The sequence below is a fragment of the Neobacillus phoenicis genome (assembly GCF_047302305.1).
Taxonomy (GTDB): Bacteria; Bacillota; Bacilli; order Bacillales; family Cytobacillaceae; genus Neobacillus.
Map to the genome: position 1 here is coordinate 4,554,235 of NZ_CP154847.1, position 57,671 is coordinate 4,611,905.

Annotated in this window: 57 protein-coding genes, 1 pseudogene and 1 riboswitch (1 of these 59 running past the window's edge); of the genes and pseudogenes, 20 read left to right on the forward strand and 38 right to left on the reverse strand. The window is 37.7% G+C overall.

The annotated features are described in order from the left end of the window. Positions 1–101: 101 nt before the first annotated feature. Entirely contained in the window at positions 102–290 is a 189-nt protein-coding gene (locus tag AA0X95_RS23335) for a Flp family type IVb pilin (RefSeq protein ID WP_413302161.1), read from the reverse strand. 16 nt (positions 291–306) lie between these two features. Continuing rightward, entirely contained in the window at positions 307–648 is a 342-nt protein-coding gene (locus AA0X95_RS23340) for a DUF192 domain-containing protein (protein ID WP_413302163.1), read from the reverse strand. Positions 649–776: 128 nt separating this feature from the next. Beyond that, positions 777–863, reverse strand: a riboswitch (cyclic di-GMP riboswitch). A 260-nt stretch (positions 864–1,123) separates the two neighbouring features. On the opposite strand from AA0X95_RS23340, the gene AA0X95_RS23345 reads away from it, so the two are divergent. The 6 genes and pseudogenes from AA0X95_RS23345 to AA0X95_RS23370 all read left to right on the forward strand — a co-directional run bounded on the left by AA0X95_RS23345 (position 1,124) and on the right by AA0X95_RS23370 (position 3,123). Further along, complete coding sequence (locus AA0X95_RS23345; RefSeq protein WP_308080591.1) at positions 1,124–1,345, forward strand: spore germination protein; 222 nt, start codon at positions 1,124–1,126, stop codon at positions 1,343–1,345. Positions 1,346–1,362: 17 nt separating this feature from the next. Further along, positions 1,363–1,602, forward strand: coding sequence for a spore germination protein GerPB (locus AA0X95_RS23350; RefSeq protein WP_413302166.1), 240 nt, complete (start codon positions 1,363–1,365; stop codon positions 1,600–1,602). Between the two features lie 52 nt (positions 1,603–1,654). Then, positions 1,655–2,269, forward strand: coding sequence for a spore germination protein GerPC (gene gerPC, locus AA0X95_RS23355; RefSeq protein WP_413302168.1), 615 nt, complete (start codon positions 1,655–1,657; stop codon positions 2,267–2,269). Beyond that, positions 2,266–2,449: pseudogene (locus AA0X95_RS23360) on the forward strand (spore gernimation protein GerPD). Before gerPC ends, AA0X95_RS23360 begins: the two are co-directional and overlap by 4 nt. Before the next feature lie 2 nt (positions 2,450–2,451). Continuing rightward, complete coding sequence (locus tag AA0X95_RS23365) at positions 2,452–2,850, forward strand: spore germination protein GerPE (protein WP_413302171.1); 399 nt, start codon at positions 2,452–2,454, stop codon at positions 2,848–2,850. A gap of 54 nt (positions 2,851–2,904) precedes the next feature. Further along, positions 2,905–3,123, forward strand: coding sequence for a spore germination protein (locus AA0X95_RS23370; RefSeq protein ID WP_308080596.1), 219 nt, complete (start codon positions 2,905–2,907; stop codon positions 3,121–3,123). Between the two features lie 44 nt (positions 3,124–3,167). Here the strand turns inward: AA0X95_RS23370 and addA are convergent, their stop codons facing one another. The 5 genes from addA to AA0X95_RS23395 all read right to left on the reverse strand — a co-directional run bounded on the left by addA (position 3,168) and on the right by AA0X95_RS23395 (position 12,930). Next, positions 3,168–6,950 (reverse strand): helicase-exonuclease AddAB subunit AddA, encoded by a 3,783-nt coding sequence (addA, locus tag AA0X95_RS23375; protein WP_413302173.1) that lies wholly within the window; start codon positions 6,948–6,950, stop codon positions 3,168–3,170. Further along, entirely contained in the window at positions 6,943–10,440 is a 3,498-nt protein-coding gene (gene addB / locus AA0X95_RS23380; RefSeq protein ID WP_413302175.1) for a helicase-exonuclease AddAB subunit AddB, read from the reverse strand. The genes addA and addB overlap by 8 nt, the downstream gene beginning before the upstream one ends. A gap of 164 nt (positions 10,441–10,604) precedes the next feature. Then, positions 10,605–11,159, reverse strand: coding sequence for a signal peptidase I (gene lepB, locus AA0X95_RS23385; protein ID WP_335547967.1), 555 nt, complete (start codon positions 11,157–11,159; stop codon positions 10,605–10,607). Then, a complete protein-coding gene (locus AA0X95_RS23390; protein WP_413302179.1) occupies positions 11,149–11,814 on the reverse strand; it encodes a TVP38/TMEM64 family protein in 666 nt (221 codons plus the stop codon). The genes lepB and AA0X95_RS23390 overlap by 11 nt, the downstream gene beginning before the upstream one ends. 48 nt (positions 11,815–11,862) lie before the next feature. Continuing rightward, complete coding sequence (locus AA0X95_RS23395) at positions 11,863–12,930, reverse strand: LCP family protein (protein ID WP_413302182.1); 1,068 nt, start codon at positions 12,928–12,930, stop codon at positions 11,863–11,865. A gap of 140 nt (positions 12,931–13,070) precedes the next feature. Between AA0X95_RS23395 and AA0X95_RS23400 the strand changes: the two genes are divergently transcribed. Then, complete coding sequence (locus AA0X95_RS23400; protein ID WP_413302185.1) at positions 13,071–13,436, forward strand: hypothetical protein; 366 nt, start codon at positions 13,071–13,073, stop codon at positions 13,434–13,436. Positions 13,437–13,457: 21 nt separating this feature from the next. On the opposite strand, the gene AA0X95_RS23405 is transcribed toward AA0X95_RS23400, so the two are convergent. Continuing rightward, positions 13,458–14,072: a competence protein ComK gene (locus tag AA0X95_RS23405; RefSeq protein ID WP_413302188.1), complete on the reverse strand. Its 615-nt coding sequence runs from the start codon at positions 14,070–14,072 to the stop codon at positions 13,458–13,460. A 189-nt stretch (positions 14,073–14,261) separates the two neighbouring features. On the opposite strand from AA0X95_RS23405, the gene AA0X95_RS23410 reads away from it, so the two are divergent. Further along, positions 14,262–14,498: an IDEAL domain-containing protein gene (locus tag AA0X95_RS23410; RefSeq protein ID WP_413302191.1), complete on the forward strand. Its 237-nt coding sequence runs from the start codon at positions 14,262–14,264 to the stop codon at positions 14,496–14,498. A gap of 264 nt (positions 14,499–14,762) precedes the next feature. Here AA0X95_RS23410 and AA0X95_RS23415 read toward each other — a convergent pair whose 3' ends face one another. The 11 genes from AA0X95_RS23415 to hemE form a co-directional block, all read right to left on the reverse strand. Beyond that, positions 14,763–16,034, reverse strand: coding sequence for a M48 family metallopeptidase (locus tag AA0X95_RS23415; RefSeq protein ID WP_413310199.1), 1,272 nt, complete (start codon positions 16,032–16,034; stop codon positions 14,763–14,765). Between the two features lie 252 nt (positions 16,035–16,286). Then, complete coding sequence (locus AA0X95_RS23420) at positions 16,287–16,595, reverse strand: AzlD domain-containing protein (RefSeq protein ID WP_413302194.1); 309 nt, start codon at positions 16,593–16,595, stop codon at positions 16,287–16,289. Then, positions 16,585–17,307, reverse strand: coding sequence for an AzlC family ABC transporter permease (locus AA0X95_RS23425; RefSeq protein ID WP_413310203.1), 723 nt, complete (start codon positions 17,305–17,307; stop codon positions 16,585–16,587). Before AA0X95_RS23425 ends, AA0X95_RS23420 begins: the two co-directional genes overlap by 11 nt. 106 nt (positions 17,308–17,413) lie before the next feature. Then, a complete protein-coding gene (locus tag AA0X95_RS23430; protein ID WP_413302196.1) occupies positions 17,414–18,190 on the reverse strand; it encodes an enoyl-CoA hydratase-related protein in 777 nt (258 codons plus the stop codon). Positions 18,191–18,265: 75 nt separating this feature from the next. After that, positions 18,266–19,828: a fatty acid--CoA ligase family protein gene (locus tag AA0X95_RS23435; RefSeq protein WP_413302199.1), complete on the reverse strand. Its 1,563-nt coding sequence runs from the start codon at positions 19,826–19,828 to the stop codon at positions 18,266–18,268. Between the two features lie 165 nt (positions 19,829–19,993). After that, entirely contained in the window at positions 19,994–20,983 is a 990-nt protein-coding gene (locus tag AA0X95_RS23440) for a lipoate--protein ligase (protein ID WP_413302201.1), read from the reverse strand. Between the two features lie 16 nt (positions 20,984–20,999). After that, positions 21,000–21,734: an MBL fold metallo-hydrolase gene (locus tag AA0X95_RS23445; protein ID WP_413302204.1), complete on the reverse strand. Its 735-nt coding sequence runs from the start codon at positions 21,732–21,734 to the stop codon at positions 21,000–21,002. 103 nt (positions 21,735–21,837) lie between these two features. Next, positions 21,838–23,991 (reverse strand): YhgE/Pip family protein, encoded by a 2,154-nt coding sequence (locus AA0X95_RS23450; RefSeq protein ID WP_413302206.1) that lies wholly within the window; start codon positions 23,989–23,991, stop codon positions 21,838–21,840. A 230-nt stretch (positions 23,992–24,221) separates the two neighbouring features. Next, positions 24,222–25,664, reverse strand: coding sequence for a protoporphyrinogen oxidase (gene hemY / locus AA0X95_RS23455; protein ID WP_413302209.1), 1,443 nt, complete (start codon positions 25,662–25,664; stop codon positions 24,222–24,224). Between the two features lie 37 nt (positions 25,665–25,701). Further along, positions 25,702–26,634, reverse strand: a complete 933-nt coding sequence (gene hemH, locus AA0X95_RS23460; RefSeq protein ID WP_413302212.1) for a ferrochelatase — start codon at positions 26,632–26,634, stop codon at positions 25,702–25,704. Positions 26,635–26,813: 179 nt separating this feature from the next. Next, the gene (hemE, locus tag AA0X95_RS23465) at positions 26,814–27,860 is read right to left on the reverse strand and encodes a uroporphyrinogen decarboxylase (RefSeq protein ID WP_413302215.1); all 1,047 of its coding nucleotides are present in this window, start codon (positions 27,858–27,860) and stop codon (positions 26,814–26,816) included. A 265-nt stretch (positions 27,861–28,125) separates the two neighbouring features. Here hemE and AA0X95_RS23470 point away from each other — a divergent pair, with 265 nt between their 5' ends. Beyond that, positions 28,126–28,617: an antibiotic biosynthesis monooxygenase family protein gene (locus AA0X95_RS23470; RefSeq protein ID WP_413302218.1), complete on the forward strand. Its 492-nt coding sequence runs from the start codon at positions 28,126–28,128 to the stop codon at positions 28,615–28,617. 154 nt (positions 28,618–28,771) lie between these two features. Next, the gene (locus AA0X95_RS23475) at positions 28,772–30,169 is read left to right on the forward strand and encodes a hypothetical protein (RefSeq protein ID WP_413302221.1); all 1,398 of its coding nucleotides are present in this window, start codon (positions 28,772–28,774) and stop codon (positions 30,167–30,169) included. 33 nt (positions 30,170–30,202) lie between these two features. Here the strand turns inward: AA0X95_RS23475 and AA0X95_RS23480 are convergent, their stop codons facing one another. Beyond that, positions 30,203–30,841, reverse strand: a complete 639-nt coding sequence (locus AA0X95_RS23480) for a phosphatase PAP2 family protein (protein ID WP_413302224.1) — start codon at positions 30,839–30,841, stop codon at positions 30,203–30,205. Between the two features lie 141 nt (positions 30,842–30,982). Here AA0X95_RS23480 and AA0X95_RS23485 point away from each other — a divergent pair, with 141 nt between their 5' ends. After that, positions 30,983–32,155 (forward strand): M20 family metallopeptidase, encoded by a 1,173-nt coding sequence (locus AA0X95_RS23485; protein ID WP_413302226.1) that lies wholly within the window; start codon positions 30,983–30,985, stop codon positions 32,153–32,155. A 25-nt stretch (positions 32,156–32,180) separates the two neighbouring features. On the opposite strand, the gene AA0X95_RS23490 is transcribed toward AA0X95_RS23485, so the two are convergent. The 3 genes from AA0X95_RS23490 to AA0X95_RS23500 form a co-directional block, all read right to left on the reverse strand. Further along, on the reverse strand, positions 32,181–32,900 hold the full coding sequence (locus AA0X95_RS23490; RefSeq protein WP_413302228.1) for an EcsC family protein: 720 nt from the start codon (positions 32,898–32,900) through the stop codon (positions 32,181–32,183). 100 nt (positions 32,901–33,000) lie between these two features. Beyond that, on the reverse strand, positions 33,001–34,212 hold the full coding sequence (locus AA0X95_RS23495) for an ABC transporter permease (protein WP_413302231.1): 1,212 nt from the start codon (positions 34,210–34,212) through the stop codon (positions 33,001–33,003). Next, positions 34,205–34,945 carry an ABC transporter ATP-binding protein gene (locus AA0X95_RS23500; protein ID WP_413310206.1) on the reverse strand — a complete coding sequence of 247 codons (741 nt, stop codon included), beginning with the start codon at positions 34,943–34,945 and terminating at the stop codon, positions 34,205–34,207. The genes AA0X95_RS23495 and AA0X95_RS23500 overlap by 8 nt, the downstream gene beginning before the upstream one ends. 593 nt (positions 34,946–35,538) lie before the next feature. Between AA0X95_RS23500 and AA0X95_RS23505 the strand changes: the two genes are divergently transcribed. Both AA0X95_RS23505 and AA0X95_RS23510 read left to right on the forward strand, forming a co-directional pair. Beyond that, positions 35,539–35,958, forward strand: a complete 420-nt coding sequence (locus AA0X95_RS23505; RefSeq protein ID WP_413302234.1) for an HIT family protein — start codon at positions 35,539–35,541, stop codon at positions 35,956–35,958. 149 nt (positions 35,959–36,107) lie between these two features. After that, the gene (locus tag AA0X95_RS23510) at positions 36,108–36,635 is read left to right on the forward strand and encodes a tryptophan transporter (RefSeq protein WP_413302237.1); all 528 of its coding nucleotides are present in this window, start codon (positions 36,108–36,110) and stop codon (positions 36,633–36,635) included. A 64-nt stretch (positions 36,636–36,699) separates the two neighbouring features. On the opposite strand, the gene AA0X95_RS23515 is transcribed toward AA0X95_RS23510, so the two are convergent. Next, positions 36,700–36,891, reverse strand: a complete 192-nt coding sequence (locus AA0X95_RS23515; RefSeq protein WP_309865997.1) for a hypothetical protein — start codon at positions 36,889–36,891, stop codon at positions 36,700–36,702. 344 nt (positions 36,892–37,235) lie between these two features. Between AA0X95_RS23515 and AA0X95_RS23520 the strand changes: the two genes are divergently transcribed. Then, positions 37,236–37,811: an HTH-type transcriptional regulator Hpr gene (locus AA0X95_RS23520; RefSeq protein WP_413302240.1), complete on the forward strand. Its 576-nt coding sequence runs from the start codon at positions 37,236–37,238 to the stop codon at positions 37,809–37,811. Between the two features lie 7 nt (positions 37,812–37,818). On the opposite strand, the gene AA0X95_RS23525 is transcribed toward AA0X95_RS23520, so the two are convergent. Next, a complete protein-coding gene (locus AA0X95_RS23525; RefSeq protein ID WP_413302242.1) occupies positions 37,819–38,157 on the reverse strand; it encodes a DUF1878 family protein in 339 nt (112 codons plus the stop codon). Between the two features lie 208 nt (positions 38,158–38,365). Here AA0X95_RS23525 and AA0X95_RS23530 point away from each other — a divergent pair, with 208 nt between their 5' ends. Further along, complete coding sequence (locus tag AA0X95_RS23530) at positions 38,366–38,545, forward strand: hypothetical protein (RefSeq protein ID WP_007084261.1); 180 nt, start codon at positions 38,366–38,368, stop codon at positions 38,543–38,545. Positions 38,546–38,632: 87 nt separating this feature from the next. Here AA0X95_RS23530 and AA0X95_RS23535 read toward each other — a convergent pair whose 3' ends face one another. Together AA0X95_RS23535 and AA0X95_RS23540 are read right to left on the reverse strand one after the other, a co-directional pair. Beyond that, the gene (locus AA0X95_RS23535; protein ID WP_307289594.1) at positions 38,633–38,722 is read right to left on the reverse strand and encodes a YjcZ family sporulation protein; all 90 of its coding nucleotides are present in this window, start codon (positions 38,720–38,722) and stop codon (positions 38,633–38,635) included. A gap of 40 nt (positions 38,723–38,762) precedes the next feature. Beyond that, positions 38,763–38,849, reverse strand: coding sequence for a YjcZ family sporulation protein (locus AA0X95_RS23540; RefSeq protein ID WP_074432824.1), 87 nt, complete (start codon positions 38,847–38,849; stop codon positions 38,763–38,765). Between the two features lie 207 nt (positions 38,850–39,056). Here AA0X95_RS23540 and AA0X95_RS23545 point away from each other — a divergent pair, with 207 nt between their 5' ends. Next, on the forward strand, positions 39,057–39,929 hold the full coding sequence (locus tag AA0X95_RS23545) for a peptidylprolyl isomerase (RefSeq protein WP_413302245.1): 873 nt from the start codon (positions 39,057–39,059) through the stop codon (positions 39,927–39,929). 39 nt (positions 39,930–39,968) lie between these two features. Here AA0X95_RS23545 and AA0X95_RS23550 read toward each other — a convergent pair whose 3' ends face one another. From AA0X95_RS23550 to AA0X95_RS23575, 6 genes are all read right to left on the reverse strand, one after another. Next, positions 39,969–40,157: a sporulation YhaL family protein gene (locus AA0X95_RS23550; RefSeq protein WP_413302247.1), complete on the reverse strand. Its 189-nt coding sequence runs from the start codon at positions 40,155–40,157 to the stop codon at positions 39,969–39,971. Between the two features lie 105 nt (positions 40,158–40,262). After that, positions 40,263–41,207 carry a 3'-5' exoribonuclease YhaM gene (gene yhaM / locus AA0X95_RS23555; RefSeq protein WP_413302249.1) on the reverse strand — a complete coding sequence of 315 codons (945 nt, stop codon included), beginning with the start codon at positions 41,205–41,207 and terminating at the stop codon, positions 40,263–40,265. A gap of 51 nt (positions 41,208–41,258) precedes the next feature. After that, complete coding sequence (locus AA0X95_RS23560) at positions 41,259–44,261, reverse strand: AAA family ATPase (protein ID WP_413302252.1); 3,003 nt, start codon at positions 44,259–44,261, stop codon at positions 41,259–41,261. 18 nt (positions 44,262–44,279) lie between these two features. Next, positions 44,280–45,500 (reverse strand): metallophosphoesterase, encoded by a 1,221-nt coding sequence (locus tag AA0X95_RS23565; RefSeq protein ID WP_413302255.1) that lies wholly within the window; start codon positions 45,498–45,500, stop codon positions 44,280–44,282. A 261-nt stretch (positions 45,501–45,761) separates the two neighbouring features. Further along, positions 45,762–47,015, reverse strand: a complete 1,254-nt coding sequence (locus AA0X95_RS23570; RefSeq protein WP_413302258.1) for an ABC transporter permease — start codon at positions 47,013–47,015, stop codon at positions 45,762–45,764. Further along, the gene (locus AA0X95_RS23575) at positions 47,008–47,907 is read right to left on the reverse strand and encodes an ABC transporter ATP-binding protein (protein WP_413302261.1); all 900 of its coding nucleotides are present in this window, start codon (positions 47,905–47,907) and stop codon (positions 47,008–47,010) included. The genes AA0X95_RS23570 and AA0X95_RS23575 overlap by 8 nt, the downstream gene beginning before the upstream one ends. Before the next feature lie 122 nt (positions 47,908–48,029). Between AA0X95_RS23575 and AA0X95_RS23580 the strand changes: the two genes are divergently transcribed. Continuing rightward, a complete protein-coding gene (locus tag AA0X95_RS23580; RefSeq protein ID WP_335527369.1) occupies positions 48,030–48,215 on the forward strand; it encodes a YhzD family protein in 186 nt (61 codons plus the stop codon). Between the two features lie 41 nt (positions 48,216–48,256). Here AA0X95_RS23580 and AA0X95_RS23585 read toward each other — a convergent pair whose 3' ends face one another. The 5 genes from AA0X95_RS23585 to AA0X95_RS23605 all read right to left on the reverse strand — a co-directional run bounded on the left by AA0X95_RS23585 (position 48,257) and on the right by AA0X95_RS23605 (position 54,170). Continuing rightward, the gene (locus AA0X95_RS23585) at positions 48,257–49,042 is read right to left on the reverse strand and encodes an enoyl-CoA hydratase (RefSeq protein ID WP_413302263.1); all 786 of its coding nucleotides are present in this window, start codon (positions 49,040–49,042) and stop codon (positions 48,257–48,259) included. A 150-nt stretch (positions 49,043–49,192) separates the two neighbouring features. Then, positions 49,193–50,812 carry a long-chain fatty acid--CoA ligase gene (locus tag AA0X95_RS23590; RefSeq protein ID WP_413302266.1) on the reverse strand — a complete coding sequence of 540 codons (1,620 nt, stop codon included), beginning with the start codon at positions 50,810–50,812 and terminating at the stop codon, positions 49,193–49,195. Between the two features lie 136 nt (positions 50,813–50,948). Continuing rightward, positions 50,949–52,460, reverse strand: a complete 1,512-nt coding sequence (locus tag AA0X95_RS23595) for a coproporphyrinogen III oxidase (RefSeq protein WP_413302268.1) — start codon at positions 52,458–52,460, stop codon at positions 50,949–50,951. Between the two features lie 345 nt (positions 52,461–52,805). Then, complete coding sequence (locus AA0X95_RS23600; protein ID WP_413302271.1) at positions 52,806–53,675, reverse strand: Cof-type HAD-IIB family hydrolase; 870 nt, start codon at positions 53,673–53,675, stop codon at positions 52,806–52,808. Positions 53,676–53,822: 147 nt separating this feature from the next. Next, positions 53,823–54,170 carry a YlbF family regulator gene (locus tag AA0X95_RS23605; protein WP_413302274.1) on the reverse strand — a complete coding sequence of 116 codons (348 nt, stop codon included), beginning with the start codon at positions 54,168–54,170 and terminating at the stop codon, positions 53,823–53,825. A gap of 151 nt (positions 54,171–54,321) precedes the next feature. Here AA0X95_RS23605 and AA0X95_RS23610 point away from each other — a divergent pair, with 151 nt between their 5' ends. The 3 genes in view from AA0X95_RS23610 to AA0X95_RS23620 are tightly spaced (each overlapping or abutting the next) and all read left to right on the forward strand, a layout consistent with a single transcriptional unit that may run on beyond the window. After that, positions 54,322–55,707, forward strand: a complete 1,386-nt coding sequence (locus tag AA0X95_RS23610) for a YheC/YheD family protein (RefSeq protein ID WP_413302277.1) — start codon at positions 54,322–54,324, stop codon at positions 55,705–55,707. Further along, a complete protein-coding gene (locus tag AA0X95_RS23615; protein WP_413302280.1) occupies positions 55,704–56,807 on the forward strand; it encodes a YheC/YheD family protein in 1,104 nt (367 codons plus the stop codon). The genes AA0X95_RS23610 and AA0X95_RS23615 overlap by 4 nt, the downstream gene beginning before the upstream one ends. Further along, positions 56,785–57,671, forward strand: partial view of a YheC/YheD family protein gene (locus AA0X95_RS23620; RefSeq protein WP_413302283.1) — the 5' portion only. Its footprint extends 478 nt past the window's final position; only the first 887 of its 1,365 coding nucleotides appear in the window; it begins with the start codon at positions 56,785–56,787; its stop codon lies off the right edge, out of view. The genes AA0X95_RS23615 and AA0X95_RS23620 overlap by 23 nt, the downstream gene beginning before the upstream one ends.

Here is a 57,671-nt window from a genome sequence, read left to right on the forward strand (position 1 = left end):
AAAGTACAGCGCTTAATTTATGTTTAAAGAAAAACAGCCTCACGTTTGTTTCGCACGCAAGGCTGTATTAGAAATTCAGTTTCTAGATTATTAACTATTAATCAACCTTCTCCGCCTGCACCAGCCTCAATTAAAGCGTCCTTAGCATCCGTAAATAACTTAACAACTTGATCTTTCATTATTAATAGTACTGCTACAGCGCCAACCGCAATTAGTCCTAAAACTAACCCATACTCAGTCATACCTTGTCCTTGTTCTTCAGTAAATAAAGCTTTCATTTTTTTCATCATTTGTAAAAACCCCTTTTCAATTTATAGTTAAATAGTTTCCAATTTTTGTTTCTGTTTTTTGAATCATGCCTGCTGGCAATTCTAATACTGACTTTGCTCTTTTGTGATACTTTCCTACTGTTGCAGGCTTTACCGTTTCGTCCAGGCCTACAATTTCAAAATCTTCACTTAAGTAAAGGACATCGATGGAATAATTCATGAAGAATGTGTGAATGGATTGGCAGGGTCGAATTAACAAGCCGTGTCCTGCTGGTAAACTTTTCGAAAACATCAGCCCTTTTAATCTTTTAAAAAAGGTATCAGCTGTTGATAGATTGTTTGCCAGTTCCGCTCCGTTTGACAGATTCACGACTTTCACGTATTTCACCTCCGAATAAAAGAAATAACCCCGCCTTTACCGAAAGGGGGGTTAGTAAAATAGACTGACTAAATAGACATAGGAAACCTATGAGTAAATAGTAGTACTAATATGAAACACCCTGTTCTTTCGGTAACTGGCTGGCGTAGTGCAAAAGCACCTTAGCCCCTTTAGCTTTGCGTCACTGATTTTCATCAGTTTTGCCTTTATCGAGAATCAGTGTTTGTTTGTCCGACTGATCTCTTAATCACATAATAGAACTTTTTTCCCTCAGAGAGCATCCTACTAAAATACTATTTTTAGTCGAAAACACTAGGTAATTATACCTATTTTCGACTTATACCCTTATAAAATCGACATAAAATTCGTATATAATCCTCAATTTACCTCCCTTGCCAATTTATTTAGGCGAATCATTCACCATACAATCGCCCATACATATAATTTATAGATACCAATAAAAAGGATGTTGATCATGCCAGCCATCGTTGGAGTTGCACAGGTTATTACCCTTGGAAGCAGTTCAGTTTTCCATATTGGTGATGTGTATAAAATTATGCCATTTTCTACTGCCAAAACTTTCTCTGGAGCTGGTTCCTTTAATACAGGGGAGAGTTTACGTCTAAACAACAACATGAGTTCTACAAATACATCAGACCAAGATGGAATCGATCAACCAATTACCCTCAACGCATAATAAATGGGTGGTCTAAAATGAATTACTATATTCAGCAGTCAATTCAAATTAGTTTTATAAGAATTGGAAGTATTTCCAATTCATCTGTTATGCAAATTGGAAGTGCTGGAATGATAAAACCTTCAGCATATCTATATAATACCGGTGGATTTACAGCTCCAGCACCTAAGCCAATAAAAGCTATAGGAAGTTTAGTAGGTACACCAGCCGTTCCATTACAGGCAGCTGTTAGAAAACATGAAAACACAGACAAATAATCCTTTCCGTTTCTTTTGGGTTCTTCGAGACTATCTATTGTGAGGTGATATCATGTATCAGGATTATTCTCAATATCTTCAATGGCTGCAAATGTATATTCAAGCACAGGAAAAGAGGATCGTTACCTTGGAGGCTACCGTTCAAAAAATGCAAGAAGAAATGAAGCAAATAAAGGAGAAGCAGCCTATTCGAGTCGATAAAATTGAATATAAATTTGATCAATTGAAGGTAGAAACTCTTGAAGGAACCTTAAACATCGGCCTTAATCCTTCCGATTTGTCTGAAATTGAAGACTTTGCGGTACAAAATCAATCATTAAACGTTCCTCCACCACCAAAAGATCAAATGCAGAGATCTATGAAAATTGAAGAAGCCATTTACCGATATCTTGAAACAGATTTACCTTCAATAGTTGAATACACCCAAAGAGAATTAGAGGTCCCACCAAATGACGCCTACTTATCCTTTATCAAGCAGGATATTACTAAACAGTTACCTAACAGAGTCGAACAACATTTAAAAATGAATTTACAAAATAACCGTTCAGCGGAGAATGAAAATATAGATGACATAATTATCGAATCGATTAAGCAGGAGATAAAAAATGGTGTGGCTATTTTCTTCAAGAACCTGCCAGAACACGTGAAAGGGATGAAAGCAGAATGAACTTTGAAGTCTATAATCGAGAAGCTTAACGTCCAAAATATAAAAATTATTGGGGTTGCCAGCTCATCATTAGTCTTGGTAGGCGATACGGAATCGATTCAATTAGCCTCGACTTTTGATACCCCACCTGAATCTTTAATCATTGGACCTTTTGTACCGCTGCAATCGGACGTGACTTGATCATGCTTACAAGAACATCATGTGTAGATGCAATCAATATAGACATCGTTTCGTTTGCTTCTATCCTCCAGCTAGGAGATTCCTGTATTATTAATGGATTTTCTAAAGCACTCGCTGTACAAAGGGAAGCAGAACAGTTTTATGGGAATGAAGGGGATCTTATTTCCTATCCTGTCTTTTCCGAACCAATTCCTTTCGAATCAATTAACGAGTACTTCTCATTCTCTCAGCATCACTTAAATCCAGTTATTAAGGTTCATAACATTGATATCATCGCAATTTCATCTTCCTCCCTGTTACACGTAGGTAATAGTCAGCATGTTTCGATGGAGGTCCGGGTAAAGCATTTCAGACAGCTTCTTCCTGTTCCTAGAGAGGAAGATCAAGAACAAGGACAATGATCCCCGCATAGGTTAGATATTATATGGAATCAGCCAAGGAAAAGGATGTTTTTGATGCCAGCGATTATCGGTCCAGTACAAATCGTTAATGTAGGCGGAGGAATTGTGCAGTTTGGGGATGCCTTATATATTTCACCGAAAAGCGGCTCCAAAACTAATGCAGGTTCAGGAGCATTTAATACTGGGGGATTCATTATAACCAATAATGGATTAAGCGGTACGAATGTTCTTGATACAAACCTTATTGACCAGCCTATAGCGGGTAATAATTAAAAAAATGAGGATGACTCAATGTCAGCCTCATTTTTTTATTATCTTTATTTATTAACCTTTAAAATATGGGCTCCATCAAAGAAAAATAGATATCTTTCTACAACATTTCTTTTCCAAATCTGTTCAATTGCCCTTGTATATAAATTAATTTGCAGCTTGTAACGTTCTTCAAGGATAGGTTTTGCCTGTGAAAAACCACCCTTATATCTGTCTGTAATACCATCAGATTTATAATCAATTAATACCAATCCGTTTTCATCTTCAAGAATACAATCGATAATACCTTGTACAAAAACTGCTTCCTCTGTATCTTTCCAATTTGGGTAAACTTCTCTTGCAGGAAGCGAGAGTGTGAACGGGATTTCCCTATGAATAGCTTTTGCATGAAAATATCTTTGCCCCAATTCTGAATGAAAAAACTGAACAATTAATTTGCAATCAATAACCTCAGCTTGCTCTGGGGTTAGCAACTCATTCTTTACCATCCAATCAAGCTGATTCTTTATCGACTCTTCGCTAACTGGTCTTGATAGGTCCACATGCTGCATCACCATATGCATGGCTGTCCCCCGCTCAGCAGGGCTCAACTGTTTTTCCTGCATAAACTTAGGTCTCTTTGAGATGGTCTTCTTAAATTGTCGAACAAGTTCTGTACCGCTATGTTCATCCGCTATTTCCCTGCTCCGCTTGATTTCAGAAACCGATTGCTTTGAACGATGAATCGCTGCGCTTGGATAAGAATATTCCCATGTTAATCGGTCTTGTATTTCCTCAGCAAAAAGGGATTCTACTGGTACTGGCTCTGCCTTTTGTACCATCTCCATAAAGTGGTCTTGTTCCAGTTCAAGCGTTAGTTCCTGTTTTTTGATTTCTTCCGCATTTAGTAATGAAATGTTCCATGAAGAAGGATGATTGGTAATTTCTGATGGAACTAGTATATTGACTTCACCTCTAGTTCGCAATTCGCCGCAGTCTTGATGGCGAATAAGTGCAGGACCTATCCAATCGATGTAGCTATTTGCTGATGCCCTTTCATAATCCTTTAACAGCCATTCTGTATTAGATGAGACATCATTCCACTGATCGATTTTTTTTAAGGCATCTTTTAAGGTGGCCGTTGCATATAGCTTCTCTTTTGCCCTTGTCATTGCCACATATAATACACGCATTTCCTCGGCGAGCATTTCCATTTTCTTCTTTCGCTTAAAAGCAATTTGTGGCAGCGACGGATATGATATACGCTTCTTTATATTGACATACTTTGCAGCAAATCCATATTCTTTATCTAGCATATATGGTTTACGAATATCGGACAAATTAAATTGTCTTGCCATTCCTGCCATAAATACGACCGGAAATTCGAGCCCTTTACTGCTGTGGATGGTCATAACCCTCACAACATCCTCCTGCTCACCTAAAGCTCTAGCAGCGCCTAAGTCATTCCCTCTTTCAATCATTCGTTCAATAAATCGTAAAAAGCGGAATAACCCACGGAAAGAGGTTTGTTCATATTGCCGTGCTCTGTCATAAAGAGCTCGTAAATTAGCTTGGCGCTGTTTTCCACCCGGCAAACCGCCTACAAAATCATAGAACTGAGTATCACGATATAACTGCCAGATTAGCTCCGACAGTGAACCTCGTCTTGCCATGGAACGCCATTCTGTTAAAGCATCATAAAAGCGTCGGACTTTTTCATAAAAGGTTTCAGTTGTCTCGTCAGGCTTGCTTTGACAAAAAGCGGTAACAGCATCCCAGAAGGACCCCTTTTTCTGGTGAATCCGGATTTTAGCAAGTTGCTCTTCATTTAGACCGACGATAGGTGACCGCAGCACGGATGCAATCGGGATATCCTGGGAAGGATTATCAATCACTCGGAGCAAGGACATCATAATCGCTACTTCGGTTGCTTCAAAATATCCAGTGGATAAATTAGCGTAGATAGGGATTCCTTGCTGTTTAAATTCCTCCATAATTTGCGGTGCCCACGTCATGGACCTTAGCAGAATGACAATGTCTCGGTACATTAACGGACGGTTCGTCTTCGTTTTCGTATTATAAACAGGTGAACCCTGTTGGACTAATTCTTTAATTTTAGCAGCCATTACTCTGGCTTCAAGCTGAGATTGTTCAAGTTCTGCTGCATCAAATCCAGCCTGGGACATTTCAGCCACTGCTTCTGTTTCCTCAGGCGTTTCTTGTGATTCAGCATTTTGATCGATAAGAATCAGCTCTACAGGAAATGGTTCCTCGTCTGGATACGGTGCCCCATTCCGCAGTTCTGCTGCTTCATCGTATTCGATTTCACCAACTCTTACACCCATGATTTGTTTGAATAAATAATTGGTCGCCTCGAGTACTTCTTTTCTACTTCTAAAATTTCGTGCCAAATCAATTCGCAATCCTGTTGATTCACCAGTAACAGTAAATCGATTATACTTGCCTAAAAACAGGTTTGGCTCTGCCAACCGGAACCGGTAAATGGATTGTTTCACATCCCCGACCATGAACAGGTTGCCAAATTGCTCCTCATCCTTTGTCACTAGCTTCAGTATTGTTTCTTGCACCATATTTGTATCCTGATACTCATCACAGTAGACTTCTTTAAAATGTCTCCGGTATGCAAGTGCTGCCTCTGAAGGCTGAAATTCACTTTCACTGGAATTTTCCCCCGTTAATATTTGCAAACAAAAATGCTCGAGATCGGCGTAGTCCACTAAACCTTTTTCTCTCTTTGCTTTTTCAAACCGCTCAGCAAAGTCTTTTACAAGATAGACAAGTGTTTCAATTAACGGTTTCATTTCTTCCATATCACGCAAGAACCCATCTGGCTTACGCGAAAAGAGTTCTTCACCGATATCTTGAATTTTCTTCTTCGCTTTTTCACGAAGTTTTTGGGCCTTCTCTGCTAATTCCTTATCGAAGTGATCACCCTTCACTGGCTTTGCACGTGAAAAGGACCAGGTTTGCATTGCTTGATATAATGTCTCCCAAGAAACTTCTTTCGCTTTTATTAGGGTATCAATTACATGGAGATCATCTAAAAAATTCTCCGCCCTAGGTGCTGGGCCATTCGGAAGCTTGGTGATTTCCAAGCCCTTCTTTATCATTTCCTTTGCAGCTTCCAATTGTAATTCAATATCAAAAAGAAGGGCCTGGACAAATGGAAGATCTTCAATATTTGTTGTCGGAACAACGTTATACATATCGACAATAGATTGTAAATATTGCTCTGGTAACGGATTTGAACGGGCAAAATCATAAATCGATCGTACAATATCCTGTAGCGCATCGTCACTTCGATCACTCGTAAACGAATCAACTAGGTTAAAAAAGGCTTCGTTCTCTGGTTTGCCGTATTCTAATTCAAAAAGCTCGTCCATTACTTCATCTCTAATTAGCTGTGCTTCGGTTTCATCTGCGATTCGAAACCCGGGATCCACATCAATCAAGTAATAATACTTCCGAATAACCTCCATACAAAAAGAGTGAAGAGTGGAAATCGAGGCTTTATTTAGTAAACTGAGTTGCTTTCGCAAGTGCCGAGAAGCAGGATCCGCATCAATCGCTTTTTCTAACGCTTCTCCAATTCGGTGCCTCATCTCTGCAGCAGAAGCATTCGTAAATGTCACCACTAATAATTCATCCACATTGATGGGGTCATCGGTTGACAGAATCTTTTGAATGATTCTTTCAACAAGGACTGCCGTTTTTCCTGATCCTGCCGCAGCTGCTACGAGAATATCTCTATTCTTAGCCATAATCGCTTTCCACTGATCTTCGGTCCAAGTAGCATCTGCAGGTTTGGGAGGGATGAAAGAATTACTCATTTCCGCTCAACTCCTCTCGGATTAAATCAAGTACCTTATCATTTGATAATGGTGTAATCACACGGTAAGGGCTACTTTCAATTCCTTCATCTATTTGACAAACTGATTTATATGGACAGAAGGTACAAGCCTTTTTGTCCTTCTGTTTATATGGAGAAATCTCTACATGTCCATCGACGATAGCGTTCCCCGATTTCTGATACAGCGTCCTTACATAATCTCTTAAGTCATTAAAGTGCTCCATGCTAGCAACTTTTGAACGCTTGGTTAAATTACCATCCTTTTTAATTCCAGCAGATATAATGTGCGAATCACCTGATTCAAGTGTTTGGTCCATTAGTTTGATTACACTTTGATCACTTAACAATAAACCATTCATCTTAAATTTTTTCATAATTTCTGCTTCGATTTCATCCATCGTCAACAATTTTGTGGAGTTAATAAGCGGATTATGAACGTGAAAATAAAGGACACCTGCCGGACTTGCCTCCATCTCCACTAATTCCTTCGAGTAGGTCATAACAATATCCAAATAGGTGATCATTTGCAGGGAGAGACCATAATATACATCACTTAAATGAACGTCTTTTTCACTTGATTTATAATCAATTACCCTTAAGAACACATTATCGTCTTCACTCTTTGCTTGATCAACTCTATCAATTCGCCCAGCTAACTCCATTCGCTTTCCATTTTTCAACGGAAAACTTAATGGCGGCAGCTCCGCATTTGCTCCAAATCCCAATTCTAATCCGATTGGGGAGAATCCACTTACTTTTGCATGCTCACTTAACACAAGTGAAGCACGGGTAATAATTTGCTCTAATTTCCGCTTGATATAATGGTGCCTCTCGGAACTCAACAAAATCTCGTTTTGTAATTTTGGAGCTATGGCATTGACTGCTTCTTTGGATAATTCCTCACATTGCACTTTCGTTAACTGCGCCCATGAGATGTTTTGTGTATTAACTGTGTCAGAAATATACTTTATAGCCGCATGAAATAACTCTCCTATATCAGGCGCTTCCAAGCGGAAAATTTGTCTTTCCCGAAGCCTCAAACCATGCTGAACAAAATGAGTAAAAGCACAGCTATTAAACAATTCCATTCTCGATACACTCGCCTGTATGGTATCACCATATAATTCGTCTGCTACCTGTTTAGACAGCTGAACCGTCTGGTTTGTATAAAAAAGGCTCGAAAACACTTTTTTTGCCTTTTCCTTTCCCGGACTTTCTAAATAGTAGTTATATACATCCCACCAGAGGTTTGAAATCGGATAATTTCGTTTGTTCAGCTGTAGTTGGGAAGTCAAATAAGACAATGTTGTGGTGAAGTTTGTAATAAAGCTTAACTGGCTCTCTTCCGGCAATTCTGCTGGGTCTGAAACATAATAATGTTCTTTCGCCTCAGGGAACATGTCTTTTATCCTCTTGATATACGAAGAGGCAATTAGAGCTTTCCCCTCATCATTTGCTAATGGATAGGTTACGTAAAGCTCCTCAGCGGGTGCAGTAAAAGCTTTATAAGCTAGAAAATTCTCATCCAGCAAACGTGTTCGACTGCTTGGTGCAACGTTGATGCCTGCTGAAAGAAGCATTTCCCGATCTTCATCTGATAGTATTCCTTCTTCTGAAATTTTCGCTGGTAATACTCCTTCATTGACGCCAACCACGAAACAGACCTTGATATCCATTAATCTTGACTTCTCTAAGTCTCCGATTAGTACTTGATCTAGTGCAGGTGGAATCAGGGAAAAGTGTAAAGACTCAAATCCAGATTCTAAGATAGCAGCAAAGGATTTTAACGGGACCGGTTCGTCTCCTAAAATCTCTACATATTGATCTAATAAATCAATGACCGCATTCCACACCTGTTCGTGCTCTCGCATTTTCACGAGATTACCCTTTGCTTCTGCTTCTATTTTCCACTTTTCAAGCTTCTCAGGAATATCTAATTCTTCTAAAAATAAATAGATGGCTTCGCAAAGTTTGCGTCCATTATCAGACTTCTTTAATCGCCTTGAAAGGCGAAGAAGCGGCGCCGTTACCATTAACTTTAACTCATTTAATTCCTGCTCCATTTTGCGTTCGGCATCGGTTTGTCCATTTACATCTAACTCTAGCCCTCTAATTCTCCGGTAACTCCAGCGGTCCTTTTTGGTCCACTTACTTCCATTAATGCCGTAAGCAAGGACGTAATTTTCAAGTCTATCCATCTTCTCCCGCATTTTAATCGGATTTTCCTGTAAAGGATAGATTAATTCAGTTTTAATGACTCTGAAAATAGATTCATAGCGCCAGTATGTGTTAATGACTTCCAGAGTTGAGCGGATTAGCTCAATAAGAGGATGATTTAACATCGTCCGTTTTTGGTCAATAAAATAAGGAATCTGATAATCTTCGTATACTGGCTCAACAATTTCATGATAGTCTTGTCCGTTACGGATTAATAAGGCGATGTCACGGTAGCGGTACCCTTTTTCTCTAACTAAGCGTCGGATTTCTCTTGCAATACCTTCAATTTCAGCTCGACGGTTGACCGCTTGGCAAATATTGATTTCCGTCTTCCCATAAAAAGGATTTGCCGGGCGGGCATCAAAATTTCCCTCTAAGTGACGTAAGGAAAGATGACTCCATTTTTTTTGCTCTTGCAGGATAACAGGCTCCTCTACTTCTATCCCTTGAGCCCTTGCCAAATCATAAATGGAGTAGCAGGTCTCACTTGATAAACGAAACAAATCAAGCTCATCTGGTTCAGATTGTACTGATAGGTGCTCCGTTGTCAACGCGATGGAAACCCTTTGGCAATGTTTCATCAACTCAGTCAGCACACGATATTCCTGAGGGGAAAAGCTATAAAATCCATCAATATAGATTTCCGCCTCTTTCAAATAGGAAGAACTGGATATCTTCTCTGATAGAAGACGAAAATAATCCTCTGAGTCAATATATTTACCAAATATCTCCTCTTCAAATTTTTGATAAATGACTTCTAAATCCATTAATTTATCATTTAAGGCAGTTGAACCTGAGGTTTCTACTAATCCTGCTTGTTTTGGGGCTTGTATTAGTTCCTCTGGGCTAATGCAATACCTCTTAAATTCGATAATCATTTGCTCTACTTGCTGAACGAATCCAGTCTTATCTGCAGCCCTTTGAAAAAGCTTCAATTGATCCTTTTGCTCATCAATAATTTTTCGGATTAACATGTTAATTCCGACGTTACTTAAATGCACCCGGCTTATTCCGCCTGTTTCCTGAAGAATTCTCCATGCTAACCGGGAGAAGCTAAATACTTGTGCCCGAATCATTCCCCCAAGCTTTTGGTCAGTAGCTAAGCGGTATTCGGATAAGAATGTCATTTGGTCAGGAACAATATATATAATGGGAGTACCCTCTGGTTGATTGATCAGCCGATTGTGAATTTCGTCAAGAATCAGGGATGTTTTGCCGCTTCCTGATCGTCCAATTACCATTCTTAATGACATATGCCAACCTCACTTCCTATAAACTGTCAAAATCTCTATCTTTCATTTTATCATAAAAAGCAGTACAAATGTTTGTATCTGATTACTGTGATTAAAACCATAATTGGTATTTTTCCGCAAAAAAAACACGATTTTACCAATCGTGCCGTCCTGCTCTAAAAATATTAAAAATGGACGTCCATTTCATTTAATGGCCAGTAGCGTAAATCTACTTTCCCAACCACCTGGGTTGCGGAGATAAAGCCGAATTGGCGGCTGTCCCAGCTTCCTAGTCGATTATCACCCAGCACGAATAATTTCCCTTCAGGCACTGTATTTTCGCCTGTTATTTCTTTCAGACTAAAATCGCCTGTTATTTTTAAACCCGGTGACTTCTGTTTGTAAACATCTAAAAACGGTTCTTCGTACTTATGCCCATTAATATATAATTGATCATTACGATACTCTAGTTTATCACCTGGAAGCCCAATAATTCTTTTAACAAAGTCTTCTTTTGCATTTGCATGAAAAACGATTACGTCAAAACGATTCAATTCCCCCACTTGATAGCCAAGTTTATTCACTACAAGTTTGTTTCCATCCTGTAGGGTTGGCATCATTGATTCACCTTCCACAATATAGTTGGAGAAGAAAAATGTGCGAATAAAAGCAAAAATAATAATTCCAATTGCAAACGCCTTAACCCATTCCATTCCTTCTTTTTTCCATTCAATCTTCATTGTAACTCCTCCTTTTCTCCAGCTCTCTGTCTCTATATAATTCTTCATTATGGTCATTTTCTGTACTCTTATTCAATCTAAGTTCAATTCTTTTTCCTATATACCAAAGAATGAAAATAACAAGAAATACTATGACCGTGCGAAAAGGTTTAGTTATTAATGAATGAATATCATACCCAATAAAGCTTATCGTGAAAATCATCACCATTTTACCAATGCAAACCGCAAGCATATATTGGGCTGTGCTAATTTTTGAAAGGCCAGCAACAATATTAACAACTGCCGAGGGTGTAAATGGAAAGCAAAGAAGTAAAAAAAGCGGACCAAAACCGTGACGTTCCACCCAATCCATGAGCTTACGAACCTTAGGTTGCTTCGGCAAAAAAGATAATAATCTCCTTTGCCCATATCTCCTGACCAGTAGAAAAACCAGTAGTGCCCCAATACAAGTTCCAATCCATGAATATAAAAAACCTAACCATAGTCCGAATGCACTTGCATTAGCCATTACAAATAGGAATAATGGGAGAAACGGAAGAAATGCTTCAATAATGGTTAGCAAGATGCCAGGTAAGGGACCGAGGGCTCGATATTCCTGTATTAGACTCATAATATTTTCAAGCGTAAACCAGGCTTTCAATGCATCAAAGTCCATCCTATTTCTCCTTTATTTTTGTCCTGTTCATTTTGTTCTAGAGAAATATCACTGTGTAATGAATTGATGAAGAGCTTCTTTATTCTTTTCGACATCAATATCTAAAACAGCACCTTCACCTTTAATTCTCGGCTCCGTAAAACTGTCTTCCACTGGAATTCGTAAGGTAGCTACATTTCCTCTTTTATCTGAAAAGAAATCCTTTCCCATAAATAACATGTCAGATGTATCCATGTTTGTTTTCACATAGGGGGTCACAACCCCAATAAGTTTGGGCAATTTCGTAATGGTTTGAAACCCACTCAGTTGATCTCCAATTGCCTTCACTACCTTTTGTTGACGTTCGACTCGTCCAAAATCGCCTACAGCATCATGACGGAAGCGAACATATCCAAGCAATTGTGTACCATTTAATCTTTGTAATCCTGGTTCTAAAGTGACATCGATATATGCAGACATCTTTTTCTCTACATCGATCTCTACTCCCTTAGGAAAAGCTTCATCAATCAACTGAGCAAAACCTTGAAAATCAACGATTGAATAGTATTGTAGGTCAATATCAAAGTTCTGTTTAATCGTTTGTCTCATTAACTCTGGGCCCCCGAGTGCGAAAGCCGAATTAATTTTATGTTTCCCATGACCAGGAATTCCTAGATAACTATCTCTCATAATGGATGTTAGTTTGAAGGTCCCTTTGTCCTCATTGTAGTGTGCAATCATAATGGTATCTGCCCGAGACTTTTCTTTCCCTCTGGCATCACTTCCAAGCAATAAAATATTCGTATCTCCATACTGATCCTTTTGTCCTTCAAATGTATATACTTCTTCAGTATCTGTACTGTCCTTATTTATTTTCTTTAATGATTTATTTACTCCTTGTTTATATTGAAAATAGGCATAACCAGCTCCTGCTCCAATTAAAAGTAAGAATACAAGCAAAACGGACTTCCATCTTCTCTTTTTCTTATGTTGATGTTTATCAGCTCTCATTCGTTTACCACCATTCGTCCCTGTTTTATCTTCACCTATATATGACTGATTTTTCTTTTTAAAGGTTTCTCCATTTAATTCATTTTCCCCTACCAGATATCCTTCTATTAATAAAAACTTTCTCATAAATCAGCCGAAATTTGCAACAAAGAAAGCTCGCCACATGACGAGCTTTGGTAAAAAAAGTCCTATTGCTTTTGTTGGAGGTTTTTCGTAAAATAAGAAGGAACATGTGTTCTTATTTTTTACAGAAAGGTGGAGTATCCATGACCCGAATTCCTGAAAATGATCGTGACATTATGGAGAAAGCCATATATTTACCGATGGTTTTGATCATCCTAAACCGTGATTTATCAGTTGTAGAAAAAAGCCCCTTCAAATTGAAAAAACCGTATTTGGACTTGATTGAGGAAACAATGAAGGAGATACAGCAGGAATTGGCTGAGGTAAAACAATATATGAAAAAAAATAAACTTCAAGTCGTTGAAACAAAACGGGACGACGCTTTTACAATGTACATGTTTATTTACAAAGGCTATGAGGAAAACCATAATTACTTTAATCCACGAATTCGAAATAAGGTTCAAGAATTAATGGAAGCCTACTTACTAAAAAAACATCTGTCCCGTTAAAAAATGGGTAACACTCTTATTTTATTTCGGATTCGGAGTTTTTATATGATTTGTATATTCTCTTTGGGTTTCTGATGCCTTCACTACTTTAGGTTTGTTTATTAAATAAAACGTCTTTTTATTTCCTTTTCTTTCCAATCTCTGTAAATACCTCGTTTTTACATGAGAAGTTCTTTCCATCTGCTTGTTAAAAGTAATATAAGGAACATCGAAAAGAAGTGTTTGTTTATTTAGAAACAAAACTTTGGTTTTCACACCTGGTGCTGGCCAATAATTTTCAATTAGTGATGGTGAAAACCACATACAAACAGAACTTTCAGGTGAAGCAGTAGGGAAAAAGAAAATGTCGTTAATCGGTTCAACCACCAATGGTGCTTTACGAGTGAAATTAGTTAAATCTTTTGTTAACCTTCGTCTTGATTGATAATCAGATCCATAAAATTCGCAGCTATGTTTGATGATTTCGAATGGTTTAAATGGAGACAAGAATTCACCATCCGTCTCATAGATCAGAGAATATATTTTACTACCGTACTCCACTGGTTGTATACTCATGGTGCATGAATTTGCCTCATATTCTTCAATGATTTTTTGTTTCAAACTCCCCAGCTCCTTCGGTATTAATTTTTGCTTCAACTTAATCATCTCCTTTATTGGTTTCTACCACATCTTACCACTTTCGACATAAAATTCATTATTTTTTCTGAATTGTTACTAAATTGTCCACAATATGCGTCAAGTAATTATTTTTCAGAAAATTATAAATAGTATTGATAATAATGAGAAAACTCCATATACTAGAAAAAAGCATCAGAGGTGATTTTCATGAATGAAAAATCATACACAGAGTTAATGAAACTTGGTGCCATGAAACGCAATCAAATGAAAGAGAACTACGTCCAGGATTTATACATTGACATGCTTTTATCGGAAATTCAGCTAACTGTGGAAAAGGAAAAATTATTGCGGAAGATTGATTTAGCCATCGACAAGCGGGACAAACGATCATTTCTCCTTCTATCTGGACAGCTCAATGACATTAACAAACGATTTGGAACGTGACATAACTTTTTGAACCGCCTGTATTGGGCGGTTTTTTGTTTTAAACTTGGATCTTGATTTCCGCTCCGGCACTTCGCTTTCCGCGGGCGTGCCGGGGAGCCTCCTCGTCGCTTCGCTCCTGCGGGGTCTCCCCTGCCCCGTACTCCCGCAGGAGTCTTCGCGCCTTCCTCTCCAATCAACATTGTTTGTTAAAACAACAGGGTCGTTTAACACAGCCTAAGAGAAAGAGGCTGAAGTCACGTATGTTCTTCAGCCTCAGTGTGGTTATTTATTTTTTAGTTTAATTTCGTATTCTTCCAGCTTCGAAATTCGATCTAGCATGGAAGGATGAGTGTAACGGAAAATTTTCACTAAGAATGGTGGGTTAACTTGACTTAATCCCGAGCGGCTTAACTCTTGAAATGAAGTAATCGCAGCTTCTGGGTTCTTCGTCATCTCAATCGCATATTTGTCTGCCCGTGTTTCCTCATAGCGAGAAGCAAAATTTGTAAATGGACTGGCCGCAAACATAAGTATGGACAAAATCATAAAAAATAAAGGAAGTGACCGTATATCTGCTACATCCGTTATTTTCAATTCCTTTCCCCAGCGCCTCGTTGCCCAGTTCATCAGCCTGTACGTCAAATATAGTCCTAGTAGCGAGAGCAATAGGTATCCACCAATTCCAAAATAAATATGTTTTTCAACGTAATGACATATTTCATGTGCCATGATAAAAAGGATTTGATTGTCATTTAGTCGATTTAATGTAGTATCCCAAAGGACAATCCTAGCGTTTGAACCAATCCCCGATACATACGCATTTAAAGAATTTGTTTTATCTGCCATATTTACTTCAAAAACATGCTGTGCGGGAATGTCCGCCTTCTCTGCTAATGCTAAAATCTTCGTTTCTAATTCTTTATTTTTTAACGGATAAAAATCATTGTATAGTGGGTCAATAACAACTGGTTGCAGGAACATCATAAATAAGGTAAACGGTATGGACAACAACCATCCGTAAAGCCACCAGCGTTTATTGCTTTTTTTCATAAGCCAGTATAAAACAGGCACAATAATCAACCATGTCCCATAATTAAGCCAAAAATCAATTAATTCATCCTTCATCCAGGAAGGGAAGGATTGAGTGGAAATATGATACGTCTTAGATAAGGTATAACTAATATAATTTAAAGGAAATGTTGCTAAAAATGCAAAAAAGGATAACCAAATTAGATAGATCGCCGTTTGCAGAAATTTGTACTTTGAGGAGCTTTCTGCCCATTGCTTAAAAGCCTTAGAAAAACCAAACAATAATAATAAAAAATAAAACAACCATTCAAAGGGTGTCGATAAAAAAAACAATAGATTTCTAATTTTTGAATACTCTTCGCTCAACATAAGCTCCCTTCCATTTAAAAAGGTAGCAGGGTCAGCTTTAGATCCTTCATATTCAAAAGGTAACTTTGCATCAGCAAAGTAAAATAAGTACCAATAAAAAAACAATCCATACAGACAGAAGGCCAATACCGCATAGACCCCCATTTTTCTTACCATCATTTTGTCCCCCTTTGTGTACAGCCTCTCTCTATATTTAGTTTAGTTTAATCTATCGGTTTTAGAACAAAGAAATGCGCAAGCGCCTTGATCAGCCCCGACAGGCAAATGTTCTTCTGCAAAAAAAGTCGCTCTTTGACTTTTATTGCAGAAGGTTATTTGACCCGAGGGGCTAGGCGCTGGAGCTGGACAATTCTCGAAGTCGAAGTTAATGCTTCCCATTAAAGCAAAAAAAGCCAGTACATGACTGGCTTACATAAGATACGAATAAACAGCAAGGACAGCAATGGATCCCAGGACTACTACAATTACATTTGCTCCTAAAAATGCAGCAAGAAAAGCTGCTGCTGCCCCCAGGGCACCATACCAAAAATCTCCATTTTGAATAAATAGAATAGCTGGAAAAATTAATGCTCCAAGAGTAGCGTAAGGAACATTCTTTAAAACACCCTGAACAAATGGTGGAAGCTCTTTTCCTTTAAATAAGACAAACGGCAGCATTCGAGGTATATAAGTGACCAATCCCATCCCAATAATCATCCAAATGATTTCACTCTTCATGTTGTACACCCCGATGCTTATTTTTCAAAACTTCTCCTAATTCTATAAGAACCGCTGATAAAAGTGTGGCCGTAACAATAGCCCATCCTTGAGCCATAAGGTGATTAATGGTGAAAATAGAGTTAAACACCGCACCAAGTGCCGCAAGAAAAACTACTTTTACACTTTTTTTCATGGAAGGGACTAATAAACCGATAAACATGGCATAAAGTGCCACACTCATACTTTCTTGTAGCGTTTGAGGCAGACTTGCACCGATGAGGTGACCTACTCCGGAAAATACAACCCAGCTTGAATAGGATATGGAAATAACACCAAACATAAAACCAGTTGTAGCGGTGCCTTCTTTTGTGGCAACCACAGAAAACGTCTCATCCGTAATGCCAAAAGAGTATATCAGTTTATTCAGTAAATGGTCTTCCTCACATTTTTCCGTTAAGGTGGTGCTCATTAAAAAGTGACGAATATTCACAATAAACGTGGTTAAAATAATTTCGAAGATCCCCGTCCCGTACGCGATCAGACTTAATGATATATACTGTGAAGCACCAGCAAATACAATGATACTCATTAGAACTGTTTCGTAAATGGAAAGGCCCGAAGTTTTTGCAAGGAGCCCAAAAGTTAGTGCAATAGGAAAATAGCCAATCCCGATCGTAATGCCTGCCTGGAGCCCCTTCTTAAACTCAGATGTCTCTCTCACAATTGCCATATCTGCCAACCTGATTCCCCCCATAATCAAACTCTCATATAAAAATAAATTTTAGCAAATTTTCAATAAAATTTACAATAAAAAAACATGGCGAGAGAGGCCATGTTTACTTCCCTTTAAAAACTGGTTTCCTTTTTTCAGCAAAGGCTTGCAATGCTTCCACCCGATCTTCGGTTGGGAGCGTTACCTCGTAAGCCTTTCGTTCGATTTGAAGACCTGTATGTAGATCCGTATTCATGCCATTTTTAATCGCAAACTTTGCCTGCTGCAATGCAATGGGGCCATTCGCAAGCAATCGTTCGCAAAAAGCAAAGCACTCATCCAATAAGCTTTTCCGCTCAACAACCTGTGTTAGCACCCCAACACTCAATGCCTCATCAGCCGTCATTCTCCGTGCAGTTAGGATAAGTTCTAGAGCTTTTGCCTGACCGATTAAGCGTGGGAGCCGCTGTGTTCCACCAGCACCGGGGATAATGGCCAGACCTGTCTCCGTTAGTCCCATTACCGCGTCTTTAGCAGCTAGGCGAAAATCACATGCTAATGCAAGCTCCATCCCCCCGCCAAAGGCAAAACCGTTTACCGCTGCAATAGTAGGCTGTGGTAGTTGGTCGATTGCATTAAACACCTCATTGATTTTAAACAAATTTCGTTTCACTTGCTCATCCGTTAAGGTCTTTCGCTCTTTTAAATCTGCACCCACACTGAAGGATTTTTCCCCTGCACCAGTAAATATGACAGCGCGAACTTCAGGATTAATACGAATCGTTTCTACTTTTTCCTGTAATTCCAAAAGTGTCTCGTAATTAAATGCATTTAGTGACTCTTCACGGTTAATGGTAACCGTTGCAATATGATTAGATTTTTCAAGTACGATTTGTTCCATTGCTACTCCCCCTTTATATAAATCAATTCGAAAAAGACAGGCTAAATGCCTGCCTTTCATAGAAAAAATTTTAACTTACTTTCCAACTGATTGTGTTACTTGAGTCCTTAATGCTCGTCTTAATATTTTCCCGGTTGTGTTTTTCGGGAGCTCTTCTAAAAACTCAATCGATGATGGAACTTTATATTTTGCTAGGTGCTCTTTACAATATGACAGTACTTGGGCGGCCGTCAAATCTGGATTTTTACTGACAACATACGCACTCACTGCCTCCCCCTGGTTGGGATCAGGAATTCCAAGAACAGCTACTTCGACGACATCAGGATGGTCATAAATTACTTCTTCTACTTCACGTGGATAGACATTATAACCGCCAACAATAATTAAATCTTTTTTCCGGTCGACAATATAAAGGTATCCATCTTCATCCATTTTTGCAATATCACCGGTATATAGCCAACCATTTCGAATAGCAGCTGCAGACTCTTCTGGCATTTTATAATAACCCTTCATAACATTGGGACCTCGAACGATTAACTCGCCTGCTTCACCAACAGGTACATCCTCCCCAAGCTCATTCACAATTTTGTTCTCCACGTGGAGAATGGAGCAGCCAATGGAACCAGGCTTACGAGGACGATCAAGTGGATTAAAGCAAGTGACCGGCGATGCTTCGGATAAACCATACCCCTCAGAAATTAATACATTGAACTTCTGTTCAAAATTCTTTAACAAGGCAACTGGAAGGGAGGCTCCACCTGAAATACATAAACGTAAGGATTGTAAGTCATCTGGATTTCCTTCTGGATATTGATAAAGGAAGTTATACATAGTCGGAACACCGGCAAACACAGTAGCCCTATAGTCTTTTATTAGTGAAAAAGTTTCTTTAGGACTAAATTTCGGTGCAATCAACAGGGTTGCTCCCGTTAATAACGGGGCATTTAAGGCAACCGTTAAACAGAAGACATGAAACATCGGGAGAACAGTTACTACTCTGTCATCTTGATTCATTTTTAAATAATCACCAACATCACTTGCATTACTGTACAAATTTTGATGGGTTAACATGGCTCCCTTAGGTTTTCCTGTTGTTCCAGACGTATAAAGAATAATAGCTACATCGTCGTCTTGCAGTTCAGGCCCTTGGAAAGAACTATCTCCCATTCCCACTACTTCTGTAAACGATTTCATTTTAGGGTAGACAGAAAGAGTTTCAATTTTAGTTGATTCCAGACTGTTTGGCGTTGTTTCACAAAATACATAATGCTCTATCTTTGGTAAGAAAGTATGCATTTTGTCCGCTAATGGAATCGCTAGGTCGAGGGCAACGACTGCTTTTACATCACCATTATTTAAAATGTAGCCAATTTCATCTGCGGTATAAATTGGATTGACCGGGATTACAGTTACCCCTAACCGTAAAGCCCCATAGAGACTGATGACAAAATGTGGTGAGTTGCCTAACAATAGTGCAATGTGGTCGCCTTGTTTTATCCCTAATTTTTCGAGACCTGCGGCAAATTTCGTAATTGCAACATCTAATTCGGCATAAGTACTCGATTGTCCCATAAAATAGTACGCTGGTTTATCAGCATATGCCTTTGCTGTTTCATGAAACTTGGTTGATAAATTCATAGTTTCCCTCCCTATATGAATGAATACTCATTCATTTAATTATAAAAATTTTCTAAATATATTATATTGCTAGAAATTTGAGTATTCAAGTATAATACCTTAAAAATCATTAAAAAAGAAGCTGATTCAGTTGGTGCCTGGCACCTTCCTGAGTCAGCTTCCTTATTAATAGATTAAATTAACGAATTCCTCCTTGGTGATGTTTCCAAAGTAACGAGAAATCTCCAAGTCTGCAAGTGCCTTTTCTAATTCGCTTTTTTCATAACGAAGACCTATTAACCTCGTCTCAATGTCGCTAACATCCCCTACACCAAAAAAGTCTCCATAAATTTTACAATTCTCAATTAATCCTTTATTAACCTCTAATCGAACATCAATTGATCCAACGGGGAACCGATGTGAGTGCTGCAGGTTGAATTTAGGAGACTTCCCATAGTTCCATTCCCAGTTTTGGTAACGTTCCTTCGAAAGTTGATGGATTTTTTCCCAATCCTCTTCCGTCAGTACATATTCAGGAACATCCTCTTGTCCTTCGAAGATATGTTTGAGAATGAGAGAACGAAATTCCTGGATATCCATTTTTTCTGGTAGAAACTCAGAGATATTAGCTACACGGCTGCGAATAGATTTAATTCCCTTCGATTCAATCTTATCCTTCTTCACCTTTAAAGCAGAGACGACGTGATCCATTTCTGAATTGAATAAAAGAGTACCGTGGCTGAACATTCTACCTCTAGTTGAAAATTGGGCATTTCCCGAAACCTTTCTTCCTTCAGCAAGTAAATCATTTCTGCCACTCAGTTCCGCGTTTACTCCTAAGCTTTTTAATGCCTCCACAACAGGCTCAGTGAATTTCCGGAAATTATGAAAGCTCTCACCATCATCCTTTGTGATAAAACTAAAGTTTAAATTACCAAGGTCATGGTATACTGCGCCACCACCAGATAACCTACGAACCACATGGATTCCATTACTCTCCACGTATTCTGTGTTAATTTCTTCGATAGTGTTTTGATTCTTGCCGATGATGATGCTTGGTTCATTTATGTAGAATAATAAATAGGTTTCATCAATATCTAGATTCTTCAGTGCATATTCTTCTATTGCTAAATTAATACGAGGATCTGTGATGCCTTTATTATCGATAAATAACATACTATATTTCCCCTTCTTATAATGAAATAGATTGGAATTCTTCTGCAAGCTTAATTATACCAGTAAATTGAGTAGATGCCTCTTCAATTAAATCAGATAAAGTACCATACTGAGGCAAATGAGTAAGGATTAATTGATTGACTGATGCCTGTTGAGCCAACGTGCCAGCATCTAGACTATTCATATGACCAGCTGGTTTACCGTTTTGATTTCCGTAGAAATTACACTCACATAACAGGACATCTGCATTTTTACTAAACTCAATAAATTCTTCTTTAAATGAAGTGTCTCCCGTATATACCAGCGATTTTCCAGCTGCTTCAAATTTCATCGCATAGCATGGGACAGGATGGTCTGTCTTTAAAAAGGAGACTGTGAATGGGCCAATTTCAATCGAAGTTGCAGGATCATATGCAATCCCTTTTGTAATCTGTTTGTAGGTTAATTTCGTAAATTCATGTTCATCATAATGATGACCATATATCGGAAGAGTTGGGCAAGTCTTCCCTAAAAATCCTAGGATTAATCTTGCATGCTGCAACACACCAATATCAGCAATATGATCAGGATGGTAATGCGAAATAATAACGGCATCCAGGTCTTCTGGTTGAATCACATTCTGCATCTTGGAAAGAACTCCACTTCCACAATCTATTAGTAGTCGGAAGCCCTCATGTTCAAGTAGATAACCTGCACTTGCTCCATTCTGTTTCGGATATCCACCCCAAAAACCAATTGTTGTTAACTTCATAATTAATCCCTCCGTTTAGAGTACTATTTTTAATATACTCAAAAAAAATCTAATTTCCTAATGAAGAAGACCAGCCGTAATTATTCAGCTGGTCTTCTTGTCATTATTCATTTATTGCATGTTGAAACTGATGTCTAACTCTCATTGTAAAATATGCAATGGTTCCTAGAGCGAAAGCAAGTAAGAAACTTAATAGAATCATGACATTTTCCCACATAAAACTAAAATCACCACTTGAAATCACTGCCTTAAAGCCAGAAACGGAATAAGTCATTGGCAGGAAGGCATTAAAATGCTGTAAGAAGTTAGGAATTAACTCAAGCGGGAAGGTTCCAGCACTTGTAGTCAATTGGAAAATAAGAATAATGATTGCAAGAAAACGCCCTGCATCGGCAAATACTGAAACAAGCAGTTGAATTAATGCAATAAAAGTTAAACTTGTAATAATCGAGAATAAAATAAACTTCGGAACACTTTGAACATCAAGGCCTAATCCAAGAAGAAGGATCATATCTGCCAATAACGCCTGAATTACTCCCACACAAGCCATAATGGCAAACTTCCCGGCAAACCAATTAAAGCCACTGGTTGGGGTAACAGCTGTATTCCTAAGTGGGAAAACAATTGATAATAATAATGCTCCCACAAATAAACCTAATGAAAGGAAGTATGGTGCAAATCCTGTTCCATAGTTAGGGACATGATTAACACTTTCCGTATCTAATTTAACAGGTTTTGCCATCATGTTATATGTCTTATTATCAGCATGTACTTTAGAAGCCTCTTCTGCCCCATCTGAAAGCTTATCAGCTAGCTCTTTAGCACCATCAGATAATTGGGTTGATCCATCCTTTAATTGGTTTGAACCATCTGCTAACTGTCCTGCACCTGAGCTAAGGGCCGTTGAACCAGCAGATAATTGATTCATACCGTTTGAAAGATCGCTAGTTCCTTTAGATAATTGGACGGAACCAGTATATAACTGATGAATGCCTTGCTGTAATAATTTCTGATTTTCATTAATAGTGCCAATACCACCAATTAATCGATCAAAATATGGGTCTGTTTGTGTTTTTATTTTTTCATCTAAACCACTGGATGCACCAGATAATTTGTCATTGATAGCTAATTTAAATTGTTTGAAGCCACCATCTAATTTAGGACTAAGTTCTGATGTGATTTGTTGTTGTAGCTGTTCTTTAGTTGGTGCCTTTTTTTGCTCTTCCATCATAATTGCATTTACAAGTTGTGGTGATACACCATTAGCTATTAATACATTGGCTAGTTCTTGCATTTTTGCCGTTTGTGTTGTAATGGTTTGATCAGCAATCTGTGAGGCAAGGGAAGCTGTTAATTGTGATTCAAATTGATCAATCCCCGTGTTCAGCTCTCCCATACTACCTGATAATTGTTTTTCAAATGCATCTGCAATTCCAGTTGGCAGATCTCTCTTTAATTTCTCAGCACCGGAATAAACATCCTGTGTTCCCTTTATAAGGAGTGGTAAATTAGAATCAACTTTAGCCAATCCATTTTTTAACTCACTTGAACCTGCAGCAAGTTTATTTGTCCCATCATTTGCTGCCATCATTCCATTTTTAAATTCGATTGATTTTTCTGCTAGTGTGTTTAGGCCGTCACTTAACTCTACAGACCCTTTATTTAGCTTTGTAGAACCATCTTTTAATTGACCAGCACCATCACTGGCTTTTTCGACCCCATCGGCAAGTTCACTGATTTTACCAAACATGGTTTCTGCATACGTTTCAGTCACTTGTTCTGATACAGCCGTTTTAATTTTTTCAGCAGCTGTTCCACCTATTTGTGCTGAAAGGAAATTATAACTTTCATTTGGGGTATAAATCAGTTCCAACTTTTTTGGTTGCTTATCTAATAAGGTGGTTGCATTTTCAGAGAAGTTTTCAGGAATCTCAATGACCATGTAATACTTTTGGTCCTCTAGCTCTTTATACGCTTCCTTTTTATCAACCAATTGAAAATCAAATTGGTTGCTCTTCTTTAGTTTGGACGCTAAGTCATCCCCAAGCTGCAGGTGCTCCCCATCCAGTACTGTACCTTCATCATTATTGACTACTGCAACCGGTAGCTCATCCAGCTTGTCATATGGGTCCCAAAAAGCCCATAAAAACATACCGGCATACAAGACAGGGACAAACATGACAGCAATAATGGGAATGAGAATTTTTCTATTTTTAAAGATAGATAAAAGTTCTTCCTTTAACAAGATGTTTTTCAACCCTGATGCCTCCTTTTTATACTGACTGTTTTGTTCATTTGGTCATTTCGCTTTTTAAAATAAGGACTATCTATTTAGACAATCCTTTGAAAAAAGTATTCTCGTCATTCATTATTGACCAAATGAACATTTCGGTCATTTAATACTTTAGAAGTATACCTCCATTTTTAAAGGTTTGCAAGCAAAAAATGAAAGTTCTCCTCTCGATTATATAGAAAAAGAAGCTGTTGTTATCGAACAGCTTCTTTTAATGGTGTCTTCTTTTTAAAGTATTCTAAAACATTCTGTACAGCCGCTTCACCCTGGTCAATGCAGTCTGGAACACCTACTCCTCCATAAGAAGCACCTGCTATGAAAACACCAGGTAGTTCCTCTTTAACATGTTCTAGAATGGTAGCAAGCCGTTGTTTATGCCCAACCGTATACTGCGGCATTGAATTCTTCCAACGGGATACAATTGCGAAATCGGGGTTTAATGTAATATCCATTGTTTTCTTTAAATCATCCAAAACAATTTTTATAATTTGGTCATCTGATAAATCGACAATGGTTTCATCACCGGCTCTTCCCACATAACAGCGTAGGAGAACTTTTCCCTTTGGAGTCGAATGGGCCCACTTTTTATGCGTCCACGTACAAGCAGTAATCGAATAATCACTATTTCTTGAGACAACAAATCCGGTTCCATCAATATCCTGCTTGATTGCTTCCTTTGGAAATGCCAACGCGACAGTGGCAACAGATGTAGATGGGACCGATTTAAATGGATCAAAAAAGCGATACTCTGAAAACATCCCTTGCGTTATTTGATGAGGAGTAGCAGCAATAATACTATCTGCCTGAATGGTTTCCCCATTATTAAGATATATCTCATACTTTTGATTGGACTTTGTAATCTTTTCAACACGATGACCTTTTAAAACAGACTCCGGGTCTATTTTACTTTCAATGGCTTCTGCAAAAGATTGGAGCCCTGTTTTGAAAGTTAAAAAAGCCCCTTTAGTATTCTCTTTACTTTCGGTCTTTTTCGGTTGAGAAGGAGTCGCTTTTTTCATGCCAACAATCAGGCTTCGGTATTTTTGTTCCACCTCATAAAATTGTGGGAAAGTAGACATTAAACTTAATTGATCGATGTCACCCGCATAAATGCCTGATAACAATGGTTCAATTAAATTCTCAACCACTTCATCACCTAATCTTCGTCTGAAAAATTCTCCTAAAGATTGGTCTTTCCCACTTTCAGAACGAGGTAAAATAAAATCGGCCGCAGCTCTTAATTTACCAGGAATCGAAAATAAGCCTGTTGTCAAAAAGGGGCCTATTTGTGTTGGAATTCCCATGATCGAACCACCGGGCATTGAGTGTAGCTTCTCATTCACTAGAACATATGATTTACCCGTGGAATTATGAACTAATTGATCGTCCATCCCTACTTCTTTAGCAAGTCGAATCATGCTTGTCTTCCTTGCTAAAAATGAATCAGGACCTCTCTCAATTGTAAAACCGTCTCTTATAACGGTTTGCATTTTGCCTCCGAGACGGTGGGAAGCTTCTATAAGTTTAATTTCAATAGAAAGGTTGTGTTCATGAATCTGTTTTTGAAGATAGAATGCAGCTGTTAAACCGGCTATTCCTCCTCCAATAATAACAACCTTTTGTTTTTCTTCCGCCACGGACGTCACCTTCTTCCCTTTAATTCCCTATTAGTTTTTAATGAGATAATCTTTTTAGGATGACGGTAGAAAGGCAATCAATAAATTCTTCCTGTGCGTTTGGCATTTCAGGACGATAATAGCTAACACCCAATTCATCCGTCACTGCTTTACATTCGATATCATTATCAAAAAGAACTTCCAGATGGTCACATACAAATCCAACTGGTGCAAAGACAAATGCTTTATAGTGATGCTGCTGGTACAAGTCTCTTGTTAAGTCTTGTACATCCGGACCGATCCATGGCTCTGGAGTATTTCCTGCACTTTGCCACCCAATAGTATAATTTTCAATTCCTGCTTGTTCTGCAATTAAATCCGCCGTTTCTTTTAACTGCTGAGGGTAAGGGTCGCCAAATTGTAAGATTTTCTCTGGAAGACTATGCGCAGAAACAATTAGTACCGCATGATTTTTTTCCTCTTGAGGCATTTGTTCAAAGACCTGTTTCACTTTGTCAGCCCAATACCCAATAAATTTAGGTTCCTCGTACCAGCTTTCAATACTAGTTATTTTAAGTCCGCCTAATTTTTCTGCTTCCTCTACTGCTCGACCGTTATAGGATTTTACACTAAACGTTGAAAAATGAGGCGCAAGCACAATACTAACTGCCTCTTTAATACCATCTTCGTGCATCTGTTTCACTGCATCTTCAATGAAAGGCTTAATATGCTTTAAACCAAGATACATTTTAAATTCGATGTCATCCTGAATGGTATTTAAATGTTCCTCTAACTTCTCTGCTTGGTCTTGCGTTATTTTAGCTAGTGGAGAAATTCCCCCAATAGCCTCATACCGATTTCTAAGATCTTCCATCATTTCAGGCGATGGCTTCCGTCCATGACGGATATGCGTATAATATCCTTCTAAGTCATCTAATGTATAAGGGGTACCGTATGCCATTACTAACAGACCCATTTTCTTATTCGCCATATTCACACCTCATCTTTAAGTCTGTTCCTCATGATCCATTTATTTATGGAACAGGCCAGTAATATTCATTAGGGTATGGAAAATTCACCTTGTCATATTAATGGCCCAGTAAAAAAGCAACTCATTCTATTGTGCCAAAAAATTGGACGTCTTACCAATTTTAACACTCAAAATGAGTCTTAACGACTTAATTTGGATGCTGAATATTCATGAATAAATGAAGCTAGTCTTTTTAATGTTTCTGGCTTTACGGATGGGAATACACCATGTCCTAGATTAAAAATATATCCATCCTGTGCCATGCCTTGGTCTAGAATAGCTTTTGCTTTTTCCTCAATCACTTCCCAAGGAGCCAATAATATTGCAGGATCAAGATTTCCTTGAACGGTTTTATGAATTCCAAGTTCCCTTGCCTGGCTAATTGGCAATCTCCAATCTAAACCTACTACATCCAGCGGTAGTTCATTCCATTCTAAGGCAAGATGGCTAGCACCTACCCCAAACATGATTAACGGAACATTTTCTTCTTTCAATGAAGAAAAGATACGGTTCATGACAGGCTTGATAAAATAACGGTAATCCTCGACATTTAAGGCACCAACCCAAGAATCAAAAATTTGGATTGCTTTTGCGCCTGCCTTTATTTGTGATTTTACATATGTAATAATCATATCGCCCAGCTTATCCATTAAGGCAAACCATGCTTTAGGCTCTGTGTACATGAATGCTTTGGTTTTATTATAGTTTTTGGATGGTCCCCCTTCAATCATGTAACTCGCAAGGGTAAATGGTGCTCCTGAAAAACCAATAAGAGGCACAGACAACTGTTCTTGTGTTAATAATTTTATGGTATCTAATACGTATGGAACATCTTCTTCTGGATTGATTTCTCCCAATTTTTCAACATCTGCTAGAGATCGGATTGGGTTGTCAATAACAGGGCCAATTCCCCCCTTGATTTCTACTTCCATTCCGATTGCTGGTAGTGGGGTCATAATATCTTTATATAGAATTGCTGCATCTACGTTATATTGCTCAACCGGTAACCGTGTGACATACGCACAAAGTTCAGGCTGGTGTGTGATTTCAAATAAAGAATATTTTTCTTTAATCTCTCTGTACTCAGGTTGTGAACGTCCTGCTTGACGCATATACCATACAGGTACATAGTCTGTCTTTTCACCTCTAGCTGCTTTTAAGAATGTTTCATTAATCGGTCTTGTCATTTTTTTGTCCACCTTTCAAACACATGTCTGTTTTCCATTTTAATATAGTTGGCTTAAATTTAAAAACTTTCTTATCATATTTGAAATGATTGTTATATTCAGACTGTCTTCACTATATCTATTAATCCTATTTGTGTATAGGTAACACTAATAACTGTCAAAAAAAAGTCGTTTTTAGGTTCCGAGAATTGTTACATTTAAATGGAGAATACGGACTTAGGATGGGTATACACTAGTAAAATGATTAATAAGGAGGAGAAAGAGTATGAATGCCTATATGACCACAGGAACATTGGATTTTTTAAAAAAGATTGAAGCTAAATACCCAAATGAAGTAATGGTAACAATGCTCAACGAAAACCATGCCTTATTATTTCATGAAACGGCTGGTGAAACTGTTTTTAATGAGCCTCGAAAATTTGAAGAACTACTCTCTATTGGAGAGATGACAAAAGAAGGTTTTGTTGTTTTAAACAACGTCCCAATCACAGATGAAGGAAAGGCAGTATTTGAGCATCAAGTAAAAAATCAAATAAACGATGTTAAAAGTCAACAAGGATTCTTAGCCGTGCGAGTACTTCGTCCCCTAACATCTAGTCAGTATGTAATTATGACTGTCTGGAAAGATGAAGCATCCTACCAAGCATGGCAATCTTCTCAAACTTTTTTTGATGTTAGTAAAATGACAGGAATGGACTCACAGGCAAAGATTTTTTCGAGCGCACCTTATGTTAGCAAATATATGCTAACGGAATAATTAGCAAAAGCACATGAATGGAGTATTGGCTCCATTCTTTTTTGTTCTAATAAATATTTTCTCCTCTCTTTCACCACTTCTTGCTAATTTCATATCCTGTATTACATTCAACAGGGCTATAGCCCTGCTGGATATTAGAAAGGAGGGAGTTTAAATGATAGTCGAACTTACGGCTCTTCATTGGATATATGTGACTTTTATTGTTCTTATTATTGGATTTATGATAATGAGAAGGGACACGACCATCATTTGTATTGCGGGGATATTTTTAATTGCCCTAGTTGCCACTGGTAGTCTAAGTCATTCAGTAAGCAGTATATTCAACAGTTTTAGTTATGCCATAACTGAACTATTGTCTACGATACTCGTCATTTCTATTATTGTTGCTATGAGCCATACATTAACGGCAACCGGCATTAATGATGTCATGATTTCACCCTTTAGAAAGTTAATTCGTAACCCTACCCTAGCCTATTGGACAATTGGTATTTTAATGATGGTGATCTCCTGGTTTTTCTGGCCTTCTCCTGCAGTTGCCCTTCTAGGTGCCGTCCTCCTTCCCGTAGCCATTAGAGCAGGGTTGCCAGCACTTGGCGTCGCCATGGCAATGAATCTATTTGGTCACGGTATTGCATTGTCTGGTGACTTTGTCATTCAAGCAGCTCCAAAGCTTACGGCAGATGCTGCAGGACTTCCGATACAGGATGTCATCAACGCCAGCATTCCTTTAGTATTTATAATGGGGCTTGTTACAACCGTTACCGCCTTCTATTTTCTAAAAAGAGATATGAAACGTGGGGTTCTTCAAGTCAATTCATCTGTCTTATCGGATTCATCAGATGAATCCCCTCAGCAAAACAACCTCTTATCTTTAGGACAAAAACGTTTCTTTGCCATTTTGGTACCATTGTTATTCGCTGCCGACGTCGCTGCCATGACAATTCTAGATTTGACTGGCGGTGATGCTACAGCATTAATCGGTGGAACCTCTATTCTTATTCTTCTATTAATTACCTTAACCAGTCATAAAAATAAAGGCCTAGAGCAAACCACCCAGTATTTGATTGAAGGGTTCCAATTTGGATTTAAGGTCTTTGGTCCAGTTATCCCAATTGCCGCCTTCTTCTATTTAGGTGACAGCGGTTTCACAAAAATCATTGGAGAATATTTGCCAAAAGCATCTCATGGTATCGTTAATGACTTAGGTGTGGCACTTGCTAGCATTGTTCCGTTAAGCAAAGCAGTAGGTGCTGTCACGTTAACCACTGTGGGGGCAATCACAGGATTGGATGGTTCAGGTTTTTCAGGAATCTCCCTTGCTGGTTCTATTGCCGCCCTTTTCGCAACAGCGATTGGAAAAGGGGCTGCTACCCTTACTGCACTAGGGCAAATATCAGCTATTTGGGTTGGTGGTGGAGTTCTCGTACCATGGGCGTTAATTCCAGCGGCAGCGATATGTAAGGTGGACCCTTTTGAACTAGCAAGAAGGAACTTAGTCCCCGTAATAATCGGGCTAGTCGTAACAACCATAGTGGCTATGTTTTTAATATAAAATCAGAAAAGAGGCTGAATCCAGCCTCTTTTCCTATTTAATCTTTTTCTTTTTAAAATAATTATAGAGAATAATCGAAATGGATACCCATATATATCCTAATGCATAACCCCCAAGAACATCTGATGGATAATGTACGTGTAAAATAATCCGGCTTGCTCCAATTAAAAGAAGTAAAATAGCCGCACATGCACCAATAATGATTTTTGCCGTTTTTGAAACAGTTGACTCAATCAATAAATAAGCCATTAAAAAATACACAGTCATCCCAACCATTGCATGCCCACTTGGGAAGCTATAACTTTTCACATTGACAAGATGCTCAAGATCTGGCCTTGGTCGAGCGAAGTAATCCTTAAGAAGCTTACTAATTTCATTACCTATTGCAATAGATAAAGCAAAAACAGCCGCCCCAAGATAATTCCTTTTTTTAACCAATAACCAAATTAACATCAATATGGCGACAACCCCAATGCCCTTTTTGTCCCCCATTTCAGTTAGTTGAATAAAAAATGGAATGACAGATCCAGGTACATGCGAAAATAATCCTGCAATTTTATCATCCATCCAAAAAATACTGTGTGTAGCCACTTTAATAGTTGTAAATAGTGCGAATATAATGACCATGCCCATAAAAATAAAAGAATAATTTACTTTGCTTTTTGCTTCCATTCCCCTAATCCTTTCACTTACTTTTTAAAATCCTTTAAAAGTATAAAGAAAATAAACATTAAAATCTATATAATAGTGGAAAAGTGTTAAAATAGTTTGAAAATACATTCTCTTTTAACTAATAAATTGGGGGGATTAACTATGTTAAACCAGCTTTTTGCTAAATTAGAAGGATATTACGATGAGATGGTCTCTATCCGTCGCTACATGCATCAGCATCCAGAGTTATCATTTCAGGAATATGAAACAGCCAAGTTCATTTATTCTTATTATAAAAAGTTAGATATTGAGGTAAAGGGTCAGGTTGGTGGAAATGGAGTCGTTGCGAAAATTCATGGGAAACTGCCAGGAAAAACAGTTGCACTACGGGCTGACTTTGACGCACTTCCTATCCAAGATGAAAAGGATGTACCCTACAAGTCATTAGTTCCAGGGATTATGCATGCCTGCGGCCATGATGGACATACAGCCACTCTCCTTGTCCTTGCGAAAGCATTAAACGAATGTAAAGATGAACTGAAAGGAACCTATGTTTTTATCCATCAACATGCCGAGGAATATGCACCTGGTGGAGCAGCTTCCATGATTGAGGATGGTTGTTTAGACGGTGTTGACGTCATATTTGGGACTCATTTATGGGCAAGCGAACCCACAGGTACTATCCAATACAGAACGGGACCCATCATGGCAGCTGCAGATCGTTTTGAAATTGAAATCCAAGGTCAAGGCGGCCATGGCGCACAGCCTCATAAAACGAAAGACGCTATTGTCACGGCTTCCCAGCTAGTTCTCAATTTACAACAAATTGTCAGCCGAAAAGTAAACCCTGTAGAAGCGGCGGTAGTGACGGTTGCCTCATTTACAGCTCAAAACGCATTTAATGTTATTGCAGATAAAGCAAAACTAGTTGGTACTGTACGTACTTTTAATGAAGAAATAAGGGAGTTTATTGAAAAAGAAATGGAGCGAACCATCCATGGCACGTGCTATACATCTGACTGCACGTATAAGTATACCTTTGTAAGAGGCTATCCCGCTGTAGTTAATCATGCTAATGAAACAGAATTTCTCATTTCTTGTGCCCAAGAAGTACCTGAGGTAAAAATAATTGAAGAAACCAAGCCACAAATGGGCGGCGAAGATTTCGCCTATTACTTACAAAAAGTACCTGGCACTTTCTTTTACACAGGAGCTAAGCCACTGGGTGAAAAAACAGACTTTCCACATCACCACCCTAAATTTGACATTGATGAAAACGCCATGTTAATTGCAGCCAAAACACTTGGCACCGCAGCTCTGAAAGTTCATGAATAAGAAGAAAAAGCCTCTGAATTTTTCATCATTCAGGGGCTTTTTGCAATAATCTCAACCGATAGGCGTTCATTGCTGTCTCACCAAGGTGTTTCAGTAAATTATTATTTGCATAGGCTCCAACAAAAGCACCAATCCCCGGTACCAGCTGCAGCATCTTGGCAAGGTCAATATAATCACGATACTCCTGTTGAAATTTTCTCCAATCCATTTCAATTAACACTTGTTTTCTTTCTTCCCAGTTTTCAATCTCATAAAGGGTGCTTCTTCGAATTTCATCACTTGAAAAGGCTAATTGAAAAATATGCAAGATAAAGAGTCTTTCCTCATATTGATTTGTATCAAATCCATAAACTTCCGCCGCTTCAAAGAGAAATTTCATCTTAATCGTAAGGAGAAGTGGAAAATCAGCAAGTCCGAGCAAAATCCCTCCAGCACCAGTTCCTGCACCCTCTACGATGGCAGTCTTCTGGTAAGTGGTTATTTTTTTTCGCACCATATCATCTCTCTCAGAAAGGGTTAAGCCCTTTGCTTGATCTTTCTTTGTTGTAAGTTTTGAGCCAAATAAAGTTGCTTTTACCATTCCTTTAATACTTTCAGTCATGACCTCATGGACCTTTTCTGGAATCCATTCATTAAATTTCACTTGAGCTTTCTTAGAAATTCGGTTCATCATCCCAGAACGTCTAGATAATTTCCGTTTCCATTCTTCGACTTCATCATAAACTTTTAATTCATATTCATTCAATTAGCCCCACTCCTCCCATAAACATTTTATGCTTACCTACGATAAAACCCATCCAATGGTTTCAAAAAAATCCCCTTTTATCAGCAAAGGGGATTTTAATTTAAGCCTTTATACGTTTTTTACTGTAAATATAAACAAATAAGTAATTAAAAACAAACCCTGAAATTAAGGCAAACAGACTATTCAGTATCTCGCCTTTAAGGGCAATAAACAAAGCAAAAATAACCGCTTCAGTAGATAAAATGATCATCAATAGGTAATGGAACGATGAGGATTTATATTTTTCAGCAACGGGATATAAGTCAACCCATAGCTTGTTTTGATGATGGTTCCATAATGGAAGCAGCTGAAAACCTGTTAAATACAAAAATAAAATGCTCAATAAGAGTTGTCCTAATCCAAACGAAATGAAATAAATGGCCACCGCACCAATGACCGTCAACCTGATAAACAAACCTAAGTAATCAGAAGAACGTAGAAAAGCACGTGAATACAAATACAAATAGGTTTTATCCTGAGAAAATGGAATGTTGCTAATGAGCCAATCAAGCCACTTTCTTCTTTTAACCGTATCCTTTAACTTCGGAACATCTGTAAACATATTGGCCAATCGGTAGAACGAAGCCATTCTTTTTTCTTCATGATCTATTAACAGATCCCATTTAAGCCCCATTTTCTTTGTTCGAACATGAAAGAAACGAAAATAAAAGGCCATCACAACAACAAGAATAAGCAAAATAAAAACATTTGCTTGTTTGAATAACAAAAAGGTACATACTGTATTGATAAAATACCTGACAACCATATCCCATCTATGTACAGAGTTCTGAACAAAATAATGAATTCGCCAGCTTGTGGCTAAATTCCATCCCTTTAATGCTAATAGGACAACTAAATAAGGTAAAAACAATTGAAAACCGCTGCTGTTTACATGAGCATACATTGGCATAAGTACCGCAAGTACCATAAGAAGGATATACCCTTGAAAAACAAAACTCGCTATACCAGAACGAAAAAAATACCCTTTTAGCTTATCTTCGAGTGGTAAAATATACACTTTATCAGCTTCAAGCAGAAAATTATAAACCGGACTGTACGTTAAAAATATACCTATAAGAACAGCAATAATGATTTCTGCTGGAAAATTGGAAGAAAGCTTCTCAACCCATTGTTGATAGTAATATGCACCTGTTCCTATAAGGAATAACAAAACAATGACCAGATGCCCATTAAATATATAACGCAGGTATCTCCCTAAATCCCTTACACGACCTCCAGCACGGTCCTTCCACAGTATTTTATCATCAAACATAGTTTTCTTCCTTCGTCAATTGAATATATAGATCATCCAAAGAAGCAGACGGCATGGAGAATTGGTCTCTTAACTCTTCAAGTGTTCCTTTCGCTCGTATTTTCCCCTCATGTAAAATGACAAAGCGGTCACAATATTTCTCGGCCGTTGCAAGTATATGTGTAGACATCAAAATACCGGCACCGTTCTCTTTCATCTTCTTCATTAAATCAAGCAGTGACTGAATGCCTAGAGGGTCCAAACCAACAAAGGGCTCATCTACAATATAAAGAGATGGTTGAACCAAAAAGGCGCACATGATCATTACCTTTTGTTTCATCCCTTTGGAAAAATGCGCAGGAAACCAATTTAACCGCTTCTCCATTCTGAACTCCGATAATAAAGGACCCACTCTCTGTTTATATTCCGATTCCTTTAAACCATAAGCCATTGCTGTTAACCTCAAATGCTCTTCTAGAGTTAATTCCTCATATAATACAGGAGTTTCCGGAACAAAAGTAAATTGACATCGGTAGGCTTCTTTATTTTCCGTAAACGACTGGTCGTTAATTTTAACCGTTCCTTTATGGGGTTCCATTAACCCAATAATATGTTTAATTGTAGTACTTTTACCTGCCCCATTAAGTCCAATCAGTCCAACCAGTTCTTTTTCTTTTACATCAAAGGATATATCCTTAAGTACTGGGTTTCTTGTATATCCTCCAACAAGATTCTCAATCGATAATAGTGACATTTGCATACGTCCCTCCGTAGCAGATTATGCTTTTCATTTTATCAAATCCAACTAGATAAAAACAGAAATACAATTTTTTGATTTTTTTTTGTATATTTCTTTTGCAATCGGACATCATAATATTCGAAGGGGAAACAACTTACTTCGATGAAGAAATTCATCAAAAATTGAAATGAGGTGTCTGTTAAAGACAATTTCCTTTCAAACAAGTAGAGCTTCCAATTCGTTTCAGATAAGGGGATGGTTGTTTTGTACAAAGTGCATGGTAACCATTTTGAGTTCAAGTAACACCAAGGTTAAGGTTTATTCACAAATAAACTAAAAATGAGGTGTTTACCGCAGATCGCTACCCGTTTTTATAAGTTGGGAAAACATATAAAAACAAATAGGGGATGGTCAGCTTGAACAATATTGTTTCTTTATAAAAAACACTCTACGAAAAATGAGGTGTTTATCAAAGAACACTCCTGAATGAACGTACCTTTTGAAGCAATTCCCCTTCGAGAGGGCAGGATTCCAAGCGGATCCTGCCTTTTTCATTTTGTTTTTGTATGGTAAAATAATACAAACTAATTACAAGGGGCTGTGTTGTGATGAGCAATTGTATTTTTTGTAAGATTGTCAACGGTGAAATTCCAGCTGCAAAAGTTTTTGAAAATGAGCATGTACTTGCCTTTTTGGATATCAGTCAAGTAACCAAAGGACACACACTTGTCATTCCAAAAATACATAAGGAAAACTTATTTGAATTGACTCCTGAAATAGCTAGAAATCTTTTTGAGGTGGTTCCTGCCATTGCCAATGCGTTAAAACAGGAATTTGAACCAATTGGATTAAATACAATTAATAATAATGGAGAACATGCAGGTCAATCTGTGTTTCATTACCATATGCACCTGATTCCACGATATGGCAAAGGCGATGGCTTCGGTGCCGTTTGGAAAAACAACCAAAGTGAATACACGCCACAAATCCTGCAGGAAATGGCTGAAGGAATAAGTAAAAACCTTTAACTTTTCTTTTCATAGTTCAAATTATCTGAAAATTATTTCTTTAATATTATTACATTTTTATGTTATAATGAAATCAAGTTTTTCGCTGTAGGCAATGAGGGCACTGCAGGAGAAACAAATAGATTAGTATAGCAGAGGAGAGAAGAGAAATGAATACGAAGAACATTGTTATTTTAGCACTTTTAGCGGGGATCGGGGTAGTCTTGCATACGGTTATGCCAGCCTTCCTAACAATCAAGCCAGATATGATGCTGGCAATGATGTTTTTAGGAATTATTCTTATTCCAGAATTGAAAAGTGTGATGCTTCTAGCCATTGTGACAGGCGTATTGTCTGCATTAACAACAGGCTTCCCGGGTGGACAGATTCCAAATATCATCGACAAACCTATTACGGCTTTAATATTTTTTGGTTTATTTTTAGCCTTAAAAAAATACCAGAATTCCATTGTTAGTGTCGGAATATTAACAGCTGTAGGAACGTTGATTTCTGGATCCGTCTTTTTATCAGCTGCTTATTTTATTGTTGGTTTACCTGGACCTTTCACAGCGCTATTCGTGGCAGGTGTTTTACCAGCCATTGCACTAAACACGGTAACAATGGTCATTTTGTATCCAATTGCTCAGTCAATATTTAAAAGAACTAAATTATCTTCAGCTTCCGTGATTCAAAAATAAAACACGGGATCCTTTTAAGAAAAAGAACCCGAAAGGGTTCTTTTTCTTAAATTCCCATTAAACTTTAGGACAAGTAAGAAAGCATTAATGCAACTAGCAAACACACGATTCCACCACCTGCTAATGCAGCAGCTCTTTTCTTTATTACTTGTTTTGGCGGATACACACCTGGTTTAGAAATATCTAATAAATGTTTGATTGTTCCTAATAATAGTATGGCACTTAAGATAAAAAACGTCACAGCTACACTCTTCATCTTTCTTATCCCCCTACTAACTTTTGAAAATTCGAAACAATTGTTGTAACTATTTATATGTTTTATCGTCCATTCCTATGAACAAGGCATCGTTTATCCAGGGGGGATCCGTGTATTACACTATTTAAATAAACTAATTTGTAAGTTAAATATTCTAAAAGTTGCCATTATTTAGAAGGAGAGATTAAAATAAAATTGAAATTTCAATTTTATTTAGTTAATTTTTCAAATTTCAACATAAATTTTATATAATTTCTAAAAATTTTGTTAATTTATATCTTTATTAATTTTTATTTTATTGGCATAATGATAATAGAGAAATATAAAAGTAGGTGAAAATGGGGATGACTGAGAAACAATATTCAATGAAGGAAGCGATGCTTTTTAGTCAGAGAATTGCACAATTAAGTAAAGCCTTATGGAAATCAATTGAGAAAGACTGGCAACAATGGATTAAGCCTTTTGACCTAAATATTAATGAACACCATATCCTATGGATCGCATACCACTTAAACGGTGCTTCCATTTCGGATGTGGCCAAGTTTGGGGTCATGCATGTCTCGACAGCGTTTAATTTCTCAAAAAAACTGGAAGAAAGAGGCTTACTCCAATTTTCAAAAAAAGAAAATGATAAGCGCAATACGTATATTCAGCTTACTGCTGAAGGAGAAGACATTTTGCTTCAACTAATGGAAACCTATAATCCGGATGGTAATGCTGTATTTTCTGGTGCTTTACCCCTACGCGAATTATATGGAAAATTCCCTGACATCATTGAAATGATGGCAATCGTTCGAAACATTTATGGGGATGATTTTATGGAGATTTTTGAACGTTCTTTCCATAACATCGAAAGTGAATTTGTAGAAGAAAATGGAAAGTTACAAAAGCAGAACAAGACTCAACAAGAACTAGTTTAAAAGCATATCAGATATACTTCCTAAGTTCTTGAAATAGAAATTCATAAAGATTCTGTGTTAAACATGCCATTATTGCTTCATTGACAAACAGATTTTTCGGTAATGAATCAGCAAAGTCATTGAAAAGCGGATGAAAGTATACATATCCTTCCGCTTTTTGTTCTTCCAATTGTATGCTCATTTTGTCACATAATTGAAAAAAATCTTTTACTTCCTTCTCAGTTAGACCTTTCTCAATGACTAGCTTGTAAAACTCAAGCTTCGGATTGATTAATAATTGAAGTAAAAGTTTTTGGTGGTATTCTAAAAGATTAATTCTTTCCAACAATCCATCAATTTCGTTCATTTAATAGCCCTCATTTCAACCAAACAATACTCTATGTACATTATTCACCTTTTAAAGACCTAGGTAAACCTAATTTAAGGAACTGATATATAAATATTTATAAATGATAAGAAAGTCTTATAAGCTTCTATTCTTTATGACTATCTTTTTTTTCTAATTTTTGATATTGTATTAAGCATAATATGAACAACTGGGGAGGGAATCATTGATGATCTCCGTTTTTATTGTCTTTGCTATTTTCATCTTGTTTTATGTAAATAAAATGACCAATTCTCTTTGCATCCAAAAAGAAATACCGGAAGAAAACCAGCATAAAGTATTTCGTACAATCAATGTCCTTATTACGATTTTACTGATCTCTTCCTATTTGGAAATTTTATATACATAATCCAGCTTATTGCGGGATCTAACTTAAGGTATAAAAAATCGAAGCGATGAGGATTTTCTCATCGCTTTTAATTTTTTTTATTTTGTATTAATAGATCCAAGATGCTCCAATGATAATTAATAGGATGAAAAGGACTACAACTAAAGCAAATCCTCCACCGTATGCTCCTCCTGACATATATTTCCCCTCCTCTTCATTAACTTGAAATTGGTTTTATTTAGTAAACCCAAGATGCTCCCACTATAATCAATAGGATGAAAAGGACTACAATTAGAGCAAATCCAGCTCCATATCCTGCGCTCATCGTAATACCTCCTTTTTCATTTTCTAAGATATACTATTCAGACAGGATTGATTTCGTTTAGGCACTTACCATTTTTTTTTTGGAAAAGGTCTAGGTTGCATTTGTAAATTTTCTAAAAACAATCACAACTTAATTTTTGCAGTAGTTACCATTTATGTTATAGTAGAGATTGTGGACAAGAAATTACTGTTTAGGAGAGATTTCATCATGAAAAAATGGATATTAGCCCTTACTTTAGCAGGCGGGGTTCTTGCACTAAGTGCATGTAATCAAAGTGGATCTGATACTGTAGCTGAGAGCAAGGTTGGAAATGTAACACAAGAAGAGCTATATAACTCAATGAAGGAAAAATACGGTGAACAAGCCCTTCAACAGCTTGTATATGAAAAAGTTCTTTCAAAAAAGTACAAAGTAACGGATAAAGAGCTAAATGAAAAAATCGACCAATTAAAGGCTGACCTTGGTGCAAATTTTGAAACTACTCTTGCACAATATGGATATAAAAGCGAAGCAGATTTAAAGAAAACGATGAAGCTTGGCATGATGCAAGAAAAAGCGGCAATGAAAGATGTAAAGGTAACTGATAAAGAATTAAAGGATTACTACGACAGCTACCAGCCTGAAATCAAAGCACGTCATATCCTAGTTGCAGATGAAAAAACTGCTAATGAAGTGAAGAAAAAGCTTGATGGCGGGGCAAAGTTCGAGGACGTAGCAAAAGAATACTCAACTGATACAGCGTCAGCACAAAATGGCGGAGATCTAGGTTGGTTTGGTACTGGAAAAATGGATCCTGACTTTGAAAAGGCTGCATATGCCCTTAAAGTCAATGAAATTAGTGCACCAGTGAAAACACAATTTGGTTATCACATCATCCAATTAACTGATAAAAAAGAGAAAAAATCATATGAAGATATGAAAAAAGAAATTGAATATCAAGTAAAATCATCAAAATTAACAAGTGAATCAATTAATAAAGCAATGGAGCGCGAACTTAAAGCTGCCAATGTAAAGGTTAGCGATAAAGACTTAAAGGACGCTCTTAAACCACAAACATCGGCTGCGGCTGCACACCAATAATAAGACAAGGAGAGACCCAAAATTTGAGTCTCTCCTTTTTTATTCCCCCGTAGCCTTTATTTCTTCCCTTTGTTCCCTTTCTCTTTCTAATCGTTTGATATAGATTTCCCCTTCTTGTTCAATGCTTTCAAGTTCTAATTTTCGCTCTTCTCGGCCTGTTTTTATGGCCATCAATGCACTTATCACAATTCCAACCACGACTGCATAAATCCAAATAGGTATAGTCATTATCTTTGCTCCCTTCCTTTGTGGTTGTCCACTTTTTATTACAATTTATTCATTCTAAAGAAGAAATATTCTACTCTAATAGCAAAAAAAATAACCCTATACGGGTTATTTATGAAAAACAGGCTTATAAAATGAACGATTATCCAGTGCAAAAATCCGCTCTGTAAACTCTCCAGGCTTTACCCTTTCTAAGGCACGATCGAGCATATTCATTTTTGCATCCAAATTATCAATATAATGAAGAATTTCTGCTTCTTTAATCAATGGTGGTTTTGGGCTCCCCCACTCGGCTTTCCCATGATGGCTTAGGACAAGATGTTGTAAGATGAGTACTTCTTCTCCTGAAATCCCTAATTCCTCTGCAGCCTTGCCAATTTCATTGATCATAATTGTGATATGGCCTAGTAAGTTACCTTCAATTGTATAAACGGTTGAAATGGGACCAGATAACTCCATCACCTTTCCCATATCATGCAGGATCACACCCGCATATAGCAAGTCCTTATCAAGGCTAGGATACAGCGAAGCAATAGCTTTGGCCAAATCAAGCATGCTTACCACGTGAAAGGCGAGACCGGAAACAAATTCATGATGATTTTTTGTTGCTGCAGGATATTCCAAAAAAGCCTTTTGGTGTTTCTTAATTAAATGACGAGTAATCCTTTGAATGTTAGGATTTTTCATTTCAAATATATACTGAGTTAGCTTGCTGACCATCTCTTCTTGACTTAACGGTGCTGTTTCCAAGAAATCGTCCAATTTCACTCCATCTGCAGGACCAGTTTTTCGAATCTGCCGGATTTTCAGCTGGCTTTTTCCTCGATAATTTTGAACATCACCCATTATTTTAACAATATTCTGGGCGGCATAATTCTTTTCATCCTCATCATCCGCATCCCAGAGTTTTGCTTCAATTTCACCACTCTGATCTTGAAGTATTAATGTTAAAAAGGGTTTTCCGTTACTTGCAATCCCCTTCGTTGAGCTCTTAATCAAAAGGAATAACTCTACCTGTTCACCCACATCATAATTTAATATTCCTTTACCCAAACTATTCACGCTCCTCCCACTAGTAAAAGTATAACATATCCAACTATCACTCTAGGAAATAATCTGAACTGCACCTTTTGTTATATTAAGGATATTTTCCTTTTCGAATAGGTGTAGTAAATGTTCATGACAAGTAAAAAATAGCACTTGATTGGTCTTCAAACTTTGCAAAAGCTCAATTACTTTTTGTGTTCTTTTGGCATCAAAATTAACAAAGCTATCATCAATGATAATTGGGAATTGATATTTTTCATATAATGTTGTTGCTAAGGCAAGTCGTATTGAGACATATAATTGTTCTGTTGTTGCTTGACTAAGTTCATTTGCCTCAAAAATGGTACGGTCCTTTCTCTCCACTAAGAAGCCTGTACCTGATTTTTGCAGATGGATTTTTTGATAATTACCATCGGTGAGAAAAGATAGATATTCTTCTGCTTTTAAAATCAATCTAGGTACGTGAACCTTCTTATACTTTTCAACGGTGTTTAATAGTATTTCTTGGGCGATACAATAGACTGCCCATTCTTTTGCAGACTCCTCTAATTCATATTTCTTCTGTTTATAGTTATGAAGAATAGTCGAATAAACTCCACCTTCTTCTAATACCTGAATCTCGTATTTAATAGAGGCAAGTTCTTCCTGCTGTTTTTTTAATCTGTTTTGTAAGTGTAGTACTTCATGTTTGTGTTCGGCAATAATTTCATCACTATTATGGATGTGTAAGAAGGTTTTCCAAATCGGCTTAGGGAGGAGGGAATACTCAAGCTGACTTTTGAGTGTTCCGAGTCTTTCCAAGAGCTTTCCTTGTTTTTCTGCCTTCTTCCCAAGTTCGTAGAACTCCTGCTCCGTTTCTACCCCCGCTGCATGAAGTAGTTTGTTATATTCAGCTTTTAGATGCTCAATTTCATGTACCTTTTGTTTTACATCCGCCTCAAGCTCAGCAAGCTTCCTCCCTCTCTCTTGACTCTTTATTAGCTTTTCATGCTCCTCTTTTAATCTGTTTCGCAATAAATAAGCTGTTTCTTGTAATGCCAACCCTTGCTCTGATAAAAAACGTGAGGCAAATTTATTCATTTCTGTATTGAGCTTAGCTTGTTGATGATTGATTTGCTCCACTTTCGTTTGGAACTGATTTTTTTCACGTGAGGTAGTTTTATATTGTTCTATTAGTTCGAATGCTTCCAATAGAAACGGAACGGCGATATATTCAGGTATATTTAACTCTAAACTTAGTGATACCAGCTTTTCTTTGTTTTGAGCAAATTCCAATTCCCATTCTTCGAACTTGGTTATTACCTTATCATATTGCAATTGCTGTTGTTTCAGCTTCAACTTTAGAACCTGAACCTCATCGCGACGTAGAGTATCCCTTTTTAATTGATCCTCGAGTCTTGTCAAATCCATATATTCAGCTGAATGGAGCTTCTCTATTAATTGTTTTTCCTTATCTTTTAATTCTACTAGAGTCTGTTGCATCTCCTCTGTTTTAGACTCTTTTGAACTTTTTGTCATGAATAAAGCAGTTAAGATACCACCAATCAATCCTATTAATAAAAGTACCCACTGTTTCGTCAATAAACCATAAAATAGTAGTCCAAATAATATTCCTGCAAAAAGGAAAAATTGGAGCCTTTTCTGCTTTCTACTATTCGCCCGTTCCTTTGTATGTCTATCATAGCCTAGTTGGTAAAATTCAATTTTATCCCTTAATGCTTTCAGGTCAGCTTCTAAACTCTTCTTATCGTTTCCATTAATCACCTGGTTCTCAAGGTGCTCCCTATCCTGTTTTGTAAGAAGATGGCTTTCAGCTATTCGAACTTCTTTTTCTATCTCCTGCAATACTTTTGTTTCTTCCTGAAAGCGTTCCTCTAACTCTTCCTTTACTTCCTGTAACTTTTGCCTTTTTCTTGAAGTGATTTCTACTTGGTTTCTCATATAAATGTTTGTATTGATGGCATGAACATCTTTTTCTTCTAAAGGCAAATGCAGTTTCTCTCTAATTACTGAAAGCTTTTCGTCACATTCAGCGATTTTCAGTTCGCTTTGCTGTTTCTCAAATGTTAATTGTTCCATAAGTGGGACTTGATCAAGTAAAGTTATGAGTGCAGACTCACTTTCAAGTAAAGGTCGGTCAGGTCTCATTTCAGCAAGTTCTTTTTTTTCATTTTCGATTCTTTCTGTGAGGCTGTTAATCTCTGCCTCATATGGATGGATGAGTTCTAATAATTTTTCTATTCTTTCCATTCCACGAGTAGGAAATGGTACCTCTCCTAAATCACTTAGCTCCTTCTCGGCCCATTTTTCTTCTCTTACATTTGACTCTATTCTCTTCCATTCATGTAATTGATCTATCTTGCTCCCCAATTCCTTTAGCCGACCATTAATCTCTTGCATTTCCTGTTGAAGCAACTCTCTATTTTCTAACAAGCTTTCATATTCTTTATTTTTCGATGCTGCCTTTTTCAGTTCTAGATTGATTTCATTAAGTGCTTGTAACTTTTCATTTAAGATAGGCTTCTTTCCCGAAGGTTTAAACCTGTTATCCAGTTCTTTCTGAAGGAAAGACTCCGTTTTGGATAGTCGCTCGGTCCCTAGCGTACCAGCAGAAAATAGGAACTTCCCAATATCTTCACCTTTCATTTGATTAACATTCTGAAGTCCATGAAGATTAAAGGAGAAAACTGCCTGAAATAAATTTCGATCAAAGCTGGCGACTAGTTCTTTTAGAAGCTCTTCCCCGCCAATCATACCGTTATCGATAACTACTTTTACATCACCTGCAGCTTTTCCCTTTACACGCTCAATAACAGCAAAACCATGTTCTTCATGATATACCCTGATTTTCCCGCCATATTTGTTGCTATGCTTTGGTTCGTAGCGAAGTTCGGTTTGTTGTTTTGTTGGGAATCCGAAAAGTATACCGTGAATAAATGCCATAATCGTTGACTTACCAGCCTCATTCTCCCCATAGAACACCTGGAAATCAGCCAGGTCTTTAATGATTACATTTTCTAATTGTCCATAACCATAAATATGTAACTCCAGAATTCTCATAGCATCTACTCCTTTCTTCTAAGCTTCACTAAGCAATTCTATTAATAATTTCTCCGCTCTTTCTATCAGCTCTCTATGTTCTGTATCATTTAAATGAGAGACATACTTTCTGCCCATTGGGTGTTCATATAAAGGGGCTAATGCGTTATCAGCATCCTCATACTCTTTAATTGTTTCAAAAAGCTCTCCATAAAAATTAGCTTTCATTTTTAATTGTTCTTTATCAAGTAGCTGACTTTCAGTGATATGTATGTCAACGATCCACACAAAAGAGGCTTCGTCTTTTTCATCCTCTAATAGAATGTCTAGAAGTTCTCCATCTAGGTTTCTTTTTTCCCGCTCATCATGTAATTGAATATTTTTTAAGTAGAGAGTCAATAACGTCCCCTGTTGATTCTTTCGCACCTGATTAATGGTCTGTTGACATAAATGAAGAATGTCATTAAAGCTAGTGGCTGACGAAGAATCGACTTCAGTCTCTTCCCAAACAACATCTGATGTTTCTACAAAATTCAGTTTGGTATCGAGATCTGACAATTCCACATGATAATACCCCTTTGGACCTGTTTCCTTTTTATTTCTTCCTTGAATATTTCCTGGATAGATAATCGGGGGAGATTCAGCTAAAATAGCCCTTTTATGAATATGGCCTAATGCCCAGTAGTCAAAGTCTTTTTCCAATAAATCTCTAATGGTAAACGGAGCATAATTATCATGCTCAGATCCCGAACCTTCATTGCCATGAAGAATTCCGATATGAAATCCAATATTATTTATTTTCGAATAGTCATCTATTTTCCTAGAGAACACATGCCTGGTTGGATAGCTGAATCCGTATAAGCGGACGATTTCTCCGCTCCTCGTGCGCAGCACTTTAGTTTCTACTTCACTAGTAAACACATGAACATTTGCTGGCATGGTTAACTGTACCCATGTACCATTTAGATGGTCATGATTTCCATGGACGACATAAACGGGGATTCCATTCTCTTCTAACTTCAGCATTTCACTGCGAAAACGGGATTGTGCACGTAAACTCCGATCTTCTCCATCAAATAAATCTCCCGCTAAAATAACAAAATCGACTTGCTTTTCTATGGCGTCTTTGGTTATTTTCTTCAATGCTGTAAAGGTGCTTTCCTTCACCCTTGTAAAAATACTTTCCGGTAAATGCTTTAATCCGATCATAGGGCTGTCCAAATGTAAATCCGCTGCATGAATAAACGATATTTTTTTCATAGGAAATTCCTTTCAACATCTTTTCTTTATTGTATCACCTCTGAAATACGAATGCACGTTCTACTTAGAAAAGCGGAAGCGCCTTGGTCAGCCCCGACAGGCAAATGTTCTTCAGCAAGAAAAGTCGCTCTTTGACTTTTATTGCTGAAGGTTATTTGACCCGAGGGGCTAGGCGCTGGAGCTGGACAATTCTCGAAGTCGATTTTTATACTTTCGATTAATTATAAAAGAGGCTATCTCTTTGAGCAGCCTCTTGAAAAATTATTCGTTTTTTGTTAATTGGAGGGCCTTTTTTATATCTTTAAAGGAATTTGACTGACCATACATTAAGACGCCTCCGCGATAGACTCTTGCACCGAAGATAGCTAACACAGCAATTGTGGCAACGAGGATTGAAATTCCTAGGAGCACTTCCCATAAAGGGATGGTCAGCATTCCTACGCGAAGAAACATAATCATTGGTGTGAAGAAAGGGATATAGGATGTAATCGTAATGAACGTAGCATCAGGCTTGCCCAGTCCAAACATGGCAATCATAAAACCTCCAACCACAAGCAACGTCATCGGAGTAATCATTTGTTGAACATCTTCAATGCGACTAACAAGGGAACCTAAAAAGGCTGCGAGTGTAGCATAGAGAAAATAACCAAGTATAAAGAATATTACCGCATAAATAACGGTTTCAAATGGGATATCTTCAAAACCATAGACCCCAAAAAATCCTTCCTTCAAGGAATCCATATTTTTGGAAAGAGAATAATAACCGACTATAAGAAAAGCCGCAAGTTGAGTAAGACTTAATAAACCGATCCCAATTATTTTTGCAAACATCTGCTTAATTGGTGAAACACTAGAGATCAATATCTCCATGACCCTCGATGACTTTTCAGTTGCCACTTCCATTGCAATCATATTTGCATACATAATGACTGAAAAATAAATGATGAACAGTAGAACATAGACAAGTCCTCTGGCCTGATTTAATTCCTCCTCCGTTTTCGCATTTTTCTCAAGTGCAAATTTTTCAAATGATACCGGCTCATACAACTTTTGAAGCTGCACTGGAGTTAAGTTAATTTGTGAAGCGGCAAGCATTGTCTTAACTTGCTGTAATCCTGTTTGAAGATCAGAAAACAACGAAGAGTCAGCAATACTCATAGCTTTAAAAGTGGCTTCCGGCAATTTTTCCTCATTAAAACGTAACAGAATGACTCCCTTATACTTTCCTTCTTCTACCGCCTTTTCTGCCGCATTTTCATTGCCTTTATAAAGTGTAAGTTTTATATCTTTATTAATTGTGTGAACCTGCTGCTTTAATGGCTCATAGAGCTGACCGGTTTCATCTAGTACAGCTATTTGGTCCTTTCCACCATTTTGATCAAATAAAGCAATGATGTTATTAATATTCGTCAAGGCTAGGACAATCAAGATTGTTAGAATGGTCGTCACAATAAACGATTTGCTTTTTAGTTTGTTTAAATAAGTATGAAACAGAATAATCCAGAAGCTATTCATAGGAATTACCTACTTTCTCGATAAAAATATCATTTAAAGAAGGCTCTTCAAGGGAAAATCTCCTAATAAAACCATTCCCCACAATCTTTTTAAGAATTCTTTCGGCAATGTCCTCTCCTTCAATCTGTAAATGGATTCCTTCTGTTGTCAATTTTGACTTAACTACCCCAGGGAAGTCTTTCAATGAATCTAATGGAAAGTCTGCATGGATCACTAAGTTCTTTTTACCGAATGCTCGCTTTATTTCTTTTAATGCTCCATGAACAACCGGACTGCCTTTATGTAAAATACATAAGTGCTCGCACATTTCTTCTACATGCTCCATTCGGTGACTGGAAAAAACAATCGTGGCTCCATTTTCCCTTAAGGATAAAACAGCCTCCTTTAACATTTCTACATTTACAGGGTCAAGCCCACTAAACGGTTCGTCTAGAATTAATAGCTTAGGCTTATGTACGACAGCTGCAATAAACTGGATCTTCTGTTGGTTACCTTTGGACAACTCTTCTACCTTTTTATTCTCATATTCTTGGATTTTAAAGCGGTCAAGCCATAATCTTAATTCTGAGAGTGCTGCACCCTTGGGCATGCCTCTTAACCTGGCTAGATATACAATTTGGTCACTGACTTTAAGCTTAGGGTACAACCCCCTCTCCTCAGGTAGATAGCCGACCAAATGGCTGGTAGTGTAATCAATTGGCCTTCCATCCCAAGTAATTCTCCCCCCACTACTATCTAGTAATCCTAATATCATTCGGAACGTTGTCGTTTTCCCCGCACCGTTCGCCCCTAGGAAGCCAAACATCTCTCTATCGGGAATCGTTAGTGATAGATGATCCACTGCCGTAAATTTTCCAAACCGTTTAGTGACATCTTCAAGTTTAAGAACCATGTTACACACTCCTCTCTGTTTTTAATACGAATTATCCATTTTTTAGTTTCACTTTTCTTTTGCACAATTTAGTAAACTATGCAAAAATAATAGTAAGAATTTTTAAACAAAGGGGTTTTATGATGAAAACTTATAAATTAACCGCGTTTGAAGCGAATGGTGAAAAGATTTTAGATGAAGCCTTTCAAGCAGAAACTGATCAAGCAGCAAAAGAGCATGGAGAAAAACTATTATCAGAGAAAAACTTATTAGAAAAAACGCACAGATGCACCTCACCAAGTGGCAAGTTGCTTCTTTTCCATTCGTAAACACTGACGAGGCTGACTCCTTATCTGAGTCAGCCTCGATTTTATTTTCCTATAAAGACGGGTTTCCTTTTTTCAAGAAATGCCTTGATTCCTTCTTGGTGATCAAGAGTTTCGCGCATTTTTTGCTGACCGTGTTTTTCCAATTCTAAAATCTTAAGTAGCTGTGGTCGATTTTTTTCTGCTAATATTTTCTTTGTTTTAATCATTGCTTGAACTGGGCGGCTTAACCAATCCGTTACCCTCGCTTCTAAAGCTGGCTGTAGTTCACCTTCTGCTACTTCCTGAATAAGTCCCCACCTAAAGGCTTCCTCTGCATTCATCATTTTTCCGTCCCAAATCACCTGTTTAGCTCGGGTCTCACCTAATCTTTTTTCTAAAAAGAAATGCGCCCCTCCATCTGGTATTAAACCGATTCCAATAAAATTCATTGCAAGCTTACTAGTTTTATCAGCGAGAATATAGTCCGTTGCTAAGGCTAAACTAAATCCTAATCCTGCAGCTGCACCTGTAATAGCACTAATAGTCAATTTAGGGATGCTATAAAGAGTAATTATTAATTCGCTAATAGCATCCATCACAGGAAAGAAATCGCTCTCATTCATATTGGAAAGCATGGTCTTAATGTCTCCACCCGATGAAAAGGCTCTTCCTTTCCCTCTTAATACAACAATATCAACATCATCCGATTCACTTATTTCTTTAAGTTTACAGATTAACCCCTTAATTAAATCTGAATCCATTGCATTTAACGATTCTGGTCTATTCATTTCTAATGTGGCTACACGACCGTTGACCTGTAGGCTCACCTTGTCCGTTACAAAATTCATTGTAAGCACACTCCCCCTATTTTCTTCATCCACTACCATTATATATGGAATGGAGAGGAATAAAAATATGCTTTCTATATATTTCGAATTTTCTTCACTAATATTCTAGTCGTTAAAAAGGACAAAGGGAGGTCCCTTTGTCCTCAATTGTTACCTTTTTCTGAGTACTTCTTTTTGAACTTGTTCACGTAATGTCATCTTTAGAAATTTACCAACTGAAGTTTTCGGTATTTCTTCCAGGAATAGAATGTCATCTGGAATCCACCATTTAGCGAATTGCGGCTTCAAAAAGTCAAATAAGTCTTCTTTCACCACTTTGCTCTTGTACGCGTCTTTTAATACTACACATGCGATTGGTCTTTCTTGCCACTGTTCATGTGGTACGGCCACAACCGCTGCTTCAAATACTGCTTCATGGGCCATTAAAGCATTTTCTAAGTCGACAGAGGAAATCCATTCTCCCCCACTCTTAATTAAGTCCTTCGTCCGATCAACTATTTTTACAAAGCCTTCTTCATCAATTGTGACTACATCACCTGTATGAAGCCAACCGTCAAGGAAGGCATCTTCTGTTCGTTCATCCTTATAATATTCAGAGGCAATCCAAGGTCCTCTAATACACAGTTCACCCATTTCTTTCCCATCCCAGGCAACTTCTCCAACCTTACCAACGATTTTGATTTCTAATCCTGGTACAAGCGTCCCCTGCTTGGCTCTTAACTCTAATCTTTCCTCTGGTTCTAGTTCTTCTTGGTAGCTTTTTAATGTGGAAATGACCACTAGTGGACTCGTCTCTGTCATCCCATAAGCATGCATAAATGGTACCTTATGCCGTTGTTCAAACGCCTTGATCATTCCTTTCGGTGCAGCAGAGCCTCCACACAGAACTCCTCGTAAACTACTCATATCATAAGTCCCTTCATCTAGCTCTTTTAATAATCCGAGCCAAATGGTTGGAACTCCTGCTGTTATGGTGACTCTTTCCTGCTCAATTAACTCTGCAAGCAGCTTTGGAGTAAAGTATGGTCCCGGCAATACTAAGGATGTCCCAAACCACACGGCCGCAAAAGGCATTCCCCATGCATTGGCATGAAACATAGGAACAACAGGAAGAGCAATATCCTTTTCACTCATTGCAGCACTATCAGCTAGGCCCAATGCCATACTGTGAAGAACAATTCCTCTGTGGGAATAAACGACACCCTTTGGATTTCCTGTAGTGGCAGATGTATAGCACATACCAGCTGAGTCATTCTCATCTAAATCTGTTGGATAGTTATATTCTGGATTCGCTTCAACTAAGAGTTTTTCATAATGATAGACTGGGGACAGTGTAGTTTCAGGAAGCTCATCTTCATCCGTCATAATGATATAGGCTTTTACATTCTTAATATCAGGAGCACATTTTTCAAGTAATGGCAGAATGTCTGAATCAACTAGGAGAACTTTATCTTCTGCGTGATTAATAATGTAGGAAATATGCTGGGGGGATAATCTTATGTTGATGGTATGAAGAACTGCACCCATACACGGAATAGCAAAGTATGCTTCTAAGTGGCGGTGATGATTCCACGCTAAGGTTCCTACCCGGTCTCCTCTTTCTACTCCTAATTTGGTGAGGCTATCTGCTAGACGTCTCGTTCGTTCTGCTATTTGCTTATAGGTAAGTCTGTGAATTCCGTTTGCCGTTCTTGAAACGACCTGTTTCTTTGGAAAATACTTTTCTGCTCTGTCCATCATTTGCGTCATTGTTAAAGGTGTTTGCATCATAGCTATATCCCCTCCAGTAATGAAAGCGTCTTATCATCATAGAATTCTATGATAGTCATCCTATTAATTATTCTTCATTCAGATAGATTTTTCCTTTATAAAGAACACAGCTAAACAAAAAAAATCCCCTGCTTGTTTAAGCAGGAGAACTTTTTTCGGTGAATAGCTCTTCTAGGATGTTGATTTTATCCTCAGTATATTTTTCAAAGCTATCGTTATAAGTTTTAGGATCTTTAGGATTAGCAAAGTGAGTAATCTTTCCGCTTAACGGGTCAATAAATTTACTTGCTGCCCCACAGCCGAGTCCGATGATCGTCTGCTGTTCCTCCATAATCATAATATTATAGATACTTTCTTGATTTGGGAGAGAGTAGCCAACATTCTCTAGATTACCAAGGATGTTTTTTTGTCGGTATAAGTAGTATGGCACATACCCATGAGTGGTGGTCCAATCCTGGGCTAGACCCATCATCTTTTCGACTTCTTCACGATCTGCTACCTTATACTTCTGTTTGTTCTTTGTCATTTCTGATGCTCGCTTGAATGAAAGTGTATGAACAGTCAGTGATTCAGGCATTAACTTCTCTGTCTCGGCTAAAGAGTGAGTAAATTCAGGAATCCCTTCACCAGGAAGACCAATAATTAAATCCATGTTAATATTGTTCATGCCCATTTCACGAGCTAAGTGATATTTATTAATTGTTTCGGTTACCGTATGATGTCTGCCAATGGCTTTCAACGTCTCCTGCGTATATGACTGTGGATTGATACTAATCCGGTCAATATTCCACTTTTTTAGAACTTCTAATTTTTCAGGAGTAATGGTATCAGGACGTCCTGCTTCAACTGTTATTTCACGAATGTTTTCTACATCAGGAAAAGACATATACATTTCTTCATAAAGCATATCCATCTCTTCAGCAGTAATACTCGTTGGCGTACCTCCCCCATAATATACAGTGGTAATACGAACACCTTTTTCTTTTAACCATGCTCCAATTTTTTTCATTTCGTAATGGAGTCCCCCAAGAAAGGAATCCACAGATCCTTGACGTCCATTGATTGCATAGGCAGGAAAAGTGCAGTACGCACATTTCGTCGGACAAAATGGAATGCCAATATAAATACTGACTTCTTTTTGAAGTGAGTAGAGGTCTGGAACGACAGTAAGCTGACGGTCGACAATGTGCTGCATAAGTTCAATTTTCTCATCAGATATTAAGTAATCATCCTTTAATTGCTGATGAGCGTCCTTTAATGGAATCCCTTCTTGAACTTTTCGATGAAGTAATTTTGTTGGTCGAACTCCCGTTAGAATACCCCATTTTTGGATAATACCTGTGAAGTTCTGTAAAACAGATAAATAGACATGTGCTACAGCATTTTTTATTTGCTTAAAGTGTTCCTTTTCGGAATTTGCGGGAGACCACTCTTTTTCATATTCAGAAACTAGTACTTTTCCTGCCTGATCTTTTAACTCAGCAGAAACAGAAATAATATCCTGAACAGTCATCTTAAACTCTATACGTATATCCGCTTCTTCATTTATTGCTTTTATAATCTGAGATTCTTCAAAGAACAAATTAGCAATCAACTGAAGTGGACGATTAAATCTTTCATCCTCTAACCCTATTATAGAAATTCTCAAAAAATCACCTCTAGGAAAAAGCAGAAGCGCCATAACCGGCGCCCAAGCTTTTCATCTCAATCTCCCTTAAGTGTACAAAATCAACAAAATAAGGTCAATACGGTGGAAATTATTCACTAAATCATAAAAAAAGAATTGTTAAAGCTCATTGTTGATTGGAGCGGAAGGCACGAAGACTCCTGCGGGAGTACGGGGCAGGGGAGACCCCGCAGGAGCGTAGCGACGAGGAGGCTCCCCGGCACGCCCGCGGAAAGCGAAGTGCCTGGAGCGGAAATCAACAAGTACAATTTTATAGAACTAAAATAAAAAATATCAAAGGCTAGTAGCCAATGATATTTTTTCAAGTTAGTTTTTGATTATCTTCATTTTTCTTAAAAACTCAATTGGCTGTTGTTTTCGAAAATGTTCTTTTACCATATAAGCTACACCATTTTCATTTTCCGATCTAGTTACCCAATCCGAAGCTTTTTTCACTTCGTAATCGGCATTCCACATTGAAACCCCGAGACCAACCGCCTCAATCAATGAAATATCATCGGCTCCATCGCCAATATAAACCATTTCACCTAAACGAATTCCTAATTGACTTCCTAAGTAGGTTAATCCGTCTAGCTTTGAGACACCAGCAGGAACGATGTCTAAACGCAGTGAATCTAGTTCAATGATATCAATTTCATTAAACATTTTACCCAATGCTGTCTTCGCATCAAGGAGATCCTTCTTGCTTTCAAAATACACCTCTATCTTTGGTGGTGTAACTGGTTGGTCATGTAGGTATTCACTTAGAGAAGATACAAACTGCTGTGAATAAAACATGGGATCACCTGAAGTGAAGATGGTTTTTGCTAACAACTGATTGTTTAGTTTGAATTTATTGGCTAATGAAAATTGTTCATGAACCAAACGAATTTGGCATGGCAATGCCTCTAAAAAACGGACTGTATCATAAGTAATATCCTCATTGATCCTTTGTACATACACTGGTTTTTCGGCAGAGCTAGCAATGAAAGCACCTTGATGAGTAATAAGTGGTGATTTTATTTTTAACACTTTGGCAACCTTTTTTGCTGAAGGAAAACTACGTGAAGTGACAAGCGTGACATAAATGCCCTTTTGTTGTACATACTCAATAGCTTCTTTTGTGGATTTATGAATTTTTCCATTCGTTTGAAGAAGCGTACCATCAATATTTAACGCAAGTAAGCGATAAATCATTAATTTGCCCCCTGTCCTTGGTGAAATTACCTTATTACACTTTTATGACTTTTCACTCCTGAATAGAACAGTGCAAAAAAAATAGGGGGCTCACTGATGGATAGAAAAAGACCCTCGGTTCAAGCCGAAGGTCAATGGGTGAGGAGCTTACATTTTTCCGTATAAATCCTCTAATGGTTTCATTATGATTTGATTTAGTTCACCAATAATCATACTCATCCGTTGTTCTGCCTGCATTAGGTTAGCAATTTTGGGATTTTGCTGAACGAGTGCAACTGTAGACTGTGCCTGTTGAATCTCTTGCTCAGAAATATCTTGGCCCATCATTTGCTTTTGGGATAAGTTCATTTGAATTTGACGGAATTGATCAAACATCTGCTTTGCTTGAGGATCAGCGTTAACTTCTTTATATGCCTCCTGTAATTGAGTATACTCAGCACTTTGGCGGATTGCTGTTTCTAAAGCATAAGCCGTATCATGTAAATTCACTGCCACTCTAGTTCACTCCTTTTTTGAATAACAATTCCTAACAACTATAACAAACTATTCCGATAAACGCGAGAATGTTCAAATCACCATACCAATTGATTTGACATACCATACTATATCAGCAAATACCCAGAAGCGAAGTAAATGAGGAGTGTGTATGTCAGTTCCGTTAATCCCCATTACGATGATTCCAACAAAAATAGATAATGAAAACAAGTACTTTTTACAAATGTCAGTTTCATTGGTTGCTCAATTACAAGTAAATCAAGGGCAGCGTATAAAAGTTACAATCGGACAAAGAACAGTAACAATGTGCGTGCAACAAATCGCCGGAACAGTGAACGAATTATATTTATCTGAATCCACTCTTAAAGAATTTTGTCTTCCAATTAGAAAGTTTACACTCCAAAGCATGTATCAACCGGACAATCAAGAGTTGTCCCTTGGACCTATCATTGGTTTATTAACCGATTTACCTTCCACTAACACTAGTGACATTCATTTTCGTTCCATCCATACCTTCTGTGAAGAGCTGCATCAGGAAGTGACTGAGCGTGGTGGTTTCTTTTACGTGTTTACTTATGATCAGCTTATGGGCCAAGGCTATTATTTTGAAAATGGCAAATGGACCTTAGCTAAATTACCTTTACCAAATGTAATTTATAACCGAATACACTCTAGAAGACTTGAGAAACAGAAGTCCTATCTAGAGTTTCGCCAAAGACTTGAACAATTGATGATACCTTTATTTAATGACCGATTTCTCTCCAAGTGGGAGATTTATGAACATGTAAGGGAAGAGCAACAGCTTACACCATTTATTCCGGAAACCAAGATCTTTTCTAAAGAACATCTGAACGAATTTGCTAAAAAATATCAGTCGATATTCCTAAAGCCTATCCATGGAAGTCAAGGAAGAAACATTATTAAAATCAGCAAAAATACGGAAGAAAACTTCTATACACTTCAAAGCTCCTTATCCGTTCAGTTAAAAGATTTATTAGCACAGTATACCATTGACGAGATTTATCAACTTTTAAAGCCCTTACTTTATAATCGCATCTATATTATTCAGCAGGGCATTGACTTATTCACCCACAACTCTTGTGCAGTGGACTTTAGAGTCCTTTGCCATAAAAACTTAAATGACTATTGGAAGGTAACTTCAACAGTGGCGCGAATTGCAGCAGAACAGGAATTTGTGTCCAATATCGCAAGAGGCGGAACCATTACCAGACCTATATTTGCTTTACAGAATGGGATGACTCATAAAAAGGCGGTAGAGGCTATTGCCCTTATGAAGGAATTAGCCATTGAGACAGCTTCGGTCATTAGCCGTCATACTGAAGGATTGTTTGGTGAACTTGGAATTGATATAGGAATAGATCAAGCTGGTAAACCGTGGTTAATTGAAGTAAATTCTAAGCCTTCCAAGAACTTCGAGGATGGATTAGGAAAAATTAGACCGTCTGCCAAAGCAATCATTCAATTTTGCACTGAACTTGCTTTTGACTTTGCGGGAGTGAAGGAGGATTTTACTTGATTACAATTGGGATAATGACTTTAACTATGGATAGTGAACAATCTTATATTAACGATATAGCTCGTCATGCTAAAGAATGCCAAATGGAGGTTTTCCGTTTCTCTCCATCCCTGATTGATCCACACACACTAATGGTTAGCGGGAGAAAATATCAACCAATGGACCAATCTTGGGTAGACTGTGAATGTCCGATTCCAACCATTATTTATGATCGATGTTTTTACGGAGATGATGACCATTCCAAACAATGCATGCCAATTGTCTCCTGGCTAAAAACTAGACAGGATATTTCTTTTTTAGGATATGGTTTACCAAATAAACTCGACTTATTTCATTCATTGAAAGAAACACTTCTATCTTCCTACCTTCCTGTAAGTCAAGCCGTATCTGAACCATCCATCATCATACAAAAATTATCTTCCATGCAGAGAATAATTTTAAAGCCTGTTAACGGGTCACAAGGGTACGGTATTTATTACTTAAAGAAGAATGAAAAAAGCTATCAAGTAAAAACAGAAAAAAACAAAGAGATTATTACGCGGATTTTTCCAAATGAAACAAAGCTTCTTCTTTGGCTAAACACATTGCTAAAAAAGCATAAGTATCTACTACAACCATATCTAGAGTTATCCAATAATGAATTGCAGCCTTTCGATATAAGGGTTCTCCTTCAAAAAAATGAAAAAGGGAGTTGGGTTGAACGCGGCAGAGGAGTTCGTGTAGGCAGTACAGGAGGGCTTTTATCCAACTTAAGTGCCGGTGGTTCGGTAATCTCTTTTAATACCTGGCTAAAAACGATACCAACTATAACTGCTGAGTATATCCACCAAGAATTAAATTATATTCTCACGAACCTCCCACCCATTTTAGAGCAAGAATTTATGCCTTTATTTGAAATTGGAGTGGATATAGGATTAGCAAAAAATGGTGGTCTATGGATTCTTGATATGAATTCAAAACCAGGAAGAAAGGTTCTTTTACAAACCCAACCAGATGCCCAGGAGATACTCTCGCGCGCTCCCCTTCTTTATGGAAAATACCTTTCTCAGTCGGAAGAAACAGAAAGGAAGATTTATTATGAGAAAACATTATCTCATTGAGGTAGTTGAAAATGACCAAATGGTTGTTTTTTGTCCACCGGCTATCCTACGAGACAAACAATTAAAAAATATTGCCTTTGGTTCAAAGTCTGTGGAGGTGGATTTCCTTCCACATCCAGACAATGAAGAGACAATCGTAATGAGTCGGAGAATACAAAAAGCCATTCAGCTTCCCTCCTTTAAGGTTCCCCTTCATGCGTTCATAGACAATCAGATCCTTTCTATTGGTCCACTTGTGGGCATATTTACGGCAGGTTTTACAACTGACCCATTACTTCCAATGGGTGACAGAACGACTTTTTTTGCAAAACTGCTCTCTGTTAATAAAACCGTAGGTGCCCTGCCTTTTGTCTTTGGAGAACAGCATATTAATTGGAAACAAGGAACAATTGAGGGGTATTTTTATCAGCAACATTCATGGGAAACAGTGGATGTGCCATTTCCAAATGTAATTTACGACCGCCTTCCCAATCGGAGAAGTGAAGGAAATCCTAAACTAATTATGGTTAGGGAGAGATTGCAAAAGGAATATCTCATTCCGTGGTATAATCCAGGATTCTTTAATAAGCTTGATATTTACGAGCGTCTTCAACAGGACACATCTGTGACAAGCTATCTTCCTGAAACCTTTCCTTTTATCTCTTTTTCTATTATTGAAACCATGTTATCCAAATATGGTCATATTTTTATAAAGCCCAAAAATGGTAGTCTAGGGTTAGGTATTCATCAAATTATCTATGACAAATTTACAGACGATTATTATATTCGATACCAGGACAGAGAAGGAACAAACCGCTTGCGTAAATTCTCTACTATTGAAAAACTATTCAACTCTGTTTTTGCGAATCAATCCCTTGAAAACAT

Coding starts and splice junctions, on each gene's coding strand:
- AA0X95_RS23335 (WP_413302161.1), bottom strand. CDS start 290: ATGATGAAAAAAATGAAAGCTTTATTTACTGAAGAACAAGGACAAGGT.
- AA0X95_RS23545 (WP_413302245.1), top strand. CDS start 39,057: ATGAAAAAATGGATATTAGCCCTTACTTTAGCAGGCGGGGTTCTTGCA.
- AA0X95_RS23420 (WP_413302194.1), bottom strand. CDS start 16,595: ATGAAGAGTGAAATCATTTGGATGATTATTGGGATGGGATTGGTCACT.
- AA0X95_RS23580 (WP_335527369.1), top strand. CDS start 48,030: ATGAAAACTTATAAATTAACCGCGTTTGAAGCGAATGGTGAAAAGATT.
- AA0X95_RS23390 (WP_413302179.1), bottom strand. CDS start 11,814: ATGGACTTTGATGCATTGAAAGCCTGGTTTACGCTTGAAAATATTATG.
- AA0X95_RS23480 (WP_413302224.1), bottom strand. CDS start 30,841: ATGGAAGCAAAAAGCAAAGTAAATTATTCTTTTATTTTTATGGGCATG.
- AA0X95_RS23550 (WP_413302247.1), bottom strand. CDS start 40,157: ATGACTATACCTATTTGGATTTATGCAGTCGTGGTTGGAATTGTGATA.
- AA0X95_RS23395 (WP_413302182.1), bottom strand. CDS start 12,930: ATGAGAAAGTTTTTATTAATAGAAGGATATCTGGTAGGGGAAAATGAA.
- AA0X95_RS23565 (WP_413302255.1), bottom strand. CDS start 45,500: ATGAAAAAAATATCGTTTATTCATGCAGCGGATTTACATTTGGACAGC.
- AA0X95_RS23365 (WP_413302171.1), top strand. CDS start 2,452: ATGCTTACAAGAACATCATGTGTAGATGCAATCAATATAGACATCGTT.
- AA0X95_RS23435 (WP_413302199.1), bottom strand. CDS start 19,828: ATGAATTTATCAACCAAGTTTCATGAAACAGCAAAGGCATATGCTGAT.
- AA0X95_RS23570 (WP_413302258.1), bottom strand. CDS start 47,015: ATGAATAGCTTCTGGATTATTCTGTTTCATACTTATTTAAACAAACTA.
- AA0X95_RS23425 (WP_413310203.1), bottom strand. CDS start 17,307: ATGGCAATTGTGAGAGAGACATCTGAGTTTAAGAAGGGGCTCCAGGCA.
- AA0X95_RS23445 (WP_413302204.1), bottom strand. CDS start 21,734: ATGAAGTTAACAACAATTGGTTTTTGGGGTGGATATCCGAAACAGAAT.
- AA0X95_RS23485 (WP_413302226.1), top strand. CDS start 30,983: ATGTTAAACCAGCTTTTTGCTAAATTAGAAGGATATTACGATGAGATG.
- AA0X95_RS23575 (WP_413302261.1), bottom strand. CDS start 47,907: ATGGTTCTTAAACTTGAAGATGTCACTAAACGGTTTGGAAAATTTACG.
- AA0X95_RS23530 (WP_007084261.1), top strand. CDS start 38,366: ATGATCTCCGTTTTTATTGTCTTTGCTATTTTCATCTTGTTTTATGTA.
- lepB (WP_335547967.1), bottom strand. CDS start 11,159: ATGAAGATTGAATGGAAAAAAGAAGGAATGGAATGGGTTAAGGCGTTT.
- AA0X95_RS23415 (WP_413310199.1), bottom strand. CDS start 16,034: ATGGTAAGAAAAATGGGGGTCTATGCGGTATTGGCCTTCTGTCTGTAT.
- AA0X95_RS23520 (WP_413302240.1), top strand. CDS start 37,236: ATGACTGAGAAACAATATTCAATGAAGGAAGCGATGCTTTTTAGTCAG.
- gerPC (WP_413302168.1), top strand. CDS start 1,655: ATGTATCAGGATTATTCTCAATATCTTCAATGGCTGCAAATGTATATT.
- hemH (WP_413302212.1), bottom strand. CDS start 26,634: ATGGCGAATAAGAAAATGGGTCTGTTAGTAATGGCATACGGTACCCCT.
- AA0X95_RS23515 (WP_309865997.1), bottom strand. CDS start 36,891: ATGAAGAGTGTAGCTGTGACGTTTTTTATCTTAAGTGCCATACTATTA.
- AA0X95_RS23410 (WP_413302191.1), top strand. CDS start 14,262: ATGAATGAAAAATCATACACAGAGTTAATGAAACTTGGTGCCATGAAA.
- AA0X95_RS23350 (WP_413302166.1), top strand. CDS start 1,363: ATGAATTACTATATTCAGCAGTCAATTCAAATTAGTTTTATAAGAATT.
- AA0X95_RS23440 (WP_413302201.1), bottom strand. CDS start 20,983: ATGTTATTTATCGATAATAAAGGCATCACAGATCCTCGTATTAATTTA.
- addB (WP_413302175.1), bottom strand. CDS start 10,440: ATGTCATTAAGAATGGTAATTGGACGATCAGGAAGCGGCAAAACATCC.
- addA (WP_413302173.1), bottom strand. CDS start 6,950: ATGAGTAATTCTTTCATCCCTCCCAAACCTGCAGATGCTACTTGGACC.
- AA0X95_RS23510 (WP_413302237.1), top strand. CDS start 36,108: ATGAATACGAAGAACATTGTTATTTTAGCACTTTTAGCGGGGATCGGG.
- AA0X95_RS23560 (WP_413302252.1), bottom strand. CDS start 44,261: ATGAGAATTCTGGAGTTACATATTTATGGTTATGGACAATTAGAAAAT.
- AA0X95_RS23610 (WP_413302277.1), top strand. CDS start 54,322: ATGTCAGTTCCGTTAATCCCCATTACGATGATTCCAACAAAAATAGAT.
- AA0X95_RS23470 (WP_413302218.1), top strand. CDS start 28,126: ATGAATGCCTATATGACCACAGGAACATTGGATTTTTTAAAAAAGATT.
- AA0X95_RS23500 (WP_413310206.1), bottom strand. CDS start 34,945: ATGTCACTATTATCGATTGAGAATCTTGTTGGAGGATATACAAGAAAC.
- hemE (WP_413302215.1), bottom strand. CDS start 27,860: ATGACAAGACCGATTAATGAAACATTCTTAAAAGCAGCTAGAGGTGAA.
- AA0X95_RS23525 (WP_413302242.1), bottom strand. CDS start 38,157: ATGAACGAAATTGATGGATTGTTGGAAAGAATTAATCTTTTAGAATAC.
- AA0X95_RS23600 (WP_413302271.1), bottom strand. CDS start 53,675: ATGATTTATCGCTTACTTGCGTTAAATATTGATGGTACGCTTCTTCAA.
- AA0X95_RS23400 (WP_413302185.1), top strand. CDS start 13,071: ATGACCCGAATTCCTGAAAATGATCGTGACATTATGGAGAAAGCCATA.
- AA0X95_RS23540 (WP_074432824.1), bottom strand. CDS start 38,849: ATGAGCGCAGGATATGGAGCTGGATTTGCTCTAATTGTAGTCCTTTTC.
- AA0X95_RS23370 (WP_308080596.1), top strand. CDS start 2,905: ATGCCAGCGATTATCGGTCCAGTACAAATCGTTAATGTAGGCGGAGGA.
- AA0X95_RS23590 (WP_413302266.1), bottom strand. CDS start 50,812: ATGATGCAAACACCTTTAACAATGACGCAAATGATGGACAGAGCAGAA.
- AA0X95_RS23505 (WP_413302234.1), top strand. CDS start 35,539: ATGAGCAATTGTATTTTTTGTAAGATTGTCAACGGTGAAATTCCAGCT.
- AA0X95_RS23430 (WP_413302196.1), bottom strand. CDS start 18,190: ATGGAACAAATCGTACTTGAAAAATCTAATCATATTGCAACGGTTACC.
- AA0X95_RS23475 (WP_413302221.1), top strand. CDS start 28,772: ATGATAGTCGAACTTACGGCTCTTCATTGGATATATGTGACTTTTATT.
- AA0X95_RS23585 (WP_413302263.1), bottom strand. CDS start 49,042: ATGAATTTTGTAACGGACAAGGTGAGCCTACAGGTCAACGGTCGTGTA.
- AA0X95_RS23535 (WP_307289594.1), bottom strand. CDS start 38,722: ATGTCAGGAGGAGCATACGGTGGAGGATTTGCTTTAGTTGTAGTCCTT.
- AA0X95_RS23495 (WP_413302231.1), bottom strand. CDS start 34,212: ATGTTTGATGATAAAATACTGTGGAAGGACCGTGCTGGAGGTCGTGTA.
- AA0X95_RS23345 (WP_308080591.1), top strand. CDS start 1,124: ATGCCAGCCATCGTTGGAGTTGCACAGGTTATTACCCTTGGAAGCAGT.